A 56,898-nucleotide genomic window follows, 5' to 3' on the forward strand; every position below is an offset into this window, starting at 1 on the left:
AATCAGCATTTCACCGCATGACACAGCACGACACCGAGAGACACAATAACACACTGATAACATGACATTTGTTTGAAAAGGCCATTGATATAAAAAGGTTTAATTCGCCCTCTCACGGCGGCAACAGGGGTTCGAATCCCCTATGGGACGCCACGACATGCAAAGTATCCTTAAAATCCAATAGTCTACGTCCGCTCTGGCCAGGACAACCCCTTATCCTCCCCATTTGTGGTGCGGCAGGCTAACCATGAGGTTGTGAGTGTGAGTCCGCACACACACATATATAATCACTTGGACAGTCGGACACTTACTATAAAAACCTTGGATTTCTGCCGTTTTTCCTGTCCGACTTCCCTTAAATAGAGTCGGACAGATAAGTCGGACACATCACCATGGCGTGCTGCTTCCGGAGTTTGTGCGTTCCAGATGTATTACAAGCGTCCGCCTCATGGCTCGCAAGCGTGTCGCGGGCGGAGCCATAGCGCCTTGTCCGGAAGCTTGAGCCCTCACAATAGCTCGCCATGATCGCCATTTTCTTCGCGCGCGTTTTAGTTATGTCATAACATAACATTTTGGACGTTGCGGTTGTGTCCGCGCCGCGATGGCCCGCTAATAGCCGCCTGCCGCCGCCCGGGTGGTTGTTCAGGCGAGGTCATACGCATGCGACAGCGTAACATCATCGACTTTGGGACCCGCGTACTTCGACGCGGAACTGTTGGGGAAGCTGACGCGTCATGCTTCGGGCGCATAGCGCAATCGACCTGCGCATTCATCAAGAGTAACTGACTGCGCCGACTGTCGTGCGCCAGGCGAAACGAACCCATATAGCGATGATTATAATAAGATCAGCGAACGTATTCGCGATCTGCTGAGGACTCGCACGGCACGATCCGCGTGTTTCACTACACCCACCTGACTGACGATGAAGTGGAGCCTGTTCTGGCATCAGATGAAACGGTTCGAAATCAACGATCCGGGAAAAACCTCAAGCAGACCCACACAACCAATAGTCAACCTGTAGTTTTTTCAAACCACCCGGATCCGCGATCAAGGCACACTCTCAGAGGCTGTTTCAAAAGCCTTCTTGTGAAATCTCCTTTAAATTGTAAAGAAATTTTTGGTGAAGCTTTTTTAAAAGCTTCAGAAGACGCCGCCTTTTTGGGAAAAACACGGCACCCAAAAACTTTTATTGTTTTTTATCAAAGGGTTGTCGTGGCGCGCTTTTTTAAGGCTGGCTGAGATGAGCGGATAAACGGGACAAAAAACATAATATTATTCGTATGTTATGAAAGGCTTTATCCCGGTGAAGCTTTTGAAACAGTCTCTCAGGTAAATCGCATCTCCGGCGGCTCCGGATTGGCGGCGCGGTATGCGGCGAGCTTTCCGGCCAGACGCAGCGCGGCGATGAGGCTTTCGGGTTTCGCGAGGCCTTTTCCGGCGATATCGAAAGCGGTGCCGTGATCCGGGGAGGTCCGGACGATGGGGAGACCCAGGGTGGTGTTGACGCCGTTTTCCATGTCCAGGGTTTTGATCGGGATAAGGGCCTGATCGTGATACATGCAGAGCGCAACATCGTAGGTCGCGCGGGCGGCATCGGTGAACATGGTGTCAGGCGGCATGGGACCCTGGATGTTCAGACCTTTTGCGCGGAGCTGTTCGATGGCGGGGATAATGATATCGATTTCCTCGCGGCCCATATGGCCCTCCTCTCCTGCATGCGGATTGAGGCCGGCGATGGCGAGGCGGGGGTTTGTGATTCCGAAATCCCGTTTCAGAGCATGGGCTGTTGTGCGGGCGACTTTGACGATGAGGTCGGTGGTGAGAGTGTCCAGGGCCTCGCGGAGAGAGACGTGGACGGTGACGGGCACGACCCGGAGCATGGGACTGGCGAGCATCATGACTTCTTCGCCGGGGACTTCGCAGAGTTCGGCAAGAAATTCGGTGTGGCCAGGATGCGGAAAACCGGCGCTGCGCAGAACAGCTTTACTGATCGGATTGGTGACGACGGCGCCGGCATCTTCCGCACGGGTGAGGCCTACGGCGCGGAGGATGCTGTCCACAACGGGGCCGGCGTTGAGAACGTCGGGCTCGCCGGGATGAACGGGAGCCGGGAGAGAGAGAGGCAGAACCGGCAGGGCTTTGGGAAAAACGCTGCTGGCTTCGGTGAGTGTGACGACATCCTCATAGGGCGTGCCGGGCGGAAGGCAGGCTGGGTCGCCAATCCAGGCGAAGGCGGGGCCGGTTTTACGCAGGGCTTTCCAGGCCCCGACGGTAATTTCCGGTCCGATCCCGGCGGGATCTCCCATGGTGAGGACGAGCGGTTTCTGTTTTGGTGAGGTCATTGAGCAAGAGCCGTAAGCACGCGCACCCAGGAGCGGATGCCTTTGTGAAACGAGGTGAGGTTGTATTTCTCGTTAGGGGAATGCACGCGGTCGTCTTCCAGTCCAAAGCCGATGAGAAGGGAGTCCAGCCCGAGAGCCTGCTTCACTTCGCCGACGACAGGGATGGAACCGCCGCAGCCGATGACGGTGGCGGCGGTGCCCCACTCGTCGGAAAGCGCTTTCAGGGCGGGTCTGAGGGCCGGCAGGTCGGCGGGAACGACACTGGCGCGGGAGCCGCCGTGTGATCTGAATTCGACTTTGCAGTCTCTGGGCAGGCGGGCGCGCACGTGCTCGCGGAAGGCGGCACGGATTTTCTCGGGATCCTGATCGCCGACAAGACGGAAGGAGATTTTGGCGGAGGCTTTCGCGGGGAGGACGGTTTTGAAGCCATCTTCCTCATAGCCGCCGGAGATACCGTTGATCTCGCAGCTTGGGCGGCACCAGGTCTGTTCGAGCGCGGTATATCCCTGTTCGCCGGCGGGCCAGCGGAGGCCGACACTGCCAAGACCCTGGGCGTCGGTGGGGCCGATTTTACGCCACTGTTCGCGGACTTCTTCGGGCATTTCGGGGACGCCTTCGTAGAAGCCGGACAGGGTGACGCGACCGGTGGCGCCGTCGCGGAGGTCCGAGATGATGTCGCAGAGGACCTGGATGGGGTTGCGGGCGGCGTTACCGAACATGCCGGAGTGGAGATCACAGGCGGCGCCGGTGATGGTGACTTCCTCGCCGACCATGCCGCGCAGCATGGTGGTGATGGCGGGAGTATGGGGGTCGAGCATGCCGGTATCGCAGATGAGGGCGAGGTCGGCTTTCAGCTCTTCGGCGTTGGCTTTGAGGAACGGGAGGAGATTGACGCCGCCGGACTCTTCCTCGCCTTCGATGACGACCGTGACACCGACAGGGAGACGGCCTTCGGCGTCACGCAGGGCGCGGCAGGCTTCCAGAAAGGTCATGACCTGACCCTTGTCGTCGGCAGCGCCGCGGGCAGTGATTTCGGTTGTGCCGGACGGGGAGTCGACCAGGCGGGGCTCGAAAGGAGGTGCGGTCCAGAGGTCGAGAGGGTCGACGGGCTGGACATCGTAATGGCCGTAGAACAGGACGTGGGGCTTGCCTTCGGGGCCTTTGCAGTGGCCGGTGACGATGGGGTGACCGGGAGTTTCGCGAACGGCGGCGGTGAAGCCGAGTTCGGTGAGCTCCTTTTGCAGCCATTCGGCGGCGGCGCGGCAGTCTTTTGCGTGAGCGGCTTTGGTGGAGATGCTGGGGATACGGAGAAGCGCGAAGAGGCGTTCGAGACTGTCGTCGAGATTCTTATCGGCCCGGTTGAGGGCGTCCTGAGGTGCCGTCATGCGCGTCGCTCCTGCTGCGTGCTGTGATGCGTCTGGCGGGCATCATGGCATCGGGGGACGCGGGTTGGAACTGGGAGCAGGTGAATAGGGGCTATATCTTACCGGAGCTCTGACCCGTGCTCTGATAAGAACTGTGGCATTCAGAGCCAGCCTGCAGTGCGGCAGGCTGGGATATGGGTGCGGCTTACGGGAACAGTGACGCCACCGGGCAGCTCGAGTTGCCAGGACTGGCCGCGACGGGAGGCTTTCGGGGTAGCCGCTTTCGCGACCCAGAAGGAGCGATGGACCTGAAGGCCGGTGGTGGCATCGAGCGTATCGAGGGCATCACGCAGGCGGAGGAGCACAAGGGCCTGGCCGCGATCGGTATGGATACGAAGGTAGTGGTCTTCGGCGGAGAGTGCGAGCAGGGTAGCGCCGGTGAGTTCGGGGGCGTGACGGGCGAGAAAGTTGTCTGTGGGTAGCAGCCGGACCGGGGAGATCGTGGCTGAGGCGGGCGGTATCGGCGGCCTGATCGTGGCGGCGGCTGCGGTCCCGTAGCCGGAACGGATGGCAGACAGGATGAGGCCGAGGCCCATCGCGTAGAACCAGAAAATGGCGAGACGCATGGGCGAGACCGGGACATTCATCACAAGCATGGTAAGAGGCGCGGCCGGGATGGAGGCGATCAGCAGCGTCAGAACGGCAGCCTGAAGTGGCGTGCGGGGTGCTGAGTCAGGGCTGTTCGCGGGAAGCCAGCGACGGATGAGAGTCCGTGAGGTGAACAGGATCGCGGCTTCCCAGATGATTCCGGCTGTCAGCCAGTCGAAAGCGCGGCGGGGAAGCGGGATCATGGAGGTGCCCAGAGGCGCGAGGAAGGTCAGGGCGGCGGCGGTCAGCAGGACGAATCCTGTGCGCCGTTTCATATCCTGTGTGTTGCCGAAAGTCGTTCTGATCATGGCTGCCGGGTTGCTGTTCGTTCACGCTTCGTGAATGGCATAAGAGCATCCGTTCGCGAAAATGGCGAGCATTTCCCGTAAGGACGGATGACGCTGCCGCGGTGTTTCGCTGAAGTTTTCTAGTGCTGAACACTGAATGGAGCTTCATGAATGTCTTTGCCATTAATTCTGTCGCATGTGCCGGTCTGGGTGTGGGTTCTGCTGGTCGTTCTGATCCGGATGGGATGTCTGGCGCTGCAGGACCGGGAGGTGCCGTTACGGCGTGTGATTATGGTTCCGGTGATCTTTATGGTGTGGGGTCTGTCGGGACTTGTGTCGCTGGCCGGCTATCAGGTGGCGCCTTATGCGGTGTGGGCCTCGATGGCGGTCGTGCTGGGTGTGATCGGGTTTGTGACGGGGCCGGGGCGGATCGGTGTCGATCTGACGCGGGGCGTGGCGCATCGTCCGGGGAGTGTGGTGCCGCTGATCCGGAATGTCGGACTGTTCGGGGTGCAGTTTGCGCTCGGGATGGGCATGGCGATGCGACCGGACATGAGCGGGATGCTGATTCTGCTGCGCAGCGCGGTTTCAGGGGCGATGGCAGGGTATTTTGCCGGATGGGCGGCAGCGTTTTTCCGGCGTTATGAGGGGGCGTGGCGACTGGTGCTGTAGAAAGGAGCATGACTGGTCCTGGCGGCACAAGAAGGCACTTGTATATTTTGCAAAGACAGGCGGGATGGCTTTTCGGGGCTTTGCCCCGAACCCCACAAAGGGACGCAGTCCCTTTGATCCCGGTTTGTTAATTAAATAGAGATGAAGGGGCGTCGTGCGGAGCACGCCTGCGCCTGATGATCCCGTCCGGATGCAGGGCAAAGCCCCTGCTTTGTCTCCTGTATGCAAAATACATAACCACTAAAAGAAAAAGCCGGAATCTTTCGATCCCGGCCCAAACAGCACACCAATAATGATGCTGTATTTTACTTCTTCGCCGCAGATTTGAGCTTCAGAGCCCAGAGTTCCGCAATATCTCTGGCCCCGTTATCACCCTCGACGGTGCCGAAGGTGGTGATGGCATCAGCAATACGACCACCGTCCATCTGAGCTTCACCAAGACGAAGTTTCGCCACGTTGACGTCAAATGGTCCCTTGGCAATGCCCTGTCTGATCAGATCGAGGCCTTTATCGACCTGTCCGAAGGTCACATAATTGTAGCCAGCCGTGATGAGCGCATTACCGCTCGGCGCCTGGGCAGCAGCAGCGGCATCAGAATCCGCAGAAGCCTTTTTGTCCTCTACGGTTTTGACGACCAGCGCCTTCAGCTTCGCCTCGCGGGCGGCACCGGCATCTTTGCCAAGCGCGCCGGAAGCATAACCCTGATTCATGATGTTCAGAGCAACCTGCGGCAGACCCATCTGCATGGCAATTTCTGTCGCATCCATGAAATCGCCTGTTGCAGTCAGATTTCCGGCCGCAAGACGGATGCGATAGACATCAAGCTGAAGCGCCGGAGGCAGCTTCGGGTTGGTTACCAGACCATGCAGAAGCAACGCCCAGTATTCCGGTTTCGGATAGTAGGTCGCCAGCAGGACATAGGTGTGCGTCATCGCCCCCGTGTCCTTCATCTGCGACTGGCAGGTGGCCAGAAGCTGAAGCTGGTTTTCCGTCGGAACTTTTTTCGCCCTGATGGCTTCGTCGATCATCGTCTGCTGGACGCGGGCGGCGTTTTTGAAGTCTTTCTGAAGATAGTAGGACTGAACAAGCAGTGTTTCCATCTGTTCGTTCGGACCGACCTGCTTCAGATAGCGCTCGATCGCAGGGACAGCGTGCGCGTAATCCTTCGCCGTATAGGCCATGGTCGCTTCAGCCATCATCATCTGGGCTTTGGCGTCTTTGGGCGTGCGGGGCGAGGCGATCAGTTTGTCATAGGCCGATGTCGCGGCGGCGACATCACCGGACTGCGCCGCAACAGCCGCGCGCATCTGGTCGATCGTGTAGGACTCGTAGTCGTTTTTTCCCTTGATCGCGTCGGCATCGTTTACCGCCGCCATGGCTTTTGCGTAATTATGCGCGGCAAGTGCGGCCTGTGCGGCCTGCAGGGGTTTACCGACTGCGGGGCTGAGAACATCTGCGGCCTGCGCTGAGGAAACGCAGGAAACTGACAGGGGCAGGCAAAACACTGCGCCGGCGAGAAGCGCCATGCGCGACAGACGAAACGACATCAGGTCACTGTCCTTCCATGAACTGATCCTGACCTACAATACCCATCTTTGTAATGCCAAGTCTCTGCGCATCGGCAAGCACATGGGCCACGGTCTTATAATCAGCCAGGCGGTTTGGATGAATATGCATTTCCGGCTGATCCGGTTCCGAGGCCGCCTGCATGAAGCGCGACTGCAGATCAGCTTCACTGGTGATCGGGGTCCCATTCCAGGAGATGCTGTTGTCGAAATCGATCGCCACGGTAACCACCTTCGGGTCCGGTGCGGACGACGGCGGCGGATTACCCTGCGGCAGATCCATCGAAACAGAATGGGTCTGGAGCGGAATGGTGATAATGAGCATGATCAGCAACACCAGCATCACGTCGATCAACGGCGTGGTGTTGATATCGACAATGCCTTCGTCTTCCGTCGTGCTCTCGGATCCGACATTCATGCCCATAGTGGCATTACTCTCTCACATTGTTTCCGCCGCGTCACATCACAGTCCGGCTGATGAGGGTGACGCCCGGAAACGGGTTCAGTCCGGCGCACCCGCCGCGCAGGGCGGCAGGTGCGGTTCTCAATCCGAATGGGGCTGCTCGGTGATGAAGTCGACGTGATAGATGCCCGCTTCCTGACAGATCGCGACCAGCTTGCCGACAGCTTCATACTTCGCGGCACCGTCGCCGCGGATCATGATCTGCGGCTGAGGTTTCAGAACGGCCACTTTCTCGAGCCGCGCCAGAAGATCGGCGCGTCCCTTGATCGGGGTCTCGTTCCAGTACGCCGTACCATCGGCTGTGACCGCCAGGGTAACATTCCCTGGCTTGATCTTGCTCGGCTGGTTGGCATCCTTTGGGAGCTGCACCTTCACCGTATGGGTCGCCACCGGAATGGTGATCAGGAAGATGATGAGCAGCACCAGCATGACGTCGACGAGGGGCGTCGTGTTGATCGCGGATACGACCTCGTCTTCGTCACCACCGCCTCCGACGGACATTCCCATGATCAGGCCACCCGGTTGGAGACGGTTGAGGTGGTCGGGGAGTTGTCAGCGCGGACCACGATCGTTTCGTGAGCCGCACCATGACGGAAACCACCGATAAGGATGGACTGCAGATCGGAGGCGAAGTTACGGACCTTGTCCATGGCGCCTTTGTTGCGACGGACGAGGAGGTTGTAACCGAGCACGGCCGGAACAGCGGTGCCAAGACCAATGGCCGTCATGATCAGCGATTCACCGACCGGACCGGCAACCTTGTCGATCGAGGCCTGGCCTGCGATGCCGATGGCGGTCAGAGCGTGATAGATACCCCAGACGGTTCCGAACAGACCGACGAACGGTGAGGTCGAGCCGACGGTTCCGAGGAAGGCGAGGCCGCCCTGGAGGTTATTCTGCACCGAGTCAACGGCGCGCTGGATCTGCGAGGACGTCCAGTCCGACAGATCGATGGATTCCTGCATCGTGCCTTCGTGATGCTCGGCGGAAACGATGCCGGTATCGGCGATATAGCGGAACGGCGAGGTCGACTTCAGGGAAGACGCGCCTTCCTGCAGCGACGGCTTGGACCAGAAATTTTTCGCGGCATCTTTAGCGGCGCCGAACAGCTTCGCCTGCTCGAAGAATTTGGTGATCATGATGTACCATGTGCCGACCGACATGATGACCATGATAACCAGAACGCCACGGGCGATGATGTCACCGTTCGCCCAGAGAGCACCGAGACCGTACGGATTTTCCTTCGGAGCAGCCGGCGGAGGCGGCGCATCGGAAGCAGGCGCCGGAGCGTCGGATGTTGCCGGAGCCGGGGCATCGGCCGCAGGGGCAGGCGCCGCGTCGGACGGAGCCGGAGCAGCATCGGCAGGGGCGGCCGGCGGCGCGGACGCGTCGGGAGCGGCTGCGGGCGCGGCATCCGGGGCCGGAGCGGCTGCAGGCGCCTGAGCGTCCTGAGCGAAGGCGACGACCGGGGCGGCCGTGCTCAGCAGCACCGCCAGCGCGGGAACAGCCATACCGGGAAGCGAAAAGCGGCGAAGCAGTCTTGTCATTTTAATCCTGGTCCTCGTCATGAGCAGCTGTCGTTTCCTGTATGACAGCTGCTGGTGAGATCGATACTGCACTGGGTGGTGACGATCAGTCGTCGCTCAGGCTGAAAGTAATCGTATAGGCGTGGTGGAACTCCTTGATCGGGACGCCGTTCGCGGTCGCCGGCTGGTATCTGGCCTTCCGGACATAATCGAGAGCTGCCCTTGCGAAATCCTGACCACCGGTCACGCTGGTGACCTTACAGTTGCTTGTCTCGCCACTTGGCTCCACATCACAGACAACTGTCGCCTTGCCTTCACGACCTTCGTCCTGAGCTTCCGAGGGATACTCAAGCTCGACATGGTTGATCGGACGCGAACCCGCGAGATGATCCGGAACGGGCGGACCGACCGGCGCGGACGGAGACGGCGGCGACTGAACCGTTGCCGGCGGCATGGCCTTCGGCGGCGGCGTGTGCGTGACGTGCTGAATGACCTGCTGCGGCGGCGGCTGCACCTGAATCTTCGGCGGCGGAATATACGGCGGCGGCGGCGTGGTCATCTGCGGCGGCGGTGGAGGTGGCGGAGGTGGCGGTGGCGGCTTCACCTCCTTGATCACCTCGGTCTTGATCGGCGCGTGCGTCTCGGTTTTCGGCTGCTTATCAACCCACGTGTAGTAGATGACGCCCATAACCAGGGTCAGAAAGGCAACACCTCCGATACCGATGATCCGCTGCATCGGATTTCGTTGCTGTTGCGCGTAGTCCATCATACTGGAAACCTCCTCGACTTCGTCACCTGACTGCGCCGGCAGGTTTTACAAACCCGCAGACGCACAGCCGGCCTCTTCCGAACCGCTGACCATGCAGCCCTGTGACACTCCCCCGCCCCTCCTGTCGTCTGGACAAGGGCGACAGGCAGGACGGATCGAGCCTCTGGCTTCTCGATTGGGCTATCGACGGCGGGTGATGTCAAGAAAGATATTAACCGAAATGAAAACGTCCGTGGTAAGAGCAGGAAGCACAAAAATTACGCAGGTTTCATTTCTGTGTAAGAACGGCGGATGACAGCCACATGGCAGCCTCGCCATCAGCGCATGCTCAGAAAACTGCCTGCAAAACGGGCGATCATATTTCTGATCATTTTTACGACTCAGCCCGGCTGACACGGCGAAACCGGTCTGACAGGCCGGTTTCCACGCTCACACAATATCGCCGAACCGCGTTTTTATACTCCGGAATTGTTTCACCGCTGTTTCGGACAGGAAAAACACAGAATCGACTACGACAGGACCTTGCCGGACAGAGTGCGAAACGCGCAGCACCGCTTTCGGTTCCCTTATCATGATGCCGGAAACGTATCCGGATGGCCTTTCAGTCCGATTTATCATTTAATATATAAAATTCAATTATTCATTTTAATAATATATTAATCGGGAATATGTCTCATGAGTCTGCGACAAAATATTGCGGACACGCGATTTTATAAGTCTGGCGGAAAAACTGGCCGGATTGTGAAGAAAGTGCCCATTCCGGAAGCAGAAACGGGCCGCCTCTGAGAATCAGAGACGGCCCGTTTCATGTTTTCGATTCATAACAACCGGTGCCGCAGGCTACTGAGCGGAAGCACTCGCCTCCGACCGTGTCGCGCCAACCCGGGCGGCAAGCGAAGCGGCCATGAAATCGTCCAGATCACCGTCGAGCACGGCGTCCGGATTGCCTTTCTCCACATTGGTGCGGAGATCCTTGACCATCTGATACGGGGCAAGAACATAGGAACGTATCTGATGGCCCCAGCCGATATCCGTTTTCGCGGCCTCAGTCTGGGCAGCAGCGGCTTCCCGCTTCTGCAGTTCGGCTTCGTACATCCGGGCGCGGAGCATATCCATCGCCGTAGCACGGTTACGATGCTGCGACCGGTCGGTCTGACAGGCGACGACGATGCCTGTCGGGATATGGGTAATACGGATGGCGGATTCGGTCTTGTTGACGTGCTGTCCTCCTGCCCCGGAGGCGCGGAACGTATCGACCTTGAGGTCGGCTTCGTTGATGTCGATCTCGATCGTGTCGTCGATGACCGGAAAGACCCAGACGGACGCGAAAGAGGTCTGACGACGGGCGGCAGCGTCGAATGGCGAGATGCGCACGAGCCGGTGCACGCCGGCCTCGGTTTTCAGCCAGCCATAGGCATTGGGACCCGAAACCTGGATCGTCACGGATTTCAGACCGGCCTGCTCACCCTCGGAGCTTTCCATCAGCGTGATCTTGTAGCCATGCGCTTCAGCCCAGCGGGTGTACATCCGCAACAGCATTTCAGCCCAGTCCTGGGCTTCCGTGCCACCGGCGCCGGCATTGACCTCAAGGTAGCAGTCATTGGAATCGGCTTCACCGGAAAGCAGGCTTTCCGTCTCGCGCCGTTTGGCTTCCTCGGCCAGACGACGCAGCGTCTTCGTGGCCTCGGCGACCATATCGGCATCACCTTCGTCCTCGGCCATGGCGACAAGCTCGAGGCTGTCCTCCACCTCGTTTTCGAGGTTCTGCACGCCTTCGATCTGATTGGCGAGCAGTGTGCGCTCCCGCATCAGCTTCTGCGCAGCCTCGGCGTCGTTCCAGAGATCGGGGTCTTCGACCCGGTTGTTCAGTTCGGCAAGTCTGCCCTGTGCGACATCCCAGTCAAAGATGCCTCCTCAGCAGTGCGACCGACTGCCTGATCTGTTCGTTGAGCGCTTCCGTCTCGGCGGACATGCGACCGCACTCCATCCCGTAGTTGTGAGACCGGCCTCAATACAGGCCGCCCATGCCGATGTCACCCCCGGCAGGCTGTTTCGACGGCGGCGGTGCGGCCGGGGCGCCAGGGATTCCCGGTTTTCCCGGCACCGGAGGCTGCTGCTCCGCAACGGAAACCATGTCGCTTTCTGAATCGGGCAGATTCTCGGCGCCGGTATCGGCGGCGGTCAGCTCGCCGGTTCCGGCGGTTCCGGCGAAGTTCGAACTCTGGCCGGGAGACTGATCCTGCTTGAACGCATCGACGGTCACACCGCGTCCGGTATCGTAGCGGACCAGCGTATCGCCGTCGGGAACCCGGAAATCGAGACTGGGCCGGCCGGCAAGCGCGGTTTTCATGATCCGGTTCCAGATTGGCCCCGCAATGGCGCCGCCGGTCTCATTCTTTCCGATGGACTGCGGCGTGTCGAAGCCGATCCAGACCACCGTCACGAGATCGGCGGAATATCCCGCAAACCAGGCGTCATTGAAATCCTGACTGGTGCCGGTCTTGCCGGCGATCGGATGATCGATCCCCTGCCCGGCCTGAATCCCGGTGCCGCGACGGATCACATCCTGAAGCATGGTTGTGATCTGAAAGGCGCTGTCGGCGCTCGCGATCGGTGCGCGAACATCAGCGATGGCAGGAATGGCATCCCGCCCTGGCACGACGAGAGCAGGCGCCGGCGGCGTGGCCGAAGACGCATTGCCAGCCCCAGGTGAAGCACCCTGAGCCGGCGAACCCTGCACAGGGGACACCGCAGTGGACGGCCCTTCGGCGCCACCCTGGTCAGCGGCCGGGAAGACGGCATCCGGAACAGCGCCGGGGGCCGGAGGCGGCGCATCCGGCTGCGCGGTCGTAAGAGCGAGCCCCGCGGGACGCCAGATGACATGGCCGTTGCGGTCCTGGACATCGTCGATCAGCGTCGGCGTGACCTTCTGACCTCCGTTGGCGATGGTCGCATAGGCGCCGGCTTCGCGCAGAACGGTTGTTTCCACCGCGCCAAGAGCGGCGGGCAGCACATGCGGCATGGTCTCGACCAGGCCGACATCGGTGGCAATTCTGGCCACGCTTTTCATGCCAATATGGGCGGCCAGACGGATGGTCACGAGATTACGGGATTCACGCAGCGCGTCATGCAGGGTGGTCGGCCCCCAGAAATCCTTTTCATAGTTATTGGGATGCCAGCTGCCGTAGGAAACCGCTGAATCCTCGAACTGCTGCGACGGAGAAATCCCCTGCTCCATGGCGGCGAGATAGACGAACGGCTTGAAGGAGGAGCCGGGCTGGCGAAGCGCCTGGGTGGCACGGTTGAACTGCGAGGCCGCGAAAGACCAGCCGCCGACCATCGCCAGCACGCGCCCGGTGTGAACATCCATTGTGACGGCAGCGCCCTCGATCCTCGGGATCTGACGAATGGCGACGCGATTTTCTTCGGCCTGCGGTTCAACCATCAGCACGTCGCCCGGACGTGTGGCACGGAAAACGCGCATCCAGCCGAGATCGCGGGCAAGAAGGAGGCCGTGACGGGGCGACCCCGAGGCGGCGGTACCTTCGATCCAGCCGACACTCCCGCGCGCGGAATCGAGCACGACGGCGAGCCGCCAGCGATCGGGCATCCCGGCAGGCGCGGCCGTGGTGGCCAGGCGGGACATCCAGACTTCCTCCTCCGTGCCGGCGGTGATGCCATCCAGATGGTTCACCGGGCCACGCCAGCCACCATGTGAGCGGTCATAGGCGGCCAGACCGTCCCTCAGGGCGTCTGTCGCCACGGACTGCAGGGCCGGATCAAGACTGGTGTGGACGTTCAGACCGCCCTGCATAGTCTGCTGGGTGCCGTAACGCTCGATCAGTTCGCGGCGCACCTCCTCGCCGAACCACTCGGAACCGGGAACCGGGCCGGGACGGTGAAAGTTTTTCGCGATGATGGGTTCGGCCTGTGCCGCAGTCGCGGCCTCACGCGAAATCGCACCGATAGCGACCATTTCACCGAGCACCAGATTACGGCGCATCCGGGCGGCATCCGGATAACGGAGCGGATTATAGTTGGTGGGCGATTTCGGCAGAGACGCGAGAACGGCGGCCTCGGCATCGTCGAGCTGATCGAGCGGTTTGGCGAAATAGGTCTGTGCGGCGGCGGCAATGCCGTAGGCGCCGTCTCCAAGATAGATCTCGTTGAGATAGATTTCGAGGATCTTCTCTTTCGGCAGAACCTGCTCGATGCGCATGGCCAGCAGAGCTTCGCGGGCCTTGCGCTGGAACGAGACGGCATTGTTGCCGATGAGCATGATGCGGGCGACCTGCTGGGTGATGGTCGAGGCCCCCATCGGCCTGTGGCCCTTGCCCCGTGTCATGTCGGTAAGACCGGCGCGGATGATGGCGAGCGGATCGACGCCGGCATGAGTCCAGAATTTATGGTCCTCGGCGGCGAGAAAAGCATTCTTCACGCGGTCCGGGATAGCGGAATACGGCACGAAGATACGGCGCTCGGCGGCGAGTTCGGCGATCAGCCGGTCATCGCCGGAATAGAGACGGCTCATGACCAGCGGCTCATAGGACCGCAGTCCGTCCACCGTGGGCAACCCCGCGACAATGCCGGAATACTGCTTCCAGATGACGATGCCGCCGACCGCCGTGCCAAGGAGAAGGACGGCCAGGGACGAACCAAGAACATTGCGCCACATGCGGAAGCGCGGGCGGCGGGGCGGAAGCCCCCCGAAGGACCCGCCGCCGCCTGACCCGCTTCTCCCGCCAGAGCCACCTCTGCCGCCAGATCCGGAACCGCCCGCGATGTTGTCCGGTGTGCGGCCACCCAGACGGTCCTCACCGGTTACACGCCAGCCATTGTCATGGTTTTCAGAAGCAAACAGGCCCGGACCGCCGGGGCACGGCATCCGGACAGACCTGCCAGCTGAAGAAACGCCACCACAATAGCCGGCATATGACGGGACGGCCTGGAGAACAGCGGGATACAGACGGGACATCATGGCGGCTCTCTAGCATCCTCATAATCGGCCGTCGCCCCCGGAGCCGCGGGAATTCGACGAAGGTCGTCTCTTCGTTCCGGCAGCGCCACGCCGGCATGGCCGCGTCAGGATGCTCATGCCACATGCCGCCGGACTCCGGCAGCAGACTCTGACCGTGCTTATGGCGGTTTTATGGTCTGCCAGCACCAGACCGAAAATATAAGGCGGCAACCTGTCCGGCCGGCATGAGCAACGGTCAGGGACAGCGATCACGGACCCGCGCGTTTCTTGCCGGATCAGTCCGTGAGGATGACACGGCTGACAGCGTCGCGCATCCGGTGGGAGTCAGGCGAGGTCAGGCTGGAGAACCATGTCGAGAGCCGCCCCTGCCGGTCGATGACATATTTGAAGAAATTCCATCGCGGATGAGCCAGGAAGCCACCCTGGGCGGAGAGCCATCTGAAAAGCGGCGTCGCCTGAGCGCCTTTCACGTGGCATTTCTCCGTCATCGGAAAGCTGACGCCATAATTCCGCGAGCAGAAAGTGGCGATGTCGGTTGCATCGCCAGGTTCCTGACGGCCAAAATCGTTGCTCGGCACGCCGAGCACCACCAGTTCATGCCCTGTTTCCGACCAGAGCGCCTGAAGGCCTTCATACTGGGGGGTGAAACCGCATTTAGACGCCGTGTTGACAATCAGCATCGGTTTGCCGCGCCAGGCGCTCAGATCGACGGTTCCGCCTGTGAGACCGGGCAGGCTGAAATCGTAGACGCATGACATGACGGCATCCCTTTCGTACGGCACGTTTTCTCGTTCCTGTCTTTCAGTCAGGTGCCAGCGTCTCCGGTTTTTGTCGAGGGTCCGGGCTGGACAGGCAGCCGCGCGACGGTGAGAGTTGGCTGGAAATCTGATTCGGACCCGGACTGATGCCTGTTCTGCGCGGCCTTGCTGCCATCCTGTTTTTCGTGGCGGTGGGAGTCGCTTTTTCAACCAGCCGCCGGGCGATCCGGCCACGGGTCGTTCTGGCGGCTCTGGCGGCACAGTTTCTGGTCGGGGCGGTCGTGCTTTTCGTACCGCCCGGACGGGCGGCGCTGCACGCGGTATCGGCGCTGGTGGGCGACGTGCTGGCCTGCGGCGCGGAAGGAACGGCCTTTCTGTTTGGCCCGCTGGTCGGGCCGGACATGCAGCGCGTCTTTCCGGGCGGGGCATTCATCTTCGCCTTTCAGGTCCTCACCGAGATCATCTATGTCAGCGCGCTGATCTCGGTTCTGTATCATTTCGGGATCATGCAGCGCCTGGCGGAGGTGATCGGCTCGCTGCTGCGCCGGATCATCGGCACATCGATTGTCGAATCGTTCTCCGCCGTCATCACCATTTTCATCGGCCAGAGCGAGATGCCGGTCGCCATCGCCCCCTACCTGCCACGTATGACCGACGCAGAACTGTTCGCCGTGATGTGCAGCGGCACGGCATCCGTGACCGGCTCAGTCCTGGCGGGATACGCGGCGCTGGGCGTGCCGATGGATTACCTGATCGCCGCCTCTTTCATGGCCGTTCCGGGCGGCCTCCTGTTCGCTCGTCTGCTGATGCCGGCGACCGAGCCGCCGCTGATCACGGATATGCGGGCCCTTCGCGAACCAGCGGACATGGAGATCCCGGACACCGCGACCGGAAAGCCGCACGGCTCCGCAAATGTCTTCGAGGCGATCGCCACCGGAGCGGCGGCCGGAACGCAGGTTGCGGTCGCCGTGGCGGCGATTCTGGTGGCGTTCATCGGCCTGATCGCTCTGGTCAACCGGATTCTGGCAGCGGCAGGGAATGCGCTCGGATTCGGCGCCCTGTCGCTTGCCGGGCTGCTGGGCCATGCCTTCGCGCCTCTGGCCTGGCTGATCGGTGTGCCATGGGACGAAGCGGGCATCATTGGCGGGATTATCGGCCAGAAACTGGCCTTCAATGAATTCGTGGCCTATGTCAGCCTGTCTCCGCATATTCAGGCGGCGACGCTCGACCGGCACAGCATCGCCATCGCCTCTTTCGCGCTGTGCGGGTTCGCGAATCTGTCGTCGATCGGAATTCTCATCGGCGCTTTCGGCAGCGTGATCCCCGAGCGGCGGAGCTTCGTGGCGCGGATGGGCGCGCGGGCAGTTCTGGCCGGTTCTCTCTCGAACCTGACAAGTGCAGCGATCGCCGGTCTCTTCATGGGCTGAAACGGGGCGCGCCGGCCGCGCTTCCGCTACAATCCGGTTACGATCGGATGATGGCGGGCAGGGTAAAATTATGCCACGCTGCAGCGCGGCCGTTCCGTGGGCCGGTCTTCGGACCGAAGCAAAGCAGTGCCAGCGTATTTCACAAACGCGCCGACGCTGTTACCACTGTTTCTGCTGTCCCGGGGTCAGGCCGGATGGGGAACCATTGGCGCGATCCGGGGTTTATTGTCGCTGTTAACAGCGCACCGGGAATGCCGTCCGGTCCGGGAGATTCTGCCTTTCATGCCGCTGCCATCCAGCCCGACCCTTCATGACAATGCTGGCGGTCCCAGCCAGACCATTCCGAAAAGGAACGCGCGCGTGCCCCGACCGATGCTGGCAGCTGCTTTTTCTCTCACCGTTTCGGGACTCGTGACGAATCCTTCACCGGTTTTCGCAGCCGTTCAGGGAGGTACGACAATTCTCGCCGTGTCACAGAGCGCCGCGGACACGGGAACAGCCTCGGCGGACCGCCTGGTCTTCCGGCTGCAGGAGGCCAGCCTCGGCCCCGGTTACGGATGGGGCACCGGCGTGCTGCATTACAAAGGGCAGGATTACGCCGTGAAAGTCTCAGGCGGCGGCGGACCGGCGATCGGATACTCCCATTCCTGCGCCGAAGGCTCGGTTAATAATCTCGGCTCGGTCGATGATTTCGACAGCACCTTCTGGTCCGTCGGAGCAGAGGCGACAGCGGGAAGCGGAGCCGGAACGATGGCGTTGCAGAACGGCCGCGGCGTTGAACTGCATCTCTCCACCCGCACGAGCGGAGCACGACTGTCGGCCGAGACGGCGCGTTACCGCTTCCGGGTGCTGGGGCCTGCGAAGACGAGCTTTGAGAGTTCGCGCTGCCCGGGCTGAAATGCGACAGCCTGCCATGATGTAATCGCCGGGAAAAATTCCCGGCTGTACTGCGGTAACATGACCGGAGAGGACCGCGTCCGGCCACGCTGTTTCCGCAGTCTGAACGCTCAGACCATAGTGCCGACCGAACCCCCGTCGACGCGGAGCACGGCACCGGTTGTGAATGTGGCCGTGGCCGAGACGAGATAAGCGATCGCGTCTGCGACCTCTTCCGCCCGGCCGCGACGTCTGACGGTCATCATCGGCCGTTCCTTATCGATAAAGGTTTTTACGGCTGTCGCGATATCGACACCGTCACGTTTCGCACGTTTTTCCATCATGGCATCGGTCATCGGGGTCTCGATGAAGGCGGGAGAGACGCAGTTAACAGTGATGCCGTCCGGGCCATAGGTGGAGGACAGCCCTTTCGAAAGGCTGAGAAGCGCCGCCTTTGAAGCGCAGTAAGGCAGTTCATCAGTGTAAGGCTGCACGGCGTCTTCGGACGCGATGAAGACCACCCTGCCCCATCCTTTTTCGCGCATTGCCGGAATGAAGCTCCGGGCCACACGCAGCGCGGTGAGAAAATTGACATCGATGACCCGGTGCCAGTCTTCTTCCGTCAGGTCATGAAACAGACCGGTCGGACCGGTGATGCCGGCGGCGGAGACGACGATATCCGGATCTCCCATTCCGTCGCGCACCGCCCCGTGCAGGGCACGGACCTGTTCCGGATCGGTCAGATCGGCGGCGAACCCCCTGACCTCACCGAATGCGCGGAGTTTTTCTGCGGCAGCGTCAACAGAGTCCTGTTTCATATCGCTGAGCGCCACACGTACTCCTTCACGAAGCAGGCGTTGCGCAGTCTGAAAGCCAATCCCCGAGTCTCCCCCGGTCACGAGAGCAAGCCGGCCGCTAATTCCGAGATCCACTGTCGTTCTCCTGTCTGATGTGCGTCTTCTGACAATCAAACAGACGAACCCGCGCAATGGTTCAGACGGGAATGCTGTTCCGCTCCGGCCATCCAGCAATCTGCCCAGGCGAAACCGGGCGCGACATCCGATAACCCGTCCTGCATCGCAGCCCATTCCTGAGACTGCCCGGAATTGGATGCATCCGACGCCGGAGCGCCTCGACACGGCCCTTCCGCCGGTCGCGAGACCGGTCCCGGCTTTCGGCCTGAACCACTGCCAGTCGCTGTCGGTCAGCGAGAGAGCAGAAACCGGCACTTTCAGCAATCTGCAGACAGGCGGGTCAGACGGCCTGCGGTGTCGCCCCGGCCGGCGGCGGCGCACGATCCTGCGTTTCCTTCAGAGCGACCGCCGCACCGAGAACACCGGCCAGGCTCGCGGAAACATCGCTCGGCACGATAATGGTGCTGTTATTGCGGGCGATGTCTCCGAGCAGATTCATCTGCCGGATCTGCATGGCGCCGGGCATTGTGGTGTACAGAGACGCGGCTTTCACGATCTGCTCGGCAATCTGCACCTCCGCTCCGGCCAGGGTAACGCGGGCCTGACGTTCACGCACAGCCTGTTCCTGGGCGCTCATGGCGTTCTGAAGCTCCTGCGGAATGAGAATATCCTTGATTTCCACGCGCTCGATTTCAACACCCCATTCATTTGTCTTTTCCATGAGGCTGTCTTTCAGGGCGCGATCGCAGGCCTCACGGTCATTCAGAAGTTCCGTCATGTCGCGCGAACCGGCGAGCTCCCGCAGGGTGGTCTGGGCGATTCCATAGACGGCGCCCTGATAATTCCCCACTTCCAGCAGGGCGTTGCGGGCATTGGTGACGCGCAGGAAGACGATGGCGTCGATATCGAGCGGAACCATATTGCGGGACAGAATTTTCTCGGCGGTGATAGTCTGGGTCTGCAGACGGGTATCGACCTTCGCGTAAGCAGACCGCAGATACGGGAAGGTGAAATAAAACCCGCTCCCGGCCGTGCGATGGTATTTACCGAAACTGAGCAGAACGGTCTGCTCGAATTCGTTGTTGAACCCGATCAGTTTCAGAAATCCGACAACAAGAAAGATGACCAGACCGATGAAAACCGGCGTGAGAGCAGCCATCAGAGAAGATCCCCGGACAAAGTGGTGAAAGACGAGACGGACCAGGTGCGACAGACCATGAAACTGGCCGTGGACGGTATGAAATTTAACGCTCATCATCGCCGCCGCCGGTTATGACGGACCGGATCGCCAGAATGACGTCTTCAGGCGGGACACCGCGGGTCAGCGCTTTGCAGACAGCTTCTTCGGCGATTTCACGGGAAATGATTTCGCGCCTTCTGAGATTTCCGGACTGATCGGGCAGCGGATCGGTCACGAAGGTTCCGCGTCCGCGCTGGATGTCGAGCAGACCTTCGCGGGCAAGGGCATGGATGGCCCTGATGACCGGATCGCTGTTGACCGAGAGCGTCAGACTGAGTCTGCGGATGGTCGGGAGCTGGCTTCCCGGCGTGAGTCTGCCGGTTGCGATCAGGTTGCGGAGCTGATTCGCGATCTGGATATAGAGCGGTTCGCCGGTACTGGCGAGAATGATGGAAGGGAAATCCATCTGCGCGGAAGCGATCCTGTTCCGGTGTTACGGAACACCATAACAGAAGATCAAATCTGTCCGTCAACGAAAAAAGATGTTTGTATCGTTTACGAAGATACTGAGCGGGGAGAGATGGTGGCCGGTGCTTCCGCCCGAACCCCGCAAAGAGAAGCGATTCCTCTGATCCCGTTTAACGGATTGAAGGCGTCCACGGCCCCTTTTCGGGGGGCGGACAGCACCCGGCCCTGTCCGGGAATGGCTCATACATACGAAAGACATCAGGGATGAAAAAACTTCGCGCCGGTCTGGTGATTCTTCTGACAGGCACCACTCTTCCCGCCTGTGCGGCCGAGCCTGTGCTGGTCATTCATGGCGGCGCCGGAGTAATAAAGAGCGATCTGACGCCGGACCGCGTAAAGGCGGTCCGTGCGGGGCTCGAACGGGCGTTGCAGGCGGGATACGCGCGGCTGAAAGCGGGGAAGCCGGCGACGGATGCCGTGGAGGCGGCGGTGCAGGTTCTGGAGGATGACCCGAACTTCAATGCCGCGCGGGGCGCGGTGTTCACGCATGACGGGCAGAACGAGCTCGATGCGGCGATCATGGACGGCGCAACGCTGAAGGCCGGGGCCATTGCAGGCGTGCGACATGTACGCAACCCGGTGACGCTGGCGCGGGCGGTGATGGATCACTCGCCGCATGTGTTTCTAATCGGCGATGGCGCTGAGGCATTCGCGAAGGAACAGGGCATCGCACTGGTGGAGGCGTCGTATTTCCGCACGGACCGGCGGTGGCGGCAGTTACAGGAGGCCCTGGAGAAGGACCGGCTGAAGCAGGCGAAGGAAGCGGACGCGCATCATGGCACGGTGGGCGCGGTGGCGCTGGACAGGGAGGGACATCTGGCGGCGGCGACCTCGACAGGCGGGCTGACGGACAAACTGTGGGGACGTGTCGGGGATTCTCCGCTGATTGGCGCGGGGACTTACGCGAATGCGGACTGTGCGATGTCAGGGACCGGATGGGGTGAATATTACATCCGCACGGTGGCGGCGCATGAGATCTGCATGCGGGTGACAATGATGCATCAGCCGCTCGGCGAGGCGGCGGAGGAGGTCATCAATCACGAGATTCCAAAACTCGGTGGCGATGGCGGAGCCATTCTTGTCGACAGCGCCGGGAATATTGCAATGCCGTTCAACACGGACGGAATGTATCGCGGCTGGATCGGCAAAGACGGCGTCACTCATGTGGCGATGCTGAAGGGGGAGTGAAGCGGCGCTCTCTGTTATATCAGAGACTGCTTCAAAACATGCTCATTAAACTTCTGTCCAGTTATAAAGAAGTTTGTGGTGAAGCTTTTTTCAAAAAGCTTCAGGGAACGCCGCCTTTTTGAAAAAAGGCGGCACCCGGAAACTTTTGTTTTTTATCAAAAATTTATCGTGAAGTGCTCTCTGAGCCTGCTTGATGCAGGCAGATGGCCGAACCTCAAAAAACATAACATCATCAGCTTATTATAAAAGTTTTCGTGTATTCACGGCTTTTGAAACAGTCTCGTGCCGGAGATCGTGTTCCGGAATGCACCCTGAAATCTCTCGCCAGAGGTATCTCAGGATGCATTCCGCCCGTCAGCGTCAGAATGTAATACCTGAGCGTACACCAATGATGTTCCCGCCAGTCGCACCAGGATAAGCGCCGGCTTTATTGTCCACATGGGCATGGGTGTAGTTCAGCATGATGCGCATATAATTCACGATATACCAGTTGACACCAACGGTCGCGGACCAGGCTTTCGTGCCACCGGGGATATCCCAGGCATCAAGCCAGTCGCCACGGGCGGCGATTTCCCAGGCGCCGATGCCGCCATCGGAGACGGGATCGAGGACGCGGGGCATGGCCCACTGCCCGGTATGGGCAAAGTAGTTCGGCGTTTCACCGGTCAGGAATATACCGGCCTGGAGGCTGGCGGCCTGGACGGTTCCGGCGCGATACGGGAAGGTCTGCGCGCCGTACGTGTTGCGGAACTCCATATGGCGGGCGCCATATTCACCGAGCGCCCAGGCGCTTTTCCAGATTCCGAACAGCTCGAGACCACCGGCGAGAGAATTCGCGATCGGACCGGAATTGATGCGCGCGGCGAAGGCGTCGTCGGTACGGGCGAGAAGACGGGTGGACTGCGAGAAGGTGGCAGCGGGTTTGACGTCTTCGTAAAAACCCCACGCGCCGAGATGGATCAGGCTGGTTTTCGTCCGCCAGGGAATCCAGTGGGTCCGCAGTTCGTATGTCATGTCGTCGCGGACATTGTTGGTAATGTTTGCGGAGTTGATGTCGTCGCCGGAGATCTGGGCTGCAACATGCCAGCTTTTTCCGAAGATTTTGAAAGCACCGCCGAGGCCGTACCAGCCTTTGACAGGCAGGAGGGCGTTGGCAACGATGTCACGATCGAGAAAGACGGTCTGATCGGAACCACCGGAACCGTCGAAGGTGCGCTCGTTGAATTTATTGCCGAGCGTGTATTCGACGAGATGACCGGCCATTTTGTCGCTCCAGGTCGCGTAGGCACTGACTACGGAGATCTGATTATTGGAGTAATCGCCCTCGAACACCCAGGAAAGCTGCTTCGCACGGCCTTCGACGCCGAGGCGCGCGGCGCGGAGAGTGGTGCGCGAGACATTCTGGGCGGAAAAGCGTGATCCGAATGCTGCGCCGTAATCGGCGAGGATGCGGCCACGAAAACGGAAGGAATACTCGCCGTCCGGCGTGGTCAGTTCGGGAAGTCCCTTGCCCCAGTCCAGTACCAGACCGCCCACTGTTGTTGTGCGCGAGGAAGAGGGAATGGAAGACGCGACACCCATGACGGGGGCCGAACCGGACGGCATGGCGGAGACAGCGCCGGAGGTGCCCGGGGGCGGCCGGAAGGAGCGGATAGGTCAGGTGGGTTGTCGTGAACACACTGGTACTGCTGGCAGGCGCGCCGCTGGCGGCAAAAACAGGCGTGACATCCTCACCTGGCTTCGCGTTACGCAGAGCCGTCTGACTGGTTGATGCCGGCAGCGTCTCCATCGGCAGGGAGATGCCATGCGAGGGAAGCCGGGTAGTGTGCACATGGGTGTTTCCGGCAACCGTCGAAGGCTTCGTCTGCTTTTCGACAGCATCGAGCCGGGCCTGCAGATCGTGGATCTGCTTCGCCTGGGCTTTAACGAGATCGGCCAGAGCCCGTACATCCACGCCACCGGTTGCGGTTGCGGCAACGGGAGCGGATTTCGGGGTGGCGAAGGCGGCATCTGATCCGATGGCGAAAGTGGCGCTGCCGGTGAGAAGGGCGAGGCGGGTGACGATATGGCGTGACCCTGCCTTCGCAACGCGCGCGCCGCGTGTGGCGCGCGAAACAGTATTCGTCATTAAGAAATTTTTCCGGCCTGTACTTTGTAGGGGCGGGCGAAAAGGGCAGCGACAAGACCACAGGCCGCAGCCACGGAAAGCCAGGCCCCAGGCATGGCGCGATCGCCGGTCATGTGAATCAGCCAGGTGCAGAGCGTGGGCGTGAAACCCCCGATACAGGTGGCGGCGCTGTAGGCCAGGGAGAAGCCGGTCGTACGGATGCGCGGCGGGACGATTTCGGTGAGATACGCCACGGCGGCACCGTTATAGGCGCTGTAGATGATGGCCAGCCAGATCTCGACAGTCAGAAGCCGGACAAAGGACGGGGCCGAGACAAGCCACGACATGGCGGGCCATGCGGTGAGGATAGCGATAAGCGTCGCGGCGATGAGCAGCGGACGGCGACCGATACGGTCGGAGAGAGCGCCGAACACGGGAAGCAGCACAAAGTTGGAAAGGCCGACACAGAGAGTCACGACGAGGCTGTCACGCGAGGCGAGATGCAGAACACTGCTGCCAAAGGACGGGGTGTAGGCGGTGATGACGTAGAAAGAGGTCGTGGTCATCAGAACCATCAGCACACCGATGGTGATGATTTTCCATTCCGTAACGAGGGTACGCAGCACCTCGCCGATTTTCGGCGGTGCGTGAGTGGCGGCGAAGGCTTCGGTTTCCTGGAGATTGCGACGCAGGAAAAACAGAACCGGGACGATCAGGCAGCCAATGAGCAGCGGGATGCGCCAGCCCCAGGCGGACATGGTCGGCGCGGGCAGAATGGTGGTGAGCGCGACGCCGATGGCGGCGGCAGCCACGACAGCGATCTGCTGGGAGGCGGACTGAAAGGAAACGACGAAGCCCCGCGTCTTTGGAGTGGCGATTTCGGCCAGATAGACGGAGGTGGAACCCAGCTCGACGCCGGCGGAGAAACCCTGAAGGAGACGTCCGCAAAGGACGAGCAGCGGGGCGAGAAGGCCGATCTGCGCGTAGCCGGGCGTGAGAGTCAGCGAGAGTGTGCCGATGGACATCAGCGTCAGGGTAAGGATGAGGCCCCTGCGACGGCCGATGCGGTCCACATAGGCGCCGAGGATGATGGCTCCAAGAGGACGCATGAGGAATCCGGCGCCGAACGTGGCGAAAGACATCATCAGTTCAGCGTAGGGGTCGTCCGACGGGAAGAAAGCACGACCGATGGCGGCGGCATAATAGCCGAACACCATGAAGTCATACATTTCGAGCATATTGCCGCTGGCCACCTGCATGGCGGCGCGGACGCGCTGGCCGGTCGTCATGGGAGGTGCATGAGGGCGGGAGGCTGTCGATGTGACATCGTGGTGCAGCGTGGAGGAAGCGGCAGTCGTGCCTGAAAACTCAGTCATATAACCCGGTCTTGTTATTGTTTGTCACCGTAATGAAATCCACTGCACGGCAATTGTTCCGTCGTCTAACCGCAAAACCGTGAGCCGGAACGAATTTCTTTCCACCGTTACCGTGCTGCATCACTCTCCGTCTTGCGTCCGCCGGGGCGGAGTCCTATCGGGGCGATCATGAAATATTTCGACTGCTCCGGTTGTGACTGACGGGCCGCTGATCTGGATTCTGGCGGGCGAGGCCAGTGGCGACGTGCTGGGAGCACGGCTGATGGCGGCTCTGCGGCGCCGACGACCGGATCTGCGCTTTGCCGGGATCGGTGGACACCGGATGCAGGAGAGCGGGCTGGAGAGCCTGTTTCCGATGCAGGAACTGGCGGTGATGGGGCTGGTGGAGATTCTGCCCCGGATTCGCAGCCTGTCGCGCCGGCTCGACGATGCCGTGCGTCACATTGAAGCCACACAGCCGGATATGGTGGTAACGATTGACAGTCCCGGCTTTGCGCTGCGTCTGCTACGGCGGATCGCGCCGCTGGGCATAAAGCGGGTGCATTATGTGGCGCCGCAGGTCTGGGCCTGGCGCGAGCATCGGGTGAAGAAATTTCCTGGTCTGTGGGACCGGCTCCTGGTGCTGCTGCCGTTCGAGGAACAGTTTTTCCGGCGACGCGGGCTGGATGCCCGGTTTGTCGGGCATCCAGTCTTACAGTCGGGCGCCGATAAAGGCGATGCGGCCCGGTTCCGGGCGCGTCATGGCCTTTCAGATGAAGCGCGCGTGCTGATCCTGATGCCCGGAAGCCGGCGGTCGGAGGCCCCGCGCCTCCTGCCGGTTTTCGGCAGGATGCTGTCGCTGCTGCGACAGAAACTGCCGGATGTCGTTCCGGTAATTCCGGTTTCCCCGGTTGTGGCGGAAACCGTGCTGAAAGCCACGGCGGACTGGGCGGTGCGGCCGGTTATCATAACGGATGCCTACGACAAACACGACGCTTTCGCGGCAGCGGAGGCGGCGCTGACCAAGTCCGGGACATCGACGCTGGAACTGGCGCTGGCGGGCGTGCCCATGGCGGTGACATATCGGGTCAATCCGGTGACAGCGGCGATCGCACGGCGCCTGATCCGTGTGCCGTATGTGGCGATGGTCAATCTGCTGGCGGGAAAGGCCCTGGTCCCCGAACTGCTGCAGGAACAGTGCCGGCCGGATCTGCTGGCGGCAACAGTGGTGCGGCTGATGACCGATCCCATAGCCGCTGCGGATCAGAAGGCGGGATTTGCCGGAGTGCTGGCCGGATTACGGGCTGCGGGAACAACGGAGCCGGCGGACGCCGCGGCAGCGGAGATCCTGGAACTGCTAAAGCCCTGAGCGCCCGCGGAGATGACGGAAAATACCGTCCGGCCCAAACGCGGGTCCAATGAATCCGCTTCCGGAGCAGACAATCATCACATGGCTCTGATCTGCTGTTCCGGAGAATGTCCTGTCCGGTCCGGACAACTGCGTGACACCAGCGTCCGGCCGGATGAATCCCTAACGAGAATGATGGGGCTTTGCCTCACGCACCTGGAAAGCGACCATCTTCCTGGACCCGCCGAGAAAATGAAACTCGACATTGACGGTCGAGCCCTGACTGACCGTCACGCCCGGCGCCACATGGCAGACAAGGTGATAGCCTCCTGGCGGAAAGACCAGCGTTTCCTTGGGCGGCACGGTCAGATGGGTGAAGAGATCCCTGGTCAGGGTCGAGACCTCGAGGTCGGTATGATACCCGAACATTCCCTCACAGGAGGGAGACGTTATGCGGTCGATCAGATGCGCCGCATCCGACGTATTCTCCACGGAAAAATAGGCCGCTACCAGATCGGCACCGGCGCCGACATGCTGCATCCAGGCATCATGAACCGCGATATCACCGGCGGCATTCTCCTGTCCCGGGACAGACGCACCAACCGCACCGGCACGCATTTCGGCTTCCTGCCCGAGGGAGCTTTTCATCGGCTCAGGCTGCCCCGCATCCTCTGCCGCCAGGCCAGGAGACACGAAACACAGCAGACCGAGGACAGCGGCTCCGCGAAGCATGGTCCGCCATCCGCGCCCTGGCCGTGACGTTTCCGGATTGCGGACGTTCCGGACCGCGCAAAGTTCTTTCAAGCCTGTCTTCCCTTCTCCGCACGGACAATACTGCCGCCGTCATATGGCCCGACCCGCGCGGCCGCCGCAAATCCGCCGCCTCCGTCCACGCCATCGTTCGCAATAGCCTTCGTGAGACTTTCGTGAGACTTTTGTACTGTTCCGCTCTATAATAGCGGCGATCACCGGACATTTTATCGCGTGAGGTGCATGGCAGGGTCCGGTCTGCTGCGTCACAGCATTTCACGCAGGTGGCCCGCCTTCATCCGGACCGCCGGTTTCACCTGGGACTGACTGACGATGCGATGCCCGTTCTGCAGCGACGCCGAAACACAGGTGAAGGACAGCCGTCCCACCGAGGACGGCACAGCCATCCGCCGCCGCCGGGCCTGCCCGACCTGTGGGCAGCGTTTTACGACGGTCGAACGGGTGCAGTTGCGGGATCTCGTTGTTGTGAAGGCCGATGGCCGGCGCGCACCGTTCGACCGCGAGAAACTGGCGCGTTCCATCCGGATCGCGCTGCGGAAGCGCCCGGTTTCGGAAGAGCAGATCGAACAGATGATCAGCGGGATCGCCCGGCGCCTGGAGGCATCCGGCGAGGGAGAGATTCCGACCGCGCTGATCGGCGAACTGGCGATGGAGGCGCTGCATACGGTCGATGCGGTCGGATATGTCCGTTTCGCGAGCGTGTATCGCGATTTCCGCGAGACGAAGGATTTTTCCGAAATCCTGACCCGCATCGATGACAGCAAACGGGAAGTGAAATAATCGTGCCGCACGAACGGGAAGGGCTGGACCTGGAACGGCAAAGGGGCCATGAAGCGCCGCCCCGGACAGCGATCCGGACAACATCCATTCTGCAGGAGGGACGCTGATGACCCACTCCGACGACCGGCTCAGCCCGGCCCTTCGTCCGCGCACGGCTGCCCGTGTGGCGGCGGTGCAGGCGCTGTTTCAGATCGAGCAGGGAAACGACAGGGCTGAACCGGTGATCGTTCAGTTTGTCCAGCATCGTTTCGGTGTGACGCTGGCGGGCGAGTCCTTCGAGGACGGCCATATTCCCGAAGCCGACGCAACCCTGTTCACCAGCCTGGTGCGTCGCGCGGCGGCGTCCGGAGAGCACGTATCGGCGCTGCTGACGGAGACTCTGCCACCAACATGGCCTGTCGGCCGGCTTGATCCGGTTCTGCGGGCGCTGTTCACCGTTGCCATTGCCGAGATGGAGTCCCCGGACGCCCCGCCGGTCAGCATCATCATCAATGAATATCTCGACGTTGCGCACGGTTTCTTCTCAGGTGACGAGCCGAAACTGGTCAATGGCGTTCTGGATACGCTGGCAAAGCGCATGAAAAAACCACCGGTCCGTGAGGGGAAAAACGAGGACATAAAAACCGGAGACGTCGGAGAAGAGCCGCCAGGCGCGGATGCCGCTGATGACAAGGCTGATGACGGGCAGGTCTGACCCTTCCGTTCCTTCCACCCCGGAAGCAGGGACGCCCCCTCTTCCGGACGAGTTTGCCTTTATCCGGCGACATTTTCTGGCGCTCGCAGGGCCGGCCGCGCTTGGTCTGGCAGATGACGCCGCGATCTTCACACCGGAACCTGGCCGGGAACTTGTGATTGCGGCGGACGCGATGGTCGAGGGAGTGCATTTCCTTTCCGACGATCCGCCTGACACGATCGGACGCAAGCTGCTGCGCGCCAATCTCTCCGATATTGCGGCAATGGGCGCACGGCCCTTCGGATGGCTCCTGACGCTTGCCTGTCCGGGGCGTGCCGCGGACCCCCGTTTCAGCGAGGCATGGTTCAGCGCCTTCGCGGACGGACTTGCCGAGGATCAGCGTCTGTTCGGTCTGTCGCTTCTTGGCGGCGACACGACATCGACACAGGGTCCGCTGGTGCTCTCGCTGACCATTCTCGGGGACGTCGCCCCCGGTCAGGCCCTGCGACGTAACGGCGCGCGGGATGGAGACGGGCTGTGGGTGACGGGCACGATCGGCGACGGCGCGCTGGGGCTGAAAGTGCTGCTTGGCGATCTGCCGGATCAGAACGGATGGCTCGCAGGCCGGTATCGTCTGCCCTCCCCACGGCTCGGGCTTCACCTCGCGGGCATCGCACATGCAGCGATGGACGTTTCTGATGGTCTCGTACAGGATGCCGGCCACCTGGCGCGGGAAAGCGGTCTGAGCGTGACGATCGACGCTGACGCGGTTCCGCTCTCAGCGGCCGCGAAAGCGGCAGGCAGCCGGGAAGACCTTCTTGCGCTTTGCCTGACAGGCGGAGACGATTACGAGCTTCTCCTGGCTGTACCCGATAATCAGGCCAGGACGCTTCAGACGCAGTGTGCGGCAGCGAACGTGCCTGTGACCCGGATCGGGCGATTTAATGCAGGAGCCGGCGAAGTCCATGTAAGCCGGGCAGACGGGACAGTGTTTCCACTGGAACGGCAGGGATGGAGCCATTTCTGAGACGGAGAGAAGCAGATTCCGCTTTTCCGGTTTAATACCCGATAAATTATATGAAGGACCGGCGATCAGAGCGGAATTTTCTTATGCGGCATTCTGTTAAACTGACACTCCCCTTTTCATCGGCAGACCAATGAAGGATACTGCGATGCATAAACGGAATACGTACGGGCGAAAGCAGTCTGGTGGCTTCCGGCTACTCTGTTCGCAGAGGAACCACGCTGGCACAGCAAACATTTTGCGGCGCACGGAACCGGTTTAACGGCATTCGGGTTTCTCTCTTTGTGACTGTTACACGGCATGTTTCCATTCTGAAGGGCAAAATGATCACGCCGGATCTTCGTTGCCTGTCAGAGATCAGCCTGCCCGGCGCCATGAAACAGTTTTCTGCGGGAATGCGGCCTTTCAGCCGGAAAGGAAAAGCGTGAGCTCTTTTGCGACAATACCCGCCTCATATTCCGTCGTGCGTCCCGCTGTTAAGGTACGCACCTTTCCGACCGGCACCGCACTCACCGTTCTCGCCAGTATTTTTAATGTCATTCTCTGTCTGATCAGTACACGCGGACTGTTATACACCAGCAGTTCTGTCGTCGCTGTCGCCGAAATGCTGATTCTTGGCGCCGGTTTTTTTGTTATCCGACGCACCATCAGCCGCAGAATTGTGATCATAACAGGGCTGTCAGTTGCATATATGATCGGCGCAAAGCTGATCAACCCGGCCCTTAGCCTGAAAATCATTCATGATTTTGCGATAGCTTATATTTTTTACCAGGTCGGGATGATCTCCGGCCTTTCTCAGGCCCGCTCCGCCGTCTGGATCACCATGACTCTGACTCTGGCCATGGGGGTTTTTGAAATGGCCAGCCCGGTGGTCTTCGGGCAGTTCTTTAATATCTGGCAGTATTATACACAAAAGGGCGCCCTTTCAGCTACAACGATCAACTACAGCCAGACAACATTTTTTGCTTCGGGTGATCGTGTCGGCGTCAAACGCACGTTTTTCTCTTCTCTTCTCGGACCCCATCGTGTCTCCTCTATATTTCTTGAGCCGGTTTCCATGGGGAACTATGCAACGATTATCTTTGCATGGTGTCTCGCAACCTGCCGGAACCGTCGGGGACAGCGGCAGATCCTGTTGTTCATCTTATCGTTTGTCTGCATCGTGCTGACAGATTCACGCTTCGGTTCAGCATGCTGCATCGTCATGGCCTTGTTCCGGCTGTCTCCCTTACGCGGTTCGTCTCTGGTGGCGTTCCTGCTCCCGATCTGCGTTGCGACATTGCTTACGGTCACAGGCTCGATGCATGAAATCCCAGGCTGGGCTCCGAGTATCATGAACGATGATTTTTCGGGCCGTCTGTTATTTTCAGGACAGTTAATGGATTACTGGAATCTGCCGGAATGGTTCGCGCTCGCGCCGTCCGCCGTTTATACCGCAGACACGGGATATGCTTATATTTTCAGCAATCTCGGAATACCCTTTGCTCTTGTCTATCTCGCTTTATTCGCGTTTTCAAAGAGTGCCAGCCGTACTGCGGCCATAATGAAAACAAATATTTCCGTCTATTTCTCCGCCTCCCTCTGCATTGGCGCTTCTATTTTCAGCATCAAGACAGCAGCGCTCCTGTGGTTACTCTACGGAGCAACGCAAAGCATCGGCCAGTCTTCCCGGCAGACCTGACTCGTCCGGGATCTCCATTGACGATCCTGACTCTGATGGTGGATTCTGCGTCCGATCAGAGTATCGCGGATAAACGGGAGAGGTTTTCGCCATGCAGGTAAGTCTCACAGCCGATGACGGCCACACCTTCTCTGCCTGGGAGGCAGGAAATCCGGACGGACCGCACGCGCTGGTCGTGGTGCAGGAAATTTTTGGTGTGAACCGGCATATGCGTCAGATAGCCGATACGTTTGCATCCCAGGGATTTTCGGTGCTGACCCCGGCGCTGTTCGACAGGGTGGAACGCGACGCAGAGCTTGGTTACACGCAGGATGACGTGAAAAAAGGGCTGGCGCTCCGGGCTGAAATTCCACTGAAGGACACCCTGGCCGATCTGCGGGCCTGTGCAGAACATTTTCGTCGTCATGCGCCGCACCGGAAAGTCGGGATCATCGGCTTCTGCTGGGGCGGCACGCTGGCCTGGGACGCGGCGACGCAGACGCATGATTTTTCGGTTGCGGTGAGCTGGTATGGTGGCGGAATCGCGGCGCATAAGGATGCAGTACCGCACTGTCCGGTGCAGCTCCATTTCGGGGGTCAGGACAGTTCGATTCCGCATATGGATGTGGCGGCGATCCGGACGGCGCATCCGGAGCTCGACATTTACGTTTATGATGATGCCGGACATGGGTTCGGCAACAGCGACCGGTCGAGCTTCAACGAGGCAGCGAATCGTCTGGCATGGGAGCGCAGCGTGGCGTTCCTCGAAGCCGGGCTGCACACAAAGGGCAATATTCCCGACCGACCGTAAACGTGTGTGACAGGAGGTTTTCATGGCCAGAATGACACCTGAGTTTCAGGCGCGGCAGCGGCCTGCGGCGGCGCTGATCGTGGCAACCAGTCTTGCAGCGGCAGGCGGTCTCGTGACGCTCGTGCGGAAGGTAATGGGGGCACGCAGGACGAAGAAGCTGGTTCAGGCGGAAGCGCGGACAGCCTCGCCGGCAGCGGGAGCTGTGACGCGCTGAAAGGTGCTGTCTTCCGGGAACTTCCGGGAGACAACACTCCAGGCGTGTTATCCGGGCTCTGCCCGGACCCGGCAAAGGTCGCGAACCTTTGCAAACCATTTTGTTTAATAAGTCAGGGTGCAGGGAGCCAAGCTCCCTGCCGGGTTTCAGGGCAGCGCCCTGAGCAGCTCACGACGCCTGCACATTCCGTGACGCAAGACGCACTGCATCTTCAGCCGCCCGGAACAGAGCGCGGGCCTTGTGTTTCGTCTCCGCGCATTCGAGGGCCGGAACGCTGTCGGCGACAACGCCACAACCCGCCTGAACGTGCATTTCGCCATCCTTAACGACCGCCATACGGAGGCCGATGCAGGTGTCCATGTCACCGCCAGCGCCGAAATAACCAATGCAGCCTGCATAGGTGGCGCGACGGGTGCGCTCGACTTCGTCAATGATCTCCATGGCACGGATTTTCGGTGCGCCGGTGAGCGTGCCGGCCGGAAAAGCAGCGATCAGGGCGTCCAGAGCTTCCAGGTCCGGCTTCAGCACACCTTCGACATTGGAAGAAATGTGCATGACGTGGCTGAAACGTTCGATGACGAACTTTTCCGTCACTTTGACGGAGCCGGTAACGCAGACACGGCCGACATCATTACGTCCGAGATCGATGAGCATCAGATGCTCGGCGAGTTCCTTCTCATCCGCGAGAAGCTCTTCTTCCAGACGTTTGTCCTCCGCCGCATCGGCGCCGCGCGGGCGGGTGCCGGCGAGAGGGCGGACGGTCATCCTGCCGTCGCGGAGACGGACAAGGATCTCGGGCGAGGACCCGACGAGACAGAATTCGCCGAAATCGAGATGGAACAGGAACGGGGCCGGATTGATGCGGCGCAGGGAACGGTAGAGCGAGAGCGTCGAAAGGTCGAACCGCGTGGAAAAACGCTGGCTCGGCACGACCTGAAAGGCGTCACCGGCGGCGATGTAGTCCTGAATACGGGTGACGACAGCCTCGAACTCGGCTTCCGTGTAGGTCGAGCGCGGCGCCTCCAGGGCCGCGACATGCGGCTCGGAGGGCACGGTGAGCGGCGCCGCGAGACAGGCGCGGGCCTCGGCGATGAGGGCTTCGGCCCGGTTGAAAGCAGCGTCGGCGGTGTCATCCGCGCGGGGTCGGATCGGGGCGGCGAGGATCAGTTCGTCCGTCACGGTATCGAAAACGACGAACAGACCCGGCCGCATCATCACGCCTTCCGGCAGATTCAGATCGTCGGGCGGAGCGTCAGGCAGGTGCTCCATCTGACGCACCATGTCATAGCCGAGATAGCCGAACAGGCCGGCGATCATCGGGGGCAGGCCATCGGGGAGGTCCAGACGGTTCTCCCGGATCAGGCCGCGCAGGCTGTCCAGAGGCGCTTCCGCCACGGGCGTGAAGGCGTTCGGCGCGGTTTGCGGTGTGTGGCAGATCGCGGCCTTGCCGTCATGGCAGCGCCAGACGAGATCCGGGCGCAGGGCAATGATGGAATAGCGGCCACGGGAAACACCGCCCTCGACCGATTCCAGCAGGAGCGTGTTTCGCCCGCTGCTTCCACCCATCGCGGCCAGACGCATATAGGCGGCGACAGGGGTCAGAAGATCGGCGGCATCGACGGCGAAGACCACGCTGCCTTCCCCACGCGTCCAGGCGCCGGCACATGCGGTCCGCGAAGGAGAGTCGAGCGTGGCAAGGCGCATCATGTGCCATCTCCGAATCCTGCCTCACTGAGCGCCGCCCGGACGCCGGCCGGCATGATCTTCGCTTTGAAGCGGCCATCGAGACTGTGGATGTAAGCCGAGGTTATGTCGGAGGCGAGCGATTCCGTCATCCCGTCGCGCACGCGCCCATAGCCAAGGGAATCGGCTTTCGGATCAGGATGCTGGATACCGGTCACCGTCGCGACGATGAAGCTGTCCGCATCCTCGCTCATCGTGCTTTCCCCGATGGCCATATGCATGATCGTCTCCATGAATTCCTGCGACAGACCCTCAGGCGGCCGGGCGCGGGAAATCATGACGTCTTTCTGCACCGGGCTTCCGGCCGGGGCACTGGCGGCGAGCCCTCCCTGTTTCTTCGACGCGACATAAAGTGCGGTGGCCTGCTGATCCGCTGCATGCCTGCGTGCGTCCGTCTGCCAGGCGCTGATGACCTTATCACGTACGGCATCGAAAGGCTGCTCCTGGCCCGGCGTGATCTCGTCAACGGAGACCGCGTACCAGCCGAGCGAAGGTCCGGGCGGCTGGCCGGGTTTAGACGGCGCAGTGGCCTCGATAAGCTGCGGCGGCGCGCCCTTCTCCTGCCCGAAAATCTTCGCCACGATGGCGTCACGCAGCGGGCCGGAAGCGGGCAGCGGCGCGGGAACACCGTCTTTCGTCATGCCGTGCGCATCGAGTGAACCTGAAGCTGCGGCAGCGCCGAGATCAGCCGGAATGGAATCGAGACCGCCGCCGGCGATGGCGTCCTGGAGCTTAGGGGCACGGCTGCTGATCGCGTCCGGAGCACGGGCTCTGACGATTTCATCACGCAGGGTGATTTTCGCATCATCGAACGCCGTGTCATGCGGCGGCGTCACCTTCGTGACGCGGAACACAACCCAGCCGGTTTCCGTCTTCTGCGGCCCCTGCACGGTCTCGACCGGAGCGGAGAAGACCGCCTTCTGCAACGCCTCCGAAGGCAGGGCGCTGGCGCGCGTATCGCTGAACTCGACAGCAGCGCTGCCCTTCGCCGCCGCCTGCACCTGGCTCCATCCGGCACCGCCTTTCCAGATGGTCGCGACAGCCTGGGCCGTGGCTTCATCCGGAGCCGTTACAAGCTGAACGCTGCGGAGTTCCGGAGCGTGGAACCGCTCCGACTGGCCATCATAGAGCCGGTGCATTTCCTCGTCAGTGGCCGGGATCTGCGATGCGACGGTATCGGGAGAAAGGACGACGATCCGGGCATGCCTGTATTCCGGACTGCGGAACATCCATGGATGATTGGTGTAGTACCGGCGCATGATATCATCAGCCGGAATCGCCGGAGCGGGCAGGCTCGCGAACGGAATATGAAGCAGATCAACGACATGAGTCTCGGTTTCGAACCCATAAACGCGCGAGACAACGAGATCGGAAATATGCGCGCCCGCCGAGATCGGGTCCATGATCGCGCGGCCGGCAAGATCATCATGCACGAGGCCGATCAGACGTTTCTCGGTCATTCCGGCCTGGGCCAGCTTGCTGTTAAAGATATTGCGGTCGAATGCGCCGTTCAGTCCTTTGAAATAGGGCATCGCAAAAATTTCGTCGCGCACGGCCTGATCCGGCACAACGAGACCATACTGGTTCCCGGCTTCGAGCACCTGAGCCTGGCCAATCAGGCGCTGCAAAACCTCCTGCGCCATCTGCTGACGGAACTGAGCCGGCAGATGCGCGGCATCGGGGGCACCCATACGCTGCGCCATACGGGGCAGTTCGGCCTGGAGCGCCGCGGCAAGGTCGCGGGTTGTGATTTTACGCGAACCGACAGTGGCTGCGACCGTCGGATCATCCGCCATGCCGCTGATGACATCGCCGATGCCCCAGCCGACGAAGGCGACAAAAATAACCAGGGCGAGCACGCGGCCGATCCAGGAATCGACGACGAAGTGACGCAGGAACGAAATCATGCAGGCGCAGTCCGCGAATAAAAACCAGGGAGGATTGAGGCCTCAGGCCGCAATCCGGCGGGGCACCATATTCATCCGGACCCGGATTGACCAGAAGGCGTGCGTCCGCGCGTATTCTGTTTTCATGGGGCTCTGCCCCACACCCCGGCAAAGGCCGCGGACCTTTGCAAACCATTCTGTTAAACAAACCGGGATCAGAGGGACCGCGTCCCTTTGCGGGTTTCAGGACGGCGCCCTGAGGAAAGCGAAAACGCCGCGTTCTTGCCTGAGCTTGCCCTGATGGAGTAGCGGTGTGCCGGCAGAAGGGGACTATATCCCCTTTTATTCAGAAGACGTCTTCGGGCCGGACCTTAATGATGAGGCGACCTCGGGACAGGTTTCGCAGGAGAGATGTCCGATGACCACACCCATCATCGTCGGCAACTGGAAAATGAACGGGCTGAGCGCCGACTCCGCCGATCGCGTGAAGGCTCTGCTGGCGGCGCTTGCCTCCCAGCCAGTAGCCGGCACGGAAATTGTAATCTGTCCGCCCTTTACGCAGCTTGTCCTGCTCGCGCCGCAGCTGAAGGGCTCGCCGGTCGCTCTGGGCGCGCAGAACTGCCACATGGATGAGAAAGGTGCGCATACAGGCGACATCGCACCAGGCATGCTGACCGATCTGGGCGTGACGCATGTGATTCTCGGGCACTCCGAGCGGCGTCGCGATCATGGCGAGGTGGACGAGACGGTGCGCGAGAAGGCTGTTGCCGCCGCGAAGGCCGGTCTGACACCAATCGTATGCATTGGTGAGACGGAAGATCAGCGCCAGAGCGGCGAGGCGCAGGACACGATCGGCTGGCAGATCAAGGGATCGCTGCCGGACGGGTTTACCGGGGTCGTGGCCTATGAACCGGTCTGGGCGATCGGCACGGGGCTGGCGGCGACGCCGGAGGATATTCAGACCACGGTGGCCTTCATCCGGGCGGAGCTGGTGCGTCAGTTCGGCGAGAGTGGCAAAACCCTGCGGATTCTGTATGGTGGCTCCGTCGATGCGGGGAATGCCGCGTCGATCCTTGCCATCCCGGAAGTGGCGGGCGCCCTGGTCGGAGGCGCCAGCCTGAAGCCGGATGCGTTCCTGTCGATCATTCGCGCCGTGCCCGCGCACTGAACTGTGCGCCGGGGTTTGTCTGTTCTTTCAACCGGATAGTCCATGATTACCCTTCTGCTGGTTCTCCATCTTCTTGTCACCGTCGCCCTGATCGGGACCGTGCTGATTCAGCGCAGCGAAGGCGGCGGCCTTGGCATCGGCAGTTCGCAGGGCATGGGCGCGTTCATGTCCGGTCGTGGCACCGCGAATCTGCTGACCCGCTCGACGGCGGTGCTGGCGACAGCGTTCATGCTGCTGTCCCTGACGCTGGCGGTTCTGAACCGTGGCGCAGTGACGGGTGGCGGCCACGACATTCTCGCTAATCCGCCGCCACCGGCCGCTGGTGCGACTGCTCCGGCAACAACGACTCCGGCTGCGCCCGCACCGCAGCACTGAGACTGATTTACGGGGCTCTGCCCCGTTCCCCGCAAAGGGACACAATCCCTCTAATCCCGGTTTGTTTTTGTAAAACGGAGTGAAGAGCTCACCCCTTTCCGGGTGCGGGGAGCGCCCCGCAGAAGACACTCCGATGATAAAATCCGGAGGCTGCTGATTCGGCCCTTCCCTCCCCCTCCCTGTGCAGTGTAGGGAGACCTTCCATGACGCGGTTCGTATTCATCACCGGTGGCGTGGTATCTTCACTCGGCAAGGGGATCGCTTCAGCGGCTCTTGCCGCCCTCCTTCAATCTCGCGGATACAAGGTTAGGCTGCGTAAGCTGGACCCGTATCTGAACGTCGATCCGGGCACGATGAGCCCGTATCAGCATGGTGAGGTTTTCGTCACCGATGACGGTGCGGAGACTGATCTCGATCTCGGTCATTATGAACGGTTCACCGGCGTCAACGCGACGCGGGCGGACAATACGACGACGGGCCGGATCTATTCCGACGTGATCGCCCGGGAGCGCCGGGGCGATTATCTGGGCGGAACCGTGCAGGTCATTCCGCACATCACGGACGCCATCAAGGAACGGGTTGTCGCCGACACCGAAGGCCTGGATTTCGTCCTGGTGGAGATCGGCGGCACGGTTGGCGACATCGAGAGTCTGCCGTTCCTCGAATCCATCCGTCAGCTGCGGAACGATCTGGGGGTTGAGAACACAATCGTCGTGCATCTCACGCTGCTGCCCTGGATTCCCTCCGCAGGCGAACTGAAGACGAAGCCGACGCAGCACTCCGTAAAGGAACTGCAGAATGTCGGGTTGCAGCCGCAGATTCTGCTGTGCCGCTGTGACCGGCCGATCCCAGACAACGAGCGCCGCAAGATCGCGAATTTCTGCAACGTCCGGCCGGAAGCGGTCATCGCGGCGCGGGATGTGGATACGATTTACGAATGTCCGCTTTCCTATCATGCGGAAGGACTGGACACCGAGGTTCTGCGGTATTTCCACCTGCCGTTCGACAAGGAGCCGGACCTGTCGGCATGGCGGTCGATCGTCGATACGATTCACGAGCCTGAGGGCGAGGTCCGGGTTGGTGTGGTCGGCAAATATACGGCGATGCTGGACAGCTACAAATCGCTCAGCGAAGCGCTTCTGCATGGCGGCATCGCCAACAAGGTGCGGGTGAAGCTGGAGTGGTTCGAATCCGAGGAATTCGAGAAATCTCCTGAAACGCTGAAGAAACTGGCCGATATGGACGCCATTCTGGTGCCGGGCGGGTTCGGCGAACGCGGCTCAGGCGGCAAGATCGAGGCCGTGCGGTTCGCCCGCGAGAACAACATTCCGTTCCTCGGTATCTGCTTCGGCATGCAGATGGCGGTCATCGAGTGCGCCCGCAATCTGGCCGGACTGCCAAAAGCCTCCTCGACGGAATTCGGTCCGACCAGCGAACCGCTGGTGGGTCTGATGACAGAGTGGGCGCGCGGCAGCGAGATGCTGCGGCGCCGCGAAGGTGGCGAACTGGGCGGCACGATGCGGCTGGGCGGCTATCCGGCGAAGCTGGCGGAAGGTTCTCGCGCGGCGGAGATTTACGGCACGACGACGATCCGGGAGCGGCATCGTCACCGCTACGAGGTCAATGTGCATTACCGCGACAGGATCGAGACGGCAGGCCTGAAATTCTCAGGCATGTCGCCGGACGGAATCCTTCCTGAAGTCGTCGAATATCCGGATCATCCATGGTTCATGGCGGTGCAGTATCATCCGGAACTGATCTCGCGTCCGTTCGCGCCGCATCCGCTGTTCTCCGGCTTTATCGGCGCAGCGAACGAGAAGGCGAAAGCCGGAAAGAAGGCGTCGGCATGAGCAGAGTTGTCCCCGTCGGAGAGCTTGCGATCGGCAACGATCTGCCGCTCGTTCTGATTGCCGGACCGTGTCAGATTGAATCGGCGTCGCACGCAATAGACATCGCGGCGGCGCTGGTGGAGATCTGCGGTGAGGCCGGGATCGGGCTGATCTATAAAAGCTCGTACGACAAGGCGAACCGGAGCAGCATCGGCTCGGCACGTGGCGTCGGGATGAGCAAGGGTCTGCAGATTCTCGTCGATATCCGCGAGCGGTTTCAGATTCCGGTCCTAACGGATGTGCACGCGCCGGAGCAGTGCGCGCCGGTGGCGGAAGCGGTAGACGTGCTGCAGATTCCGGCTTTCCTGTGTCGTCAGACGGATCTTCTGCTGGCAGCCGGCGAAACGGGTGCTGCGATCAATGTGAAAAAAGGGCAGTTTCTGGCGCCGTGGGACATGACCCATGTGGCAGCGAAGATTGCCTCGACCGGCAATGACCGGATCATGCTGTGCGAGCGCGGCACGAGCTTTGGCTACAACACGCTGGTCAACGACATGCGCGCGTTGCCGATCATGGCGCAGACAGGTTACCCGGTGGTCTATGACGCCACCCATTCGGTGCAGCAGCCGGGTGGTCTGGGTACGGCGTCCGGCGGACAGCGGGAATTCGCGCCGGTTCTGGCGCGGGCGGCTGTGGCGATCGGCGTGGCGGCGGTATTTATCGAGACGCACGACGATCCGGACCGGGCACCAAGTGACGGGCCGAACATGCTGCCGCTGCGGGACATGCCGGATGTGATCCGGACGTTGCAGGGGTTTGATGCGCTGGCGAAAAACGGCGGCTGAGGCCCGGGGAATCCGGGCGCTGCCCGGACCCGGCAAAGGCCTAAGACCTTTGCAAACCATTTTGTTAAGAGGCTGTTTCAAAAGCCTCTCCATGAGACCTCCCTTAAATTATAAAGAAGTTTTTGGTGAAGCTTTTTTCAAAAAGCTTCAGAAGACGCCACCTTTTTGAAAAAAGGCGGCACCCAAAAAACTTTTATTGGTTTTTATCAGGACTTATCATGAAGTGCCTCTGATCCCGGCTGAAGCGAACAGTGACTGGGACTCAAAAACCATAACATCATCAACGTATTATGAGAATTTTATGCATTTAAAACCCTTGAAACAGGCTCAGAATAAATCAAAGTGCACGTGTTTCCTGCCGGGTTTAAGACCGGGTTCTGAGTTTCTCAAAGACCAAGCTCAGTCAGAGACGGATACTCATCCGGACGGCGTCCGGACGGCCAGTGGAATTTTCGGTCACTTTCGGAAATCAGTGTATCGTTGATACTGGCGATCCGACGGCGCATCAGACCATGCGCGTCGAACTCCCATAATTCGTTGCCATAGGAACGGAACCACTGACCGCTGTCATCGTGCCATTCGTAGATAAAGCGGACGGCGATGCGGTTGTCGTGAAAGCTCCAGAGTTCCTTGATCAGACGGTAATCCTGCTCCCGGCTCCATTTGCGCTCCAGAAAACCGATGATGGCATCGCGCCCCTGAAGAAATTCATCGCGGTTGCGCCAGTGGCTGTCGGATGTGTAGGCGCCGGCGACACGCTGCGGATCGCGCGTGTTCCAGGCGTCTTCCGCGAGGCGGACTTTCCGGGCAGCAGCCTCAGCGGTTGTAAAAGGCGGGAGCGGCGGACGTTCGGTATCCATGGTCGGGAGCCTTTCCGGCTGGCGGGTTTCACTTCGTGCATTGATCATGCGCCCGATACCGGACCGGGTCCATCCGCGCGGCACTTCGTTCCGGGACCGAACTCTTGCCGGATTTTCCGGAGAGGTTAATACTGCCGCCATGACCCTGTATCGCCGCGCCTTCCTCAATCATACGCTTTCCGCTGCCGTCCTGGCTGCCTCGGTGCGCATCCCCGCGGTTTCCGCCGCGCCAGTCCGCCGGAAGGTCATTTTCGACACCGATCCGGGCGTGGATGATACGATGGCGCTGCTCCTGCTTCGCTATACACCGACAATCGATCTGATCGGCATCACGACGGCCTCGGGTAATGGCAAAATCGCGACAACGACGAGAAATGCCCTTTATCTCGCGGACAAGTTTCAGATCAGCGCGCCGGTAGCCATGGGACAGGGGCCGTCTCTGGACGGTGTGACGTCCGGGCCGCCTGTAAATGTTCATGGAAAAAATGCGCTGGGAGATATCCCGATCCCACCAGTCCGCCGGAAAGTGATCGATAAACCGGCCCATGATCTTCTGATCGATCTCATCCGGTCCAACCCGCATGAAGTCACGCTTGTCGCCACCGGACATATGACCAATCTCGCACTGGCGTTGCGAAAAGCCCCGGAGATTGCGTCGCTGGTGAAGGAAGTCGTGCTGATGGGCGGGGCGTTCGGGTATAACGGCGCGCGCGGCAATATCACCCCGGCGGCGGAAGCGAATTTTCACGGCGATCCGCGGGCAGCGGATGAGGTGTGCGGCGCATCATGGCCACTGACGATTGTCGGCCTCGACGTAACCACTCAGACGATCATGACGGATGCCTATTTCGCTGACCTGCGGGATCACGGTGGCGCGGCAGGCCGGTTCCTGTGGGACGTGACACGGGTCTATATGGATTTTCATAAAAGCCTCGGTGTATCCGGAATCTATGTCCACGATGCGTCGGCTGCGGCTTTTGTAATTGATCCGTCTCTGTTCCACACAATATCCGGCGCTGTCCGGGTCGCTCAGGGCGGCGTGGCGGATGGCGAGTCCATCGTGAAACCGGATGGGCGGAAGTTCCCCCCGGGCGCATGGGATCATCGCCCCTCCCCTTCTGTGTGCGTCGATGTGAACGCGGACGGCGTTCGGGAACTTTTTCGACGGACCGTTCTTGCGGCGGGGTAATGTTGTCAGACCCTGTCTGAAGCTGATGGGATCACAGGCGTCCGCGCCCTGAACCAGCCCGCAAGAAGCTAAGCCTTTGCCATACAGCCAAAGGTCGGGATATTTTACTTCTCCGCATTTCTCGCGACGACGGCATTGGCTTCCCTGACAGCCCGCCCTTCATCGCCGGTGCGTTCGAGGCATTCATTCGCCACTTTGACCCAAAGCTCCTTCAGTTCCTCCGTATCGGCTTTGTGCGTGTGCTTTTCCGCGTCTTCCGAGGTCCAGGGCATGAGAAAACCTCCTTAAAAGGATCACTGATGCCGGATTCTGAGCCGGAAAGACTGTTCTGGCGAGGAAAAATTACATGCACTGGTGGAAAAAAGGCGTTTGCACACTTTGCAGATGCACGTGCGGTGGCTTTTCGGGGCTTTGCCCCAAACCCCACAAAGGGATACGGTCCCTTTGATCCCGATTTGTTAAAATAACAGGAAGGAAGGGCAAAAGCCTGTGTTTGTTCGGATTTCCCGACCACTCATGTCTGACCTTCCGGAATTGTTCTGCAGGAGTTGTCTTATAAACTATGTGATAAATCCATGAACGGGAGAGATGACATGAGCAGCACGGCACCGATTGCGATCGTAACGGGTGGAGATCGCGGACTTGGCCTCAGCATGGTCCGGCATCTGGCGCAGCATGGCGTGGATATCATCCTGACATATCGCAGCAATCTCGAAGGCGCGCAGGCAACTGAGAAGGAACTTACGAGCCTGGGATGCCGCGCGAAAGCATTGCATCTTGATGTCGCGGAGACCGGCAGTTTTAGCGATTTTGCCTCAGCCGTGGCAGAGACTCTGAAGATCTGGGGCGCTCCGTCGTTTCATTTCCTTGTCAACAATGCAGGAATCGGAATTCATGCGTCGCTGATGGAGACGACGGAAGCGCAGTTCGACTCCCTGGTGAACATTCACCTGAAAGGCGTATTTTTTCTGACGCAGAAACTGCTGCCGCTCATGGCGGATGGCGGCCGGATTCTGAACATCTCCTCCGGTCTGACCCGGTTCGCGCTGCCGGGTTATGCGGCTTACGCGGCCGTCAAAGGCGCGATCGAGGTGCTGACCCGGTATCAGGCGGTGGAACTGGCCGAACGGAAGATCACGGTAAACACGCTGGCCCCGGGAGCGATCGAGACGGATTTCGGCGGCGGCGCTGTGCGCGACAACAAGGACATCAACGGCTACATCGCCTCCGTGACCGCGCTGGGACGCGCAGGCCTGCCCGACGATATCGATCGCGTCGTCGCGGCGCTGCTGGGACCGGATACGGGCTGGGTGAACGCACAGCGGATCGAAGCCTCGGGCGGCATGAAACTGTAACACAGCAGACCGGACCGGTATCCGGACGCTGCAAGCCATTTTATTAAAGGGACAGCTCCGGAAGCCACAAACGCATAAAAATTCTCATAGCAAACTGATGATGTTATGATTTTCTGAGGCCCGGCCCCCTGTCCGTTTCAGACGGAATCAGAGAACACCCGGGCACGAATCCATGATAAAAAATAAAAGTTTCCGAGATCTGCCTTTTTTCAAAAAGGCGGCGTCTTATGAAGCTTTTTAAAAAAATCTTCAGCAAAAACTTCTTTATAATTCAGAAGGAGTTTCAAGAGAAAGCCCATCCCGCCGAGGCTCAGGTCAGACCCGTTAAAACAGATCCGGACTCCATGAGCGTCAGACAGATTATGCTACGAACACAACAGATCTGAAAACTATACGGCAACATCTCCCAATTCTTTGGCCACTTGTCCTGCAACATCTGGTTACTGCCCGGATATCGGCTCAGAGAATTCACACAGCGGATATAACGCATCAGCCGAAACCCGCTCCAGGCGCACGGCGATAACGCCGCCACCTGTTTCGGAAAAATCTGCAACGATTTCGTAAAAGCATCATTTGAAAGCATCTTTTCGAACTACATCGTTTCCGGAACCCTCAGACGAACGTGGTTTCTGCCCGCAATGAAATAGCAGGCCGGACGCTTTATATCTGTGCCGGGCAGAAGAAAACCGTTCCGTAAACACCGGAGACATCCCGGAATAAGAATAACCTGCAGTAAGAATGAGGCACGGATCAGTTCCGTGCGCGCAGCCAGTCCGCCAGAACGACAGCTTCATTGTGTTGCGTATCCCGCGCACCATAGAGAAGCGTTACCCTCCCCTGTCCGGCGATTTTCATAATCTCCGCAACAGCGGCCGGATTGTCATCAAGCTCCGCTTCGTAACGCCGGCGAAATTCGGACCATTTTTCCGGATCGTGAGCGAACCATTTACGCAGTTCCGTGGACGGCGCGATATCCCTGAGCCAGAGTGTCAGATGAGCCCGCTCTCTGCTGACCCCGCGAGGCCAGAGACGATCGACAAGGATACGCGCACCATCATCGGGTCCGGGCGGATCATAGACGCGCCTGACCTGAATGCTGAAAGCCTGCGTCATGCCACCAGCGCGGCATCATCGGCGGAGCCGAAGAATTCGTAACGGATCTGTGCCTCCGGCAGACCGGCGGAACGCAGCGTCATCACCATGTCACGCATGAAACTGTCAGGACCACAGACGTAATATGTAGCATTTTTATCGATCTGGCTTTTCAGCCATTCCGGCGTAATCCGTCCGGCATGACGGGTCATGCCCCTGGTCGACCCGTCTTCAGACGGCGTCTGCCGGCTGTAGAAGATATCGCTCCGGATCTTTCCCGCTTCTGACAAAGTGCGGATATAATCACCAAAAGCCTCGGTCTGCGCAGTCCGGGTCCCATGGATATAGCGGACGGAAGACGCTGTCTTTCCTCCAGTCAGAGCACCCAGCATGGACAGCACCGGTGTGAGCCCAACGCCCGCAGTCAGGAGCACCACCGACGCGGGAGCCGGCGCGGCAAGAATGAAATCGCCTGACGGCGCGGAAACCTGCAGCATTGTGCCGGGCTGCACGCTGTCATGCAGCCAGTCCGAGACCAACCCGCCAGGGATGCGCCGCACGCTGATCCGGTAAGCCTCGTCTCCAGGCTGCGAGGAAACGCTGTAATTACGACGCTGACTGCCGTGACCGGGAATATCCAGCCGGAAACTCAGATACTGACCGGGCTGGTGCCGCATGACAGACCCGCCATCCGTCGGTGCAAGCGCGAAAGAGGTGACGGTTTCACACTCCCGCACACGGTCGCGCACGGTAAAAGAGCGCCATCCCGTCCAGCCGCCGGGAGCGCCAGCATGGATTTCGTAAATCTGTTTCTCGCGTCCGATCAGAATGTCGGCGAGGAACCAGTATGCCTTTCCCCAGGCATCCATGATCTCAGGGGTCGCGGCATCCCCCAGGACATGAGCAATAGCCCCGAGCAGCGCGTCGGCGACATACGGGTAATGTTCGGGCAGGATATTGAGCCCGACATGTTTTTCGGCAATCCGCTCGACCATTCCCTCCAGATTACCGAGGCTGTCGATATTGCGGGCATAGGCCAGAACGGCCAGCGCCAGAGCCTTTGGCTGTTCCCCGTCTTCCTGATGCGAGATGTTGAACAGATCGCGTATTTCAGGCTTTTCCAGAAGACGCCTGTACATTTCTGTTGTGATGTCGAGCCCGCGGGCTTCCAGCGCCGGCACACAGGCGGAGATAACAAAGCGGGTTTTGTCGTCCAGGGGAGCGGCCATGACTGGCTCCTGAAATGTATAATACGGTCACCTTTTAGCGTTCGGAAAAAGATGTCAATTATATCAGCAATGTGCATCGCTCATGCCACAGCCCCGGACCGCGCTGCCCTTCACCCTGTTATTTTAACAAACCGGGATCAAAGAGACCGCGTCCCTTTGTGGGGCTCGGGGCAAAGCCCCGAAAAACCGCTTACACAAAAATCTTTTCCTCCTGACTCAGAACAAATGACCTGAAATTTCTGATTCCAGCAGCTTTCTCCAGCATTCTTGCCGGAATTTATTACGCATTGATCAGCGCTGCCATTTCAGGAACCATAAAAGACCGGTTTTCTCATCTGGCCGGCAGATCGAAAAACCGCATCGTCTGTCAGGCCGCATCACCCACAGGACGCTGACAACTCTCCGCCATCAGGATTCTTCAATGAAACAACACAAATAAATCGCGGACCAATGAGCCTGTAAGAGACCGGGATCACTGGCGGAAGAACTTTAAAACGGTACATCTTACCGCCGGCGTCCCGCAGAGTACCAGAACGCCGCAGTAAAGAACCCGACATAGTAACCAATATCGGCCCCGCCGAGCCAGCGGGCGACCGGGCCAGTGTAGAGAGAACTGGTAGAGAAGAGGACAACAGTGAAAACGGAGGTCACCACGAAGATGGTGGCGCCACGCGTCCATCCCTGTGGCGGGATAAGAGCCTGACCATAAGGACCGGACCGGGCAGCGGAGTGCCCTCCGGTGAGATACCAGTCGGCAAGAACGATCCCACACCACGGAGCAATCCAGTACATCGTGACGAGCAGATAGTCCGTATAAAGACTGGCGTACCGACCGGCACCCGCGACGGCGAGAACATAACCGAGGGACGCAGTAATGATAGCAGCGGTCACACGGGGAATATGGATTCCGGCCGAGATCAGACTGTAGCTGGCAGTGTTGTCGTTGAAAGAATTGCCGGTAATCGAGGACAGGGCGATAGCCGCGAGAGCCAGAGGACCGAGCGGACCCATGGCATGTTGCAGACTGGCGATAACGGCCGTCGGTGATGGTTCGGCGATGCTGGTGGCGGTCAGCAGGCCGAGAATCTGAAAAGGAACAGCGGAAGACAGAAGACCGGCAAGAGCCAGAGAGACGACCTTTTTCGGAGATGTGTCTGCCGGCAGATAACGGGTGTAGTCCGAGGAGTATGTCGCCCAGGAAAGATTGAAGCTGACGAGAATTCCGACGGCAAGCAGAAAGGTGGCGAGGCTGACGGGATGGACAGCCTGAACGATGACCCCGCCATTCGCGGCGAAAGTCAGACCGATAATGGCAAAGACGATAAGCAGCAGGGCGCCGAGATATTTCTGCAGAGCCTGAACGACATGATGCCCGTAGATGGAGGCGACCATCTGGGTTCCGGCGAGAATCCCCAGGGCAAGCCAGAATGGCAGCGGGGCACCGCCGAGAGTGAGCAGGGCCACAAGGGCGGCGGCGGCGGGGACGTTGTTCACCGCGTCCCATCCGACGCAGTAAAGCCAGTTGAGAAAGGAAGGCGGACGAACGCCAATGCGCCCCAGCGCCATCCGTGAGGCTTCCATCTGGGTGAGACCGGTAGCGGGGCCGACAGCAGCGGCAAGGGCGACGGGGAGGGCGCCGATGATATTGCCGAGCAGGATGGCAAGGATGCCGGCTTTCAGATCGAGACCAAGACTGACAAGGAGGGCTCCGGTGACCCATCCGCCCGGCCCGAGATTCGGGGAAAAGTGACTCCAGAAAACGCGGTCGATGCGCATGGTCTTGCGTGACGCGGGAACCGGCTCACAGACGGAGGCGGCGGAGAGGTCTTCCATGAGACTGTAGGCGTCATGCTGCAAGGGCCGGGGATCCGTACAGGGGAAATGGTTTCCCGAACCTAATGACCGGCGGGGCTTTTGCAAATGCAGCAGAATCCGGGCGCTGCCCGGACCCGTCAAAGACCATGAACCTTTGCAGACCATTTTATTGAATAAATCGCGGCGCGAAGGATGCTTCGCATGACGCTCCCTGCCAGGTTTCAGGTCAGAGACCCGACCACCTTTCGGGAACTATCTTTACTGCTGAAGCATTTTCCAGGTCTGCCCCGCCATCCCCGGCGGCAGCGTGGCCTCGAACACGCCCCGGGCGACGGCACGGGAGAGAACATCGGCGGCAAGAGCGCCGATACGGGCCACGGCAAGCGGGCGCATACTGCCGGGAAGCGGTTTGCGGGCGGTGGAGAGGGCAAAGATCACGTCGCCATCGAACGGCGAGTGAACCGGACGGATGGCGCGGGCAAGACCATCCTGAGCCATCATGGCAACACGTCTCAGTTCGTCGGCATCGAGATCAGCGTCCACAGCGATGCAGGCAATGGTGGTGTTGGCGCGGGCAGCGGGATTGAGTTTGGCCAGTCCCCAGTATTCTTCATCCACATGTTTCGCGGAGGCGCCAAGACCACCGAATTCGTTGCCGGTTTCCAGCGCACCGGCCCAGAAATTGCGGGTGCCGGGCACGATGACGGACCCGAGGCTGTTGACGGCCACAAGAGCGCCGACGGTAATACCATCGCCCGTGACGAAAGACGCTGAGCCGAGACCGCCTTTGAGCGAACCGGCCCCGGCGCCATAGCCCGCGCCCCAGGTGCCGAGGTCAAATTTCCGCGTGGTGTGCCCGACGGCCTCCAGCGCGAGAGAGCGATAAGGCGGGCTGAGCCCCCAGCCCTTGCTCCCGCCATTGGCAAGGTCGAACAGAATGGCCGTGGGCACAATGGGAGATGGCGGCACGCCGGCCTGTTTCGTCATGGTAAAGCCACGCCCCCGCGCGCCAAGCCAGGCAGCGACGCCGTCGGCGGCAGCGAGACCGTAAACCGAGCCACCGGACAGGACGATGGCATCGACACTGCGGACGAGATTGCCGGCAGTCAGCGTGTCCGTCTCGCGGGTACCGGGACCACCGCCACGCACATCCACGGCCGCCGCGCAGCGCTGATCAGGAAGAATAACGGTGACACCGGTTCTGACACTGGCATCGTGAGCCTCACCGACGGCCAGACCCGCGACATCGGTGATCAGATTCAGCGGACCGACATGGCCGGGACCCGGATGAGCAAGATCGGCGGCATGGCCTCGCCGCGTGGCAAGGAACGGCAGGGCAGTGGCAGTCGTGAGAAAGGAGCGTCTGTTCATGTATGGATATTCTGTTTTCCAGAAATGCTCCGGCGAAGCAAAAGGAAATTTTCGTCAGAACGCTATACGGTTTATGATGGATGTCATATCGCTCTTCTTTCCGATATTTGTCTGTTTTGCAAATACAGACCCGGCGAGGATACTCCTTTCAGAGCACTCTCCCGAACCCCGCAAAGGGACGCAGTCCCTATGATCACGATCTGTCAGAGACTGTTTCAAAAGCCTGCCCGTGAAACCTCCTCAGATTGTAAAAAGTTTTTGGTGAAGCTTTTTTCAAAAAGCTTCAGAAGACACCGCCCTTTTGAAACAAAGGGAGTGTGCCTCTTTGCAGGGTTCAGAGCAGAGCCCCGAAAAGCAACCTCGCCTGTCTCTGCAAAGTATACAAACACCCAACAAAAAGGAGTGAAGGGATCGTTATACGCAGCACGCCCCCGCATACCTCCTGTTCACGGACACTGGACAGAATCCTGCCCCGCATAACGGAGCAGATCAGCTCTCAAAAACCAGCCCGACGACGGACTGAACGAAGATGCTGCCGGGCTGACCCGGCATCTTCCTCACGCATCTGCCGATGTGTCCGTGCAGCGATATCAGCGGAAACCGGAATCAGCGGACGACCGGTTGCCATCGCAATACACTGAACCTGAGCGGCGCGCTCCAGATAATAAAGATCATCCCACGCTTCCGCGATGGTGGGAGCCGTGACCATCACTCCATGATTGCGCATGAACAGAATGTCCGCATCCCCCAGCGCACCGGCAATACGATCGCCCTCGGAAGCATCCAGCGCCAGACCATTGAAGTTCGTATCGACAGCAATGCGCCCATAGAATTTCAGAGCTGTCTGCCCGGCAAAAACGAGTGGATCACCCTCTGTCATGGACAGCGCCGTCGCATACGGCATGTGCGTATGGAACGCGGCTCTGGCACGGGGACAATGTTTGTGAAGCCGCGCATGGATATAGAACGCCGTTGCTTCCGGCACACCCTCTCCCGCGAGAACCGCACCATCGTAATCGCAGATCAGAAGACTTTCAGGTGTGATTTCACTGAAAGCATATCCATAGGGATTGACCAGAAACAGATCGTCATGGCCCGGCACAACAGCGGAGAAATGGTTGCAGATCCCCTCTTCCAGCCCGAGAACCGCGGCCATCCTGAAACAGGAGGCAAGGTCTCTGAGAGCCTCCTGGATTTCAGGAGTGTCCTGAAGCCGTCTGTTATGATCGCCGGGCAATACCTGCGCGGCGTGAACATTGTCCGGATGATGTGCCATGCTCTCCGTTCTCACATAATGCACCGGGTAAGCACCGGCCGGATATCCACGCCGTTAATCAGCACACTTTGTTACCTGATCGCAATGTCAGATGCGGATCGGCAATGACGCCAGCCGACGCGGCTCCGACCCTGTACCCGGTAAAGACAATGGCTGCATTCACCAGAAGGCCGATAAAGCCCGCATTCACCCCGCCGGTCGGAACGGAGAAAAACGCGAGAGCCAGGGAGACCGTTTCACCCGCCAGAAAACCCGCTGTGACAAATGCGGCAGCAACCGGAACGCTGCGGACCATACAGAGAATGGCCGGAAAGAGCTGAATGACGCCGAGATAGAACATCGTTGTCAGAACCGGCATGAGCGCGGAAAACCGCATCGCGGCAAAAACCGAGAAAATCAGACAGAACGTGATGACGAGCCTGGCGCAGTCCTTCTGGCGGGCATCGGAGAGGCCCTGCACAAGATTGCGCGACACCAGCGAGCCGATGGAAAGGCAGATCCCGGCAAGGATAACCAGCCCCGACAACACACAGGCCGCAGCTACAAGACCAAGCCCCCATGAGGGCAGAAGAGCCGCTGCCACGGAGATGAAAACCGAATTTTTTGCATCCATCGGCAGACCGGTGGCTCCGGCATAGAGGGAACTGAGCAGGAGCAGCGGAAACATCAGCATGTAAAGCGGCATGACAATCTGATTACGCCGCACGATGCGGGCGGATTTTGCCGTGAAGATAAAGGCGATTGTCTGCGGAGCAACGCAGAAACCAAGCGCCTGCGTGATGATCGTGGTGACAGCGTAGACATTTCCCTGCGCCGTGGACAGCGGCATGGCGCGGCTGGCCGCGGCGAGCGCATGCCAGGAACTGTCGCGCAGAACGGCAACGGCAATCAGGACGATAGCAACAATCACGATCGTGTCCTTGATGGCGGCCACCCAGGCGGGCGCGCGGACACCGGACAGTGCCAGCCAGGAAAAAGTCAGAAGAGCCGCGCCCGCCGTGATCGTCACGGAAGAAACCGGCCAGTGAAACTCACTGATTGCCGTCAGAATCCCCGCCATCTGGAGCTCCCCGAGCGGCAGCATGAAGAGAATGGCGCTGACGGCAACAATAACTTCCAGAAACCGGCTTCTGAAATACGTTCTGAACAGATCGGCGAATGTCAGGGCATTCCAGACTCTTCCCGCCTTCCACAAAAGCGGATTCAGAAAATACCCGACGGGATAAGCCAGAACGATATAGCCCAGAAACCAGTCAATAAACGGAATCCCCTGTTTCATGGCAGCGGCAGGGAAGCCCATGATACTACCGATGCTGTAGGTCTCGCCAACGGTCAGCAGAAAAACAAGAACGCCGCCGAACTGACCGGAGGCGGTAAAAAAATCTCTGCTGTCCTGCCGTCCGTGGTTCCTTCGCGAGAAGAACGCGACAACGAAGGACAGGATAATGACCGCCGCGAAAACTGCTGAAGCCATCCGCTTCTAATCCTCATCCGGATGCTGATGATCTTCAGACATCCAGGCAAGCGCCATGCAGAAGGATGTCAGCGGCAGGCACACGAAAATCCACACCAGTGCGACCGGAAAGCCGCCGACAGTCAGCGCACTGGACGAGAGCCAGGGCATCGGCACAAGCACAGCGAAAAACGGGATGCCGAGACCGGCAATGATCCTGAGGCGCGACAACGTCATGAAGTCACTCCCTTTCACTGTTCATGCTGTCAGTAAATATGGCTCAGCCGGGCGCCACAGAAACGCGGCGGCCCGACGATACCGAAATCTGATCTTGTAAAGAAGTTTCATGACAGAAATTCAGAAGATATTCCCATTCGTTTTCGGGACGGAGAGCATAGATCAGACACAGACGGACGATCTGTCCACGCCCTCCCTGGAAGAACATCTTCTGAAACCTGCTGCCGAAAGCCGGATCGCTGTTAAGGCTTTCCCTCTGAACAGCAGACCAGACCCGAAACCCGCCCAGGACAGCCCTGTCAGCAGGCGTCATCCGTGACCGGCATCGTCCCGGCCGCCCCGATGGGCTGCGTGGTGTAGTAACTCTCCGCAAGACCGACAGGCAGCAGATCCATGAAGCGCGAACCGGCCACGATCCATTTCGGAAAGACGATCCGCCGCTTATTGCGGGCCAGACCCTTCATGATTTTCTCCACGGCATCGCAGGTCTGTGTCAGACCCGGCATCGGGAAATCATTCGTCGCGACCATCGGCGTATTGAGAAAGGCGCACACGACCGAGGAGAGCAGCACGCCTTCACGCTTCAGGTTGCCTCCCGTGGCGATCATGAACCGGTCAACAGCGGCCTTCGTCGCACAGTAAGTCGGAGTTCCGGGAAAGGAAACAACACCGGCAACCGACGAGATGGCGCAGATACGGCCCCGTTTGCCATCGGCGGCGCGGGGCTGGGCGCGAATGAGGTCAATAGCCGGAAGGACAGTGTTGATGACACCGTCGAGATTGGTCGCGATCATGCGCCGGATCTGCGCCTCAGGTTCGGTGGGCGCCGTGTCGCCGTCCGGGCCGGGCCGGGTTCCGCCGGTGATTCCGGCGCAGGCGAAGACAAGATCGAGCTGTCCGGCGCTGGTGACGGCCTCCCGCATAGCGGAAACACTGGCGACATCGAGCGTATGCGTGACAACGCGGGAGCCGAGCGCTTCGGAGCGGGCAGCCGTGTCAGCAAGACCGGTGCCGTTGCAGTCGATAAGATGAAGAGTAACGTCCCTGTTCGCGTGAGTGAGGGCAAGCGCGCGTCCCAGTCCGGAAGCGGCTCCTGTGATGAGAAGAGAATCCTGTTTCATGGTCGCTCTCTTAACCCGACGCTGGTAGAAGGGCGAAACCGTCGGGTCGGCCGGCGGATCGTGTTGACTCTCCGGGCAGGTTACGAGTGCCGGATATCTCAGACGCAGGAGCCATGAACGCCGCAATGACACGCAACGGACAGACGCACCCGCCCACCCCTTCCGTTTCCAGGCGTGGCGTCTGCTATGTCATCTCCGCTCCGTCAGGCGCCGGCAAATCAACCATCGCGAACGCATTGCGGGCAGCGGAACCGCGCCTGAAGCACTCGGTCTCCATCACCACGCGCCAGCCGCGTCCGGGCGAGACGGACGGCGTTCACTATCATTTCCGTACGATGGATCAGTTTCAGCGTATGGCCGAACGGGGTGAACTGCTGGAATGGGCGACAGTGTTCGGACGCGGCTACGGCACACCCCGCGCGCCGGTCGAGGAAGCACTGGCGGCGGGACAGGACATGGTGTTCGACATCGACTGGCAGGGCCACCGGCAGATCCGGGCGGCCCTGCCGGACGACGTGGTGAGCCTGTTTGTGCTGCCCCCTTCCCTGCCTGAGCTGGAGCGGCGCCTGAAAGGGCGGGATTCCGACGCGGCAGACGAGATCGCGCGACGGATGGATGCGGCGCTGGCCGAGATTTCGCACTGGCAGGAATTTGATCATGTGATCGTCAACGCGGATCTGGACCGGGCGATCTTCGAGGCGAGGGCTATCCTGACAGCAGCGCGTCTCCGGACATCGCGTCAGACAGGACTTGCCGGATTCGTCGCCGGCTTCCTGGGCTGACCGTCATGGATTTCTCCCGGATCACCGTCCTCTGCGTCGGCGACGTGATGCTCGACCGGTTCGTCTACGGCGACATGGAACGGATTTCTCCGGAAGCGCCGGTGCCGGTACTGCTGCTGAACAAACGCACGGAAATGCCGGGCGGCGCAGGCAACGTCGCCAGCAACGTGATCTCGCTGGGCGGCCGCGCCATCCTGATCGGCCTGGTCGGTGAGGACGACGCGGCGATAACGCTGCGGGATACGCTGCGTCTCCGGGCGCAGGTTTCTGAGATGCTGGTGCCGACACCCCGCCGGCCAACGATCTGCAAGACGCGGTTTATCGCCGCGCATCAGCAGGTGGTGCGGGCCGATGAGGAAAGCCGTCTGCCATTGCAGGCGGATGAAGCCGAACTGCTGTGCCAGGCGATCGACGCACGGCTCGAAGAAGCCGATGTCGTGATCCTTTCCGATTATGGAAAAGGCGTTTGCGATCAGATGGTGGTGCATCATCTGATCGGTGAGGCGCGGCTGCGCGATATTCCGGTCTTCGTCGATCCGAAAACACCGGATTTCCGGCATTATCGCGGAGCAACCTGCATCACGCCGAATGTGAAGGAACTGGCGGCGGCATCCGGCATGCCGGTTTCGGATAATGCCAGCGTGGAAGCAGCAGCCCGCAAAGTGATGGCGCGCGCGGAAGCGGATGCGATCCTGGCGACACGCTCCGAAAAGGGCATGATGCTGGTGCCGGCGGAGGGCGAGGCAATAGCCGTCCCTGCCCGCGCGCGCGAAGTATTTGACGTCTCCGGCGCCGGCGACACGGTGATCGCGACGATGGCGCTGGCCGTCGGTTCCGGCATGGCGTTCGATCAGGCCATGCGGATCGCGAACGCCGCGGCAGGCGTGGTCGTGGCCAAACTCGGCACGGCAACGGCTGATATCGGCGAGGTCATGCGCGAACTGCAGGCGCAGGACGAACCGGAAGAAGCGCCGCATCTGCTGACACTGACCCAGGCGAAGATGCAGGTCGCGGACTGGAAAGCACACGGTCTGACCGTCGGTTTTACGAACGGATGTTTCGACATCATCCATCCGGGACATATCAGTCTCCTCGCGGCGGCACGGTCCGCGTGCGACCGGCTGATCGTGGCGCTGAACGATGATGCGAGCGTACGGCGGCTGAAGGGAGACACACGGCCGGTGAACACGCTGGCCAGCCGGGCGGCGGTAATGGCGGCGATCCGGTCGGTCGACGCGGTGGCGGCGTTTTCTGAAGACACGCCACTTGAAATCATCCGTGAACTGATGCCGGATATTCTCATCAAAGGTTCTGATTACAGACCGGAAGATGTCGTCGGCGCAGCGGAGGTCATCGCGGCAGGCGGCCGGCTGGTGCTGGCCGATCTGCGGGACGGACATTCAACAACGGCGACGATCGGCCGGATTCAGGGACTCTGAAGGGCAGTCGCCGCGGCCGGGGAGCACCCTTATTTTCAGCCATGCCCGTTCGGAAATGCAGATGAAAGCGACACTAACGGACCGGATGGAAATGGTCTCTGGAATCCATAAGAGACGGTTCCATAAGCCGTCTCATTCAGTATCCAGATAAATTATAAAGAAATTTTTGGTGAAGCTTTTTGAAAAAGCTTCAGAAGACGCCGCCTTTTAAAAAAAGGCAGCACCCAAAAACTTTTGTCATTTTTCAAAGATCTGTCGTGAGGTGTTCTTTGATTCCGAATAAGACAAACAGACAACCGGAGCTCAGAACACATAACATCATCGGCTTGTTATGAACGTTTTTGCTCCTTTGAAGCGTTAATGTATTTGCAAACACGAGACAAAGCAGGCCCACTGTCCCAGGAGGGATCGGTATGCGAAGATGTACTATGCACGCCCCCCTTTTTCTCTATTTATAAACCGGAATCAAAGGAACCGCGTCCCTTTGTGGAGTTCGGGACAAAGCCCTGCAAAGCCACCGCACCTGTATTTGCAAAGTAGACAAACGCCCCTTTAAAACAGTCTGTAAGCAAATCCCCGCTCACCATCAGGACACCACAGGGGAACACACCCGCCGTCTCCGGCATTGAAACCGGAACTTCAGTCCATCAGCGGCGATAAACCCTGCGAACCATTCCGGCGCAAAGCAAAGGAGCAGACAACATGATCGAGATGATCGAAAAACGACGCCGCTCTCTTGGCGGAGGACTGGAAGTAGGACGCGTGCTGCCTTTCGCGCGGCGACGCATGGTCGGACCGTTCATTTTCTTTGATCATCTGGGACCACTGGATCTCGCGGCCGGCGTCGATCGCAGCGTCGATGTGCGCCCACATCCACATATCGGCCTCTCGACAATCACCTACCTCTTCTCCGGCGAGGTCATGCATCGCGACAGCCTTGGCTCCGAACAGGCCATCCGGCCGCAGGAAGTCAACTGGATGACCGCCGGCAGCGGCATCACGCACAGCGAAAGATTCGAAAAAGCACACGCCATGGGCGACCATCTGCATGGCATCCAGGCCTGGGTCGCCCTTCCCGATGGCGACGAGGAAACCGCCCCTTCCTTCTCACATCACGAAGGCGGGGATCTCCCGCAATGGGACGCGGACGGTGTGCGCGGACAGCTTATCGCCGGCAGCGCATACGGCCTGACCGCCGCGGCCCGGACTCACTCGCCGCTTTTTTATGTCCATCTTGAACTGGAACCAGGAGCGATTGCGGAAATCCCGGCGCACTGCGCGGAACGCGCCATCTACATCGCCAGAGGTGCAATCGAGATCGACGGAGAAAGACACGAAGCGGGCCGGATGCTCATCCCCGGTCCCGGCATCTCATCGTTCCGGGCGACCGAACCCGCCACCGCAATGGTGCTGGGCGGCGAACCCGTCGGGGAGCGCTTCCTCTTCTGGAACTTCGTCAGTTCCTCAAAAGCGCGACTGGCGCAGGCGGCCGAAGACTGGAAAGCCGGACGCATGAAACTGCCCGATGCGGACCATGACGAGTTCATTCCGTTACCATCCGCCGACACCGCGCCCCCTCCGATGTCATAACAGCAGACTGCTCTC

At 60.2% G+C, this 56,898-nt stretch carries 51 protein-coding genes; 22 read left to right on the top strand and 29 right to left on the bottom strand.

Annotation, left to right across the window (positions count from 1 at the left end; all coding sequences use genetic code 11):
- Positions 1 to 894: 894 nt before the first annotated feature.
- Positions 895 to 1,239, top strand: coding sequence for a hypothetical protein (locus GOB93_RS13575; protein ID WP_173584048.1), 345 nt, complete (start codon positions 895 to 897; stop codon positions 1,237 to 1,239).
- Between the two features lie 86 nt (positions 1,240 to 1,325).
- Here the strand turns inward: GOB93_RS13575 and pdxA are convergent, their stop codons facing one another.
- The 3 genes from pdxA to GOB93_RS13590 all read right to left on the bottom strand — a co-directional run bounded on the left by pdxA (position 1,326) and on the right by GOB93_RS13590 (position 4,629).
- On the bottom strand, positions 1,326 to 2,342 hold the full coding sequence (gene pdxA, locus GOB93_RS13580; RefSeq protein WP_173584049.1) for a 4-hydroxythreonine-4-phosphate dehydrogenase PdxA: 1,017 nt from the start codon (positions 2,340 to 2,342) through the stop codon (positions 1,326 to 1,328).
- Positions 2,339 to 3,727, bottom strand: coding sequence for a dipeptidase (locus GOB93_RS13585; RefSeq protein ID WP_173584050.1), 1,389 nt, complete (start codon positions 3,725 to 3,727; stop codon positions 2,339 to 2,341). Before GOB93_RS13585 ends, pdxA begins: the two co-directional genes overlap by 4 nt.
- Before the next feature lie 140 nt (positions 3,728 to 3,867).
- Positions 3,868 to 4,629 (bottom strand): LytTR family DNA-binding domain-containing protein, encoded by a 762-nt coding sequence (locus tag GOB93_RS13590; RefSeq protein ID WP_173584051.1) that lies wholly within the window; start codon positions 4,627 to 4,629, stop codon positions 3,868 to 3,870.
- A 183-nt stretch (positions 4,630 to 4,812) separates the two neighbouring features.
- Here GOB93_RS13590 and GOB93_RS13595 point away from each other — a divergent pair, with 183 nt between their 5' ends.
- On the top strand, positions 4,813 to 5,313 hold the full coding sequence (locus GOB93_RS13595) for a DUF6622 family protein (RefSeq protein ID WP_173584052.1): 501 nt from the start codon (positions 4,813 to 4,815) through the stop codon (positions 5,311 to 5,313).
- Between the two features lie 305 nt (positions 5,314 to 5,618).
- Here GOB93_RS13595 and GOB93_RS13600 read toward each other — a convergent pair whose 3' ends face one another.
- From GOB93_RS13600 to GOB93_RS13635, 8 genes are all read right to left on the bottom strand, one after another.
- Positions 5,619 to 6,860 (bottom strand): tol-pal system YbgF family protein, encoded by a 1,242-nt coding sequence (locus GOB93_RS13600; RefSeq protein ID WP_173584053.1) that lies wholly within the window; start codon positions 6,858 to 6,860, stop codon positions 5,619 to 5,621.
- A 4-nt stretch (positions 6,861 to 6,864) separates the two neighbouring features.
- A complete protein-coding gene (locus GOB93_RS13605) occupies positions 6,865 to 7,302 on the bottom strand; it encodes an ExbD/TolR family protein (RefSeq protein ID WP_173584054.1) in 438 nt (145 codons plus the stop codon).
- Positions 7,303 to 7,422: 120 nt separating this feature from the next.
- A complete protein-coding gene (locus GOB93_RS13610; RefSeq protein WP_173584055.1) occupies positions 7,423 to 7,848 on the bottom strand; it encodes an ExbD/TolR family protein in 426 nt (141 codons plus the stop codon).
- Positions 7,849 to 7,850: 2 nt separating this feature from the next.
- A complete protein-coding gene (locus GOB93_RS13615) occupies positions 7,851 to 8,888 on the bottom strand; it encodes a MotA/TolQ/ExbB proton channel family protein (protein ID WP_173584056.1) in 1,038 nt (345 codons plus the stop codon).
- A gap of 85 nt (positions 8,889 to 8,973) precedes the next feature.
- On the bottom strand, positions 8,974 to 9,636 hold the full coding sequence (locus GOB93_RS13620; protein WP_242010778.1) for an energy transducer TonB: 663 nt from the start codon (positions 9,634 to 9,636) through the stop codon (positions 8,974 to 8,976).
- An 840-nt stretch (positions 9,637 to 10,476) separates the two neighbouring features.
- A protein-coding gene (gene prfB, locus GOB93_RS13625) for a peptide chain release factor 2 (protein ID WP_173584057.1) occupies positions 10,477 to 11,608 on the bottom strand; the annotation gives its coding sequence in 2 pieces (ribosomal slippage) (positions 10,477 to 11,538 and positions 11,540 to 11,608; 1,131 coding nt in all).
- Positions 11,609 to 11,644: 36 nt separating this feature from the next.
- Positions 11,645 to 14,614: a penicillin-binding protein 1A gene (locus GOB93_RS13630; protein WP_242010779.1), complete on the bottom strand. Its 2,970-nt coding sequence runs from the start codon at positions 14,612 to 14,614 to the stop codon at positions 11,645 to 11,647.
- Between the two features lie 275 nt (positions 14,615 to 14,889).
- Positions 14,890 to 15,372, bottom strand: a complete 483-nt coding sequence (locus GOB93_RS13635) for a glutathione peroxidase (protein ID WP_173584122.1) — start codon at positions 15,370 to 15,372, stop codon at positions 14,890 to 14,892.
- A 146-nt stretch (positions 15,373 to 15,518) separates the two neighbouring features.
- Here GOB93_RS13635 and GOB93_RS13640 point away from each other — a divergent pair, with 146 nt between their 5' ends.
- Both GOB93_RS13640 and GOB93_RS13645 read left to right on the top strand, forming a co-directional pair.
- Positions 15,519 to 16,799: a NupC/NupG family nucleoside CNT transporter gene (locus GOB93_RS13640; RefSeq protein ID WP_173584058.1), complete on the top strand. Its 1,281-nt coding sequence runs from the start codon at positions 15,519 to 15,521 to the stop codon at positions 16,797 to 16,799.
- Between the two features lie 282 nt (positions 16,800 to 17,081).
- Positions 17,082 to 17,696, top strand: coding sequence for a hypothetical protein (locus tag GOB93_RS13645; protein ID WP_173584059.1), 615 nt, complete (start codon positions 17,082 to 17,084; stop codon positions 17,694 to 17,696).
- 110 nt (positions 17,697 to 17,806) lie between these two features.
- Here the strand turns inward: GOB93_RS13645 and GOB93_RS13650 are convergent, their stop codons facing one another.
- The 3 genes from GOB93_RS13650 to GOB93_RS13660 all read right to left on the bottom strand — a co-directional run bounded on the left by GOB93_RS13650 (position 17,807) and on the right by GOB93_RS13660 (position 20,235).
- A complete protein-coding gene (locus tag GOB93_RS13650; protein WP_173584060.1) occupies positions 17,807 to 18,607 on the bottom strand; it encodes an SDR family oxidoreductase in 801 nt (266 codons plus the stop codon).
- 322 nt (positions 18,608 to 18,929) lie between these two features.
- Positions 18,930 to 19,847, bottom strand: a complete 918-nt coding sequence (locus tag GOB93_RS13655) for an SPFH domain-containing protein (protein WP_173584061.1) — start codon at positions 19,845 to 19,847, stop codon at positions 18,930 to 18,932.
- Positions 19,834 to 20,235, bottom strand: coding sequence for a GntR family transcriptional regulator (locus GOB93_RS13660; RefSeq protein WP_173584062.1), 402 nt, complete (start codon positions 20,233 to 20,235; stop codon positions 19,834 to 19,836). The genes GOB93_RS13655 and GOB93_RS13660 overlap by 14 nt, the downstream gene beginning before the upstream one ends.
- A gap of 266 nt (positions 20,236 to 20,501) precedes the next feature.
- Between GOB93_RS13660 and GOB93_RS13665 the strand changes: the two genes are divergently transcribed.
- Positions 20,502 to 21,485, top strand: a complete 984-nt coding sequence (locus GOB93_RS13665; protein WP_173584063.1) for an isoaspartyl peptidase/L-asparaginase family protein — start codon at positions 20,502 to 20,504, stop codon at positions 21,483 to 21,485.
- Between the two features lie 360 nt (positions 21,486 to 21,845).
- Here GOB93_RS13665 and GOB93_RS13670 read toward each other — a convergent pair whose 3' ends face one another.
- Positions 21,846 to 23,090: an OprO/OprP family phosphate-selective porin gene (locus tag GOB93_RS13670; protein WP_206752615.1), complete on the bottom strand. Its 1,245-nt coding sequence runs from the start codon at positions 23,088 to 23,090 to the stop codon at positions 21,846 to 21,848.
- A 226-nt stretch (positions 23,091 to 23,316) separates the two neighbouring features.
- Here GOB93_RS13670 and GOB93_RS13680 point away from each other — a divergent pair, with 226 nt between their 5' ends.
- On the top strand, positions 23,317 to 23,499 hold the full coding sequence (locus tag GOB93_RS13680; protein ID WP_173584066.1) for a hypothetical protein: 183 nt from the start codon (positions 23,317 to 23,319) through the stop codon (positions 23,497 to 23,499).
- Between the two features lie 113 nt (positions 23,500 to 23,612).
- On the opposite strand, the gene tcuC is transcribed toward GOB93_RS13680, so the two are convergent.
- A complete protein-coding gene (gene tcuC, locus GOB93_RS13685) occupies positions 23,613 to 24,968 on the bottom strand; it encodes an MFS transporter (RefSeq protein ID WP_277877279.1) in 1,356 nt (451 codons plus the stop codon).
- A 193-nt stretch (positions 24,969 to 25,161) separates the two neighbouring features.
- Here tcuC and lpxB point away from each other — a divergent pair, with 193 nt between their 5' ends.
- Positions 25,162 to 26,316, top strand: coding sequence for a lipid-A-disaccharide synthase (gene lpxB / locus GOB93_RS13690; RefSeq protein WP_173584067.1), 1,155 nt, complete (start codon positions 25,162 to 25,164; stop codon positions 26,314 to 26,316).
- 162 nt (positions 26,317 to 26,478) lie between these two features.
- Here lpxB and GOB93_RS13695 read toward each other — a convergent pair whose 3' ends face one another.
- Positions 26,479 to 27,027, bottom strand: coding sequence for a copper chaperone PCu(A)C (locus GOB93_RS13695; RefSeq protein ID WP_173584068.1), 549 nt, complete (start codon positions 27,025 to 27,027; stop codon positions 26,479 to 26,481).
- Positions 27,028 to 27,378: 351 nt separating this feature from the next.
- On the opposite strand from GOB93_RS13695, the gene nrdR reads away from it, so the two are divergent.
- From nrdR to GOB93_RS13725, 6 genes are all read left to right on the top strand, one after another.
- Entirely contained in the window at positions 27,379 to 27,846 is a 468-nt protein-coding gene (gene nrdR / locus GOB93_RS13700) for a transcriptional regulator NrdR (protein WP_173584069.1), read from the top strand.
- Positions 27,847 to 27,952: 106 nt separating this feature from the next.
- On the top strand, positions 27,953 to 28,540 hold the full coding sequence (nusB, locus tag GOB93_RS13705; protein ID WP_173584070.1) for a transcription antitermination factor NusB: 588 nt from the start codon (positions 27,953 to 27,955) through the stop codon (positions 28,538 to 28,540).
- Positions 28,524 to 29,546, top strand: coding sequence for a thiamine-phosphate kinase (gene thiL / locus GOB93_RS13710; protein ID WP_173584071.1), 1,023 nt, complete (start codon positions 28,524 to 28,526; stop codon positions 29,544 to 29,546). Before nusB ends, thiL begins: the two co-directional genes overlap by 17 nt.
- 421 nt (positions 29,547 to 29,967) lie before the next feature.
- Positions 29,968 to 31,224: a polysaccharide polymerase gene (locus GOB93_RS13715; RefSeq protein ID WP_194300067.1), complete on the top strand. Its 1,257-nt coding sequence runs from the start codon at positions 29,968 to 29,970 to the stop codon at positions 31,222 to 31,224.
- A gap of 91 nt (positions 31,225 to 31,315) precedes the next feature.
- Entirely contained in the window at positions 31,316 to 32,014 is a 699-nt protein-coding gene (locus GOB93_RS13720) for a dienelactone hydrolase family protein (RefSeq protein ID WP_173584072.1), read from the top strand.
- A gap of 22 nt (positions 32,015 to 32,036) precedes the next feature.
- Complete coding sequence (locus tag GOB93_RS13725; RefSeq protein WP_173584073.1) at positions 32,037 to 32,228, top strand: hypothetical protein; 192 nt, start codon at positions 32,037 to 32,039, stop codon at positions 32,226 to 32,228.
- A gap of 168 nt (positions 32,229 to 32,396) precedes the next feature.
- Here the strand turns inward: GOB93_RS13725 and trpE are convergent, their stop codons facing one another.
- Positions 32,397 to 33,932 (bottom strand): anthranilate synthase component I, encoded by a 1,536-nt coding sequence (gene trpE / locus GOB93_RS13730; protein ID WP_173584125.1) that lies wholly within the window; start codon positions 33,930 to 33,932, stop codon positions 32,397 to 32,399.
- Complete coding sequence (locus GOB93_RS13735) at positions 33,932 to 35,878, bottom strand: peptidylprolyl isomerase (RefSeq protein WP_173584074.1); 1,947 nt, start codon at positions 35,876 to 35,878, stop codon at positions 33,932 to 33,934. The genes trpE and GOB93_RS13735 overlap by 1 nt, the downstream gene beginning before the upstream one ends.
- Positions 35,879 to 36,275: 397 nt before the next feature.
- On the opposite strand from GOB93_RS13735, the gene tpiA reads away from it, so the two are divergent.
- The 4 genes from tpiA to kdsA all read left to right on the top strand — a co-directional run bounded on the left by tpiA (position 36,276) and on the right by kdsA (position 40,074).
- On the top strand, positions 36,276 to 37,025 hold the full coding sequence (gene tpiA, locus GOB93_RS13740; protein ID WP_173584075.1) for a triose-phosphate isomerase: 750 nt from the start codon (positions 36,276 to 36,278) through the stop codon (positions 37,023 to 37,025).
- A 42-nt stretch (positions 37,026 to 37,067) separates the two neighbouring features.
- Positions 37,068 to 37,400: a preprotein translocase subunit SecG gene (secG, locus tag GOB93_RS13745; RefSeq protein WP_173584076.1), complete on the top strand. Its 333-nt coding sequence runs from the start codon at positions 37,068 to 37,070 to the stop codon at positions 37,398 to 37,400.
- A 203-nt stretch (positions 37,401 to 37,603) separates the two neighbouring features.
- A complete protein-coding gene (locus GOB93_RS13750; protein WP_173584077.1) occupies positions 37,604 to 39,250 on the top strand; it encodes a CTP synthase in 1,647 nt (548 codons plus the stop codon).
- Positions 39,247 to 40,074, top strand: coding sequence for a 3-deoxy-8-phosphooctulonate synthase (gene kdsA / locus GOB93_RS13755; protein ID WP_173584078.1), 828 nt, complete (start codon positions 39,247 to 39,249; stop codon positions 40,072 to 40,074). Before GOB93_RS13750 ends, kdsA begins: the two co-directional genes overlap by 4 nt.
- A gap of 386 nt (positions 40,075 to 40,460) precedes the next feature.
- Here the strand turns inward: kdsA and GOB93_RS13760 are convergent, their stop codons facing one another.
- Positions 40,461 to 40,934, bottom strand: a complete 474-nt coding sequence (locus GOB93_RS13760) for a nuclear transport factor 2 family protein (RefSeq protein WP_173584079.1) — start codon at positions 40,932 to 40,934, stop codon at positions 40,461 to 40,463.
- Here GOB93_RS13760 and GOB93_RS13765 point away from each other — a divergent pair.
- A complete protein-coding gene (locus tag GOB93_RS13765; protein ID WP_242010780.1) occupies positions 40,933 to 42,123 on the top strand; it encodes a nucleoside hydrolase in 1,191 nt (396 codons plus the stop codon). The two genes, GOB93_RS13760 and GOB93_RS13765, sit on opposite strands and share 2 nt — an antisense overlap.
- A 104-nt stretch (positions 42,124 to 42,227) precedes the next feature.
- On the opposite strand, the gene GOB93_RS13770 is transcribed toward GOB93_RS13765, so the two are convergent.
- Positions 42,228 to 42,395 carry a hypothetical protein gene (locus GOB93_RS13770; RefSeq protein WP_173584080.1) on the bottom strand — a complete coding sequence of 56 codons (168 nt, stop codon included), beginning with the start codon at positions 42,393 to 42,395 and terminating at the stop codon, positions 42,228 to 42,230.
- A gap of 321 nt (positions 42,396 to 42,716) precedes the next feature.
- Here GOB93_RS13770 and GOB93_RS13775 point away from each other — a divergent pair, with 321 nt between their 5' ends.
- Positions 42,717 to 43,478: an SDR family NAD(P)-dependent oxidoreductase gene (locus GOB93_RS13775; RefSeq protein ID WP_173584081.1), complete on the top strand. Its 762-nt coding sequence runs from the start codon at positions 42,717 to 42,719 to the stop codon at positions 43,476 to 43,478.
- Between the two features lie 750 nt (positions 43,479 to 44,228).
- Here the strand turns inward: GOB93_RS13775 and GOB93_RS13780 are convergent.
- From GOB93_RS13780 to GOB93_RS13815, 8 genes are all read right to left on the bottom strand, one after another.
- Positions 44,229 to 44,591, bottom strand: a complete 363-nt coding sequence (locus GOB93_RS13780) for a DUF488 domain-containing protein (RefSeq protein WP_173584082.1) — start codon at positions 44,589 to 44,591, stop codon at positions 44,229 to 44,231.
- Positions 44,588 to 45,799, bottom strand: coding sequence for an NO-inducible flavohemoprotein (hmpA, locus tag GOB93_RS13785; protein ID WP_173584083.1), 1,212 nt, complete (start codon positions 45,797 to 45,799; stop codon positions 44,588 to 44,590). Before hmpA ends, GOB93_RS13780 begins: the two co-directional genes overlap by 4 nt.
- 504 nt (positions 45,800 to 46,303) lie before the next feature.
- Entirely contained in the window at positions 46,304 to 47,632 is a 1,329-nt protein-coding gene (locus GOB93_RS13790) for a purine-cytosine permease family protein (RefSeq protein ID WP_173584127.1), read from the bottom strand.
- A gap of 240 nt (positions 47,633 to 47,872) precedes the next feature.
- On the bottom strand, positions 47,873 to 48,985 hold the full coding sequence (locus tag GOB93_RS13795) for a P1 family peptidase (RefSeq protein ID WP_173584084.1): 1,113 nt from the start codon (positions 48,983 to 48,985) through the stop codon (positions 47,873 to 47,875).
- A 496-nt stretch (positions 48,986 to 49,481) separates the two neighbouring features.
- A complete protein-coding gene (locus GOB93_RS13800) occupies positions 49,482 to 50,261 on the bottom strand; it encodes an aldolase (protein ID WP_173584085.1) in 780 nt (259 codons plus the stop codon).
- A gap of 58 nt (positions 50,262 to 50,319) precedes the next feature.
- Positions 50,320 to 51,735 (bottom strand): sodium:solute symporter family protein, encoded by a 1,416-nt coding sequence (locus tag GOB93_RS13805; protein WP_173584086.1) that lies wholly within the window; start codon positions 51,733 to 51,735, stop codon positions 50,320 to 50,322.
- Between the two features lie 6 nt (positions 51,736 to 51,741).
- The gene (locus GOB93_RS13810) at positions 51,742 to 51,951 is read right to left on the bottom strand and encodes a DUF3311 domain-containing protein (RefSeq protein ID WP_173584087.1); all 210 of its coding nucleotides are present in this window, start codon (positions 51,949 to 51,951) and stop codon (positions 51,742 to 51,744) included.
- Positions 51,952 to 52,250: 299 nt separating this feature from the next.
- Positions 52,251 to 53,072 (bottom strand): SDR family NAD(P)-dependent oxidoreductase, encoded by an 822-nt coding sequence (locus GOB93_RS13815; RefSeq protein WP_173584088.1) that lies wholly within the window; start codon positions 53,070 to 53,072, stop codon positions 52,251 to 52,253.
- A 113-nt stretch (positions 53,073 to 53,185) separates the two neighbouring features.
- Here GOB93_RS13815 and gmk point away from each other — a divergent pair, with 113 nt between their 5' ends.
- From gmk to GOB93_RS13830, 3 genes are all read left to right on the top strand, one after another.
- A complete protein-coding gene (gmk, locus tag GOB93_RS13820; protein WP_242010781.1) occupies positions 53,186 to 53,854 on the top strand; it encodes a guanylate kinase in 669 nt (222 codons plus the stop codon).
- A gap of 5 nt (positions 53,855 to 53,859) precedes the next feature.
- Positions 53,860 to 55,293, top strand: a complete 1,434-nt coding sequence (gene hldE, locus GOB93_RS13825) for a bifunctional D-glycero-beta-D-manno-heptose-7-phosphate kinase/D-glycero-beta-D-manno-heptose 1-phosphate adenylyltransferase HldE (RefSeq protein WP_173584089.1) — start codon at positions 53,860 to 53,862, stop codon at positions 55,291 to 55,293.
- Positions 55,294 to 55,995: 702 nt separating this feature from the next.
- Entirely contained in the window at positions 55,996 to 56,883 is an 888-nt protein-coding gene (locus tag GOB93_RS13830; RefSeq protein ID WP_173584090.1) for a pirin family protein, read from the top strand.
- Positions 56,884 to 56,898: the final 15 nt, after the last annotated feature.

The sequence above is a fragment of the Acetobacter musti genome, from assembly GCF_011516835.1.
GTDB lineage: Bacteria > Pseudomonadota > Alphaproteobacteria > Acetobacterales > Acetobacteraceae > Acetobacter > Acetobacter musti.

What these genes read in the sequence shown, in the direction of transcription:
- GOB93_RS13830 (WP_173584090.1), top strand. Translation starts at nt 55,996, where the DNA reads ATGATCGAGATGATCGAAAAACGACGCCGCTCTCTTGGCGGAGGACTG.
- GOB93_RS13770 (WP_173584080.1), bottom strand. Translation starts at nt 42,395, where the DNA reads ATGCCCTGGACCTCGGAAGACGCGGAAAAGCACACGCACAAAGCCGAT.
- GOB93_RS13615 (WP_173584056.1), bottom strand. Translation starts at nt 8,888, where the DNA reads ATGACAAGACTGCTTCGCCGCTTTTCGCTTCCCGGTATGGCTGTTCCC.
- GOB93_RS13810 (WP_173584087.1), bottom strand. Translation starts at nt 51,951, where the DNA reads ATGACGTTGTCGCGCCTCAGGATCATTGCCGGTCTCGGCATCCCGTTT.
- hmpA (WP_173584083.1), bottom strand. Translation starts at nt 45,799, where the DNA reads ATGGCCGCTCCCCTGGACGACAAAACCCGCTTTGTTATCTCCGCCTGT.
- GOB93_RS13640 (WP_173584058.1), top strand. Translation starts at nt 15,519, where the DNA reads ATGCCTGTTCTGCGCGGCCTTGCTGCCATCCTGTTTTTCGTGGCGGTG.
- GOB93_RS13595 (WP_173584052.1), top strand. Translation starts at nt 4,813, where the DNA reads ATGTCTTTGCCATTAATTCTGTCGCATGTGCCGGTCTGGGTGTGGGTT.
- GOB93_RS13780 (WP_173584082.1), bottom strand. Translation starts at nt 44,591, where the DNA reads ATGACGCAGGCTTTCAGCATTCAGGTCAGGCGCGTCTATGATCCGCCC.
- GOB93_RS13695 (WP_173584068.1), bottom strand. Translation starts at nt 27,027, where the DNA reads ATGCTTCGCGGAGCCGCTGTCCTCGGTCTGCTGTGTTTCGTGTCTCCT.
- GOB93_RS13760 (WP_173584079.1), bottom strand. Translation starts at nt 40,934, where the DNA reads ATGGATACCGAACGTCCGCCGCTCCCGCCTTTTACAACCGCTGAGGCT.
- GOB93_RS13795 (WP_173584084.1), bottom strand. Translation starts at nt 48,985, where the DNA reads ATGAACAGACGCTCCTTTCTCACGACTGCCACTGCCCTGCCGTTCCTT.
- GOB93_RS13815 (WP_173584088.1), bottom strand. Translation starts at nt 53,072, where the DNA reads ATGAAACAGGATTCTCTTCTCATCACAGGAGCCGCTTCCGGACTGGGA.
- GOB93_RS13775 (WP_173584081.1), top strand. Translation starts at nt 42,717, where the DNA reads ATGAGCAGCACGGCACCGATTGCGATCGTAACGGGTGGAGATCGCGGA.
- trpE (WP_173584125.1), bottom strand. Translation starts at nt 33,932, where the DNA reads ATGCGCCTTGCCACGCTCGACTCTCCTTCGCGGACCGCATGTGCCGGC.
- GOB93_RS13680 (WP_173584066.1), top strand. Translation starts at nt 23,317, where the DNA reads ATGGGTGTTTCCGGCAACCGTCGAAGGCTTCGTCTGCTTTTCGACAGC.
- tcuC (WP_277877279.1), bottom strand. Translation starts at nt 24,968, where the DNA reads ATGACTGAGTTTTCAGGCACGACTGCCGCTTCCTCCACGCTGCACCAC.
- GOB93_RS13645 (WP_173584059.1), top strand. Translation starts at nt 17,082, where the DNA reads ATGCCGCTGCCATCCAGCCCGACCCTTCATGACAATGCTGGCGGTCCC.
- thiL (WP_173584071.1), top strand. Translation starts at nt 28,524, where the DNA reads ATGACGGGCAGGTCTGACCCTTCCGTTCCTTCCACCCCGGAAGCAGGG.
- GOB93_RS13585 (WP_173584050.1), bottom strand. Translation starts at nt 3,727, where the DNA reads ATGACGGCACCTCAGGACGCCCTCAACCGGGCCGATAAGAATCTCGAC.
- GOB93_RS13790 (WP_173584127.1), bottom strand. Translation starts at nt 47,632, where the DNA reads ATGGAAGACCTCTCCGCCGCCTCCGTCTGTGAGCCGGTTCCCGCGTCA.
- secG (WP_173584076.1), top strand. Translation starts at nt 37,068, where the DNA reads ATGATTACCCTTCTGCTGGTTCTCCATCTTCTTGTCACCGTCGCCCTG.
- GOB93_RS13735 (WP_173584074.1), bottom strand. Translation starts at nt 35,878, where the DNA reads ATGATTTCGTTCCTGCGTCACTTCGTCGTCGATTCCTGGATCGGCCGC.
- nusB (WP_173584070.1), top strand. Translation starts at nt 27,953, where the DNA reads ATGACCCACTCCGACGACCGGCTCAGCCCGGCCCTTCGTCCGCGCACG.
- GOB93_RS13805 (WP_173584086.1), bottom strand. Translation starts at nt 51,735, where the DNA reads ATGGCTTCAGCAGTTTTCGCGGCGGTCATTATCCTGTCCTTCGTTGTC.
- GOB93_RS13670 (WP_206752615.1), bottom strand. Translation starts at nt 23,090, where the DNA reads ATGCCGTCCGGTTCGGCCCCCGTCATGGGTGTCGCGTCTTCCATTCCC.
- GOB93_RS13620 (WP_242010778.1), bottom strand. Translation starts at nt 9,636, where the DNA reads ATGATGGACTACGCGCAACAGCAACGAAATCCGATGCAGCGGATCATC.
- GOB93_RS13600 (WP_173584053.1), bottom strand. Translation starts at nt 6,860, where the DNA reads ATGTCGTTTCGTCTGTCGCGCATGGCGCTTCTCGCCGGCGCAGTGTTT.
- GOB93_RS13630 (WP_242010779.1), bottom strand. Translation starts at nt 14,614, where the DNA reads ATGATGTCCCGTCTGTATCCCGCTGTTCTCCAGGCCGTCCCGTCATAT.
- GOB93_RS13605 (WP_173584054.1), bottom strand. Translation starts at nt 7,302, where the DNA reads ATGGGCATGAATGTCGGATCCGAGAGCACGACGGAAGACGAAGGCATT.
- kdsA (WP_173584078.1), top strand. Translation starts at nt 39,247, where the DNA reads ATGAGCAGAGTTGTCCCCGTCGGAGAGCTTGCGATCGGCAACGATCTG.
- GOB93_RS13665 (WP_173584063.1), top strand. Translation starts at nt 20,502, where the DNA reads ATGAAAAAACTTCGCGCCGGTCTGGTGATTCTTCTGACAGGCACCACT.
- hldE (WP_173584089.1), top strand. Translation starts at nt 53,860, where the DNA reads ATGGATTTCTCCCGGATCACCGTCCTCTGCGTCGGCGACGTGATGCTC.
- GOB93_RS13590 (WP_173584051.1), bottom strand. Translation starts at nt 4,629, where the DNA reads ATGAAACGGCGCACAGGATTCGTCCTGCTGACCGCCGCCGCCCTGACC.
- GOB93_RS13660 (WP_173584062.1), bottom strand. Translation starts at nt 20,235, where the DNA reads ATGGATTTCCCTTCCATCATTCTCGCCAGTACCGGCGAACCGCTCTAT.
- nrdR (WP_173584069.1), top strand. Translation starts at nt 27,379, where the DNA reads ATGCGATGCCCGTTCTGCAGCGACGCCGAAACACAGGTGAAGGACAGC.
- GOB93_RS13800 (WP_173584085.1), bottom strand. Translation starts at nt 50,261, where the DNA reads ATGGCACATCATCCGGACAATGTTCACGCCGCGCAGGTATTGCCCGGC.
- GOB93_RS13655 (WP_173584061.1), bottom strand. Translation starts at nt 19,847, where the DNA reads ATGATGAGCGTTAAATTTCATACCGTCCACGGCCAGTTTCATGGTCTG.
- GOB93_RS13725 (WP_173584073.1), top strand. Translation starts at nt 32,037, where the DNA reads ATGGCCAGAATGACACCTGAGTTTCAGGCGCGGCAGCGGCCTGCGGCG.
- GOB93_RS13720 (WP_173584072.1), top strand. Translation starts at nt 31,316, where the DNA reads ATGCAGGTAAGTCTCACAGCCGATGACGGCCACACCTTCTCTGCCTGG.
- pdxA (WP_173584049.1), bottom strand. Translation starts at nt 2,342, where the DNA reads ATGACCTCACCAAAACAGAAACCGCTCGTCCTCACCATGGGAGATCCC.
- gmk (WP_242010781.1), top strand. Translation starts at nt 53,186, where the DNA reads ATGAACGCCGCAATGACACGCAACGGACAGACGCACCCGCCCACCCCT.
- GOB93_RS13765 (WP_242010780.1), top strand. Translation starts at nt 40,933, where the DNA reads ATGGTCGGGAGCCTTTCCGGCTGGCGGGTTTCACTTCGTGCATTGATC.
- GOB93_RS13610 (WP_173584055.1), bottom strand. Translation starts at nt 7,848, where the DNA reads ATGGGAATGTCCGTCGGAGGCGGTGGTGACGAAGACGAGGTCGTATCC.
- GOB93_RS13750 (WP_173584077.1), top strand. Translation starts at nt 37,604, where the DNA reads ATGACGCGGTTCGTATTCATCACCGGTGGCGTGGTATCTTCACTCGGC.
- GOB93_RS13635 (WP_173584122.1), bottom strand. Translation starts at nt 15,372, where the DNA reads ATGTCATGCGTCTACGATTTCAGCCTGCCCGGTCTCACAGGCGGAACC.
- tpiA (WP_173584075.1), top strand. Translation starts at nt 36,276, where the DNA reads ATGACCACACCCATCATCGTCGGCAACTGGAAAATGAACGGGCTGAGC.